The following is a 53,159-nucleotide window of genomic DNA, read 5'->3' on the forward strand; positions in this document are numbered from 1 at the left end:
TTTCCACACATTCGCTGATATCTTCACTCAGGCTTAGGGCTTGCTGGTAATGAAGAATGCTGCGAACAGGGTCATCTAGTTGAAGTGCCGTATCGGCTAGAAGTGTGTGTTTTTCCCATTCACTGATCATTATCGTAATCCCGCATATCGAAGTTGCGGATAAATCTAAACGATAACTATTATCAAGTAAAGAGTTTTGTTTATAAAAGGACAGGCAGATCGCAGACCTGCCTGTAATCGGAGTTCAACTTGCAGTACAAGTGATTATTAGAAGTGCCGCTTAGCCTTCAAGACCTGCTGAAGCTTGCTTGTTTTGAATAAGCTCAATCATGTAACCATCTGGGTCTTTTACGAATGCAATGTGCGTGCTTCCGCCTTTTACTGGACCTGGCTCACGAGTCACATTACCGCCCGCCGCTTTGATAGCGTCGCAAGTTGTGTAGATATCATCAACACCAATGGCGATATGACCAAAAGCGGTACCTAAGTCATACTCAGTTTTACCCCAGTTGTAAGTCAGTTCGATCACTGCACCTTGGGATTCGTCACCATAACCAAGAAACGCTAGCGTGTATTCGTACTCTTTATTTTCGTTAGTACGAAGCAGCTGCATGCCCATAACTTCAGTGTAAAACTTGATGGATTTGTCTAGATCACCTACGCGAAGCATAGTGTGGAGAATTCGACCGTTTGACATTTTTTGCTCCTAGCTTTGATTTACAAATAGCGTTAGCTATCTGGGTATACTTTCTCTTTATATTCGCACAAATCTTCGATAATGCAGCTACCGCAGCGAGGCTTTCTTGCTACGCACGTATAACGACCATGAAGAATGAGCCAGTGGTGCACATCGAGTTTGAACTCTTTTGGCACAACTTTTAATAGCTTCTGCTCGACATCATCAACCGTTTTTCCCATCGCAAATTTAGTGCGATTCGACACGCGATAAATGTGCGTATCGACGGCAATAGTTGGCCAACCAAAAGCGGTGTTGAGCACGACGTTTGCGGTCTTGCGACCTACGCCTGGTAGCGCTTCTAACGCTGCACGATCTTCAGGAACTTCACCATTGTGTTTTTCCAACAAGATCTTACAAGTCTTGATTGTGTTTTCTGCCTTTGAGTTAAACAAACCGATGGTCTTTATGTATTCTTTTAAGCCATCGACTCCCAAATCAAGAATGCTTTGAGGTGTATTCGCTACAGGGAAAAGCTTGTCGGTGGCTTTATTGACGCTTACATCGGTTGCTTGAGCTGATAGTAATACAGCGATTAGCAGCTCAAAAGGGGAGCTCCAGTTAAGCTCAGTTTGAGGATTCGGATTGTTTTCTCGTAATCGCTCAAGAATTTCGATTCTTTTTATTTTGTTCATTGCTGACTTCCAATACCGTCTCTGCGGTTTATGAAAAAGGCTCCTATGACAGAGCCTTATCTTGTTATGCGTTAGTGACGCGAGCACGTTCTATGGTTGGTTTTTCTTCTTTTGGTTGACGTGCCTGAATTGAATTATCTATGACATTTTTGAGCGCTATCAACAGCCCAACACCGATAAATGCACCAGGTGGGAGAAGCGCTAACAGGAAGCTATTGTCAAATTGGAAAACTTGAATCCGTAGAGCTGAAGCCCAGTCTCCTAGGAGAAGGTCTGCTCCGTCGAATAGTGTGCCATTACCAATTAATTCGCGCATGGCACCTAAAACAACCAAGACGCTCGTCATACCAAGGCCCATCCACAAACCATCTAGCGCAGCGGGTGCAACATCATTTTTTGACGCGTAAGCTTCTGCTCGGCCAATAATAATGCAGTTCGTTACAATCAGAGGAATAAAGATACCTAGAGACAGGTACAAACCGTACGCATAGGCATTCATTAACAACTGAACGCAGGTAACGAGTGAGGCAATGATCATAACGAATACAGGTATACGGATCTCTTTTGGCACATAGTTACGGATAAGAGAAACTGTTACGTTGGATCCAACTAGCACGAGTAAGGTTGCAATACCAAGACCTAATGCATTGGTTATCGTGGAAGAAACCGCTAGCAGTGGACATAAGCCCAGCAGTTGTACGAGAGCGGGGTTATTACTCCACATACCGTTTTTCATCAGTAATTTATTCTCATTCATTACTGCTCTCCTTCACAGCCTAACGGCTGGCTAAGAATGTCTTCACGAGATTGGTTTACGTAGTTAACGGTATTTCGCACCACTTTTACGACGGCTCTTGGCGTGATCGTTGCACCAGTAAATTGATCGAAATCGCCGCCATCTTTACGAACTTTCCACGAATTCCAATTGTTTTCCGTGACTTGTTTTCCTGTAAAGCTCAGGATCCAGTCGGTGACACGAAGATCAATTTTATCGCCCAGACCAGGGGTTTCTTGGTGGTTTAGGACGCGTGTCCCCAAAATATTGCCCTGATTATCAATCCCAGTAATCACTTTTATCTCACCATTGTAGCCATCTGGCGCGATAGATTCTATTGCGATTGCTGTTGGTTCACCATTCTTCGTGGCGAGGTAGGCTGGCATCGCACGTAATGTCCCCAGATCTGGAGACGTGACCATTGTACAAGCTTGCGTGAGTGCGTTGTCATGCATGTTTTCTGGAATGACTTGATTCAAAACAGAAAGTAATTGTTTTTGCTCTTGTACCTTGATTTGGTCTTTTGTTAGGTACTGAGTAAGGGCGACTAATCCGGTTGTTGCACATGCAAATATCGCGAGTGTCAGACCATTTTTTCTAATAGCGGTTAACATGTTTACCTCAGTGACCGTAAGTTCTAGGTTTGGTGTAGTAATCGATCAGTGGCACACACATATTTGCAAGCAACACTGCAAATGCAACACCATCTGGGAAACCGCCCCAACTGCGAATGATAAAAACCAAAGCACCAATAAGCGCACCGAAGATTAAACGTCCTTTGACGGTGGTAGACGCCGAAACGGGATCGGTTGCAATAAAGAATGCGCCAAGCATGGTTGCACCAGATAACAAGTGTAAAATTGGCGACGCAGTTTCCCCTGGCGTCAGCAACGTGAACACTAGGCTAAACAGAGTCAGACTCGCAAGGAAACCTGCTGGAATATACCATTGGATGATACGTTTTTTGATCATCACTAAACCACCAAGTAAGTAGGCAAGATTTACCCATTGCCAACCAATGCCAGCTAATCCATCGAATATTGGCTGCGACAGTACTTCGCTTGGGGTTGCACCTGTATGAATGCCGGTCTTAAATGCATCAAGTGGCGTCGCCATTGTCACACCGTCAACCCCTGTTCGAACTTGCTGAAGCGATAAGCCGTCGTAATCATAGCCCGTAAAAATTAAAGAGAGTGTATCTGCAAAATTTACATGATCAGGTATGAGTGATGTCGGTGCACTCCAACTCGTCATTTGTACTGGGAAAGAGATCAACAAGACCACATAAGCGACCATTGCAGGGTTGAATAAGTTTTGTCCAAGGCCACCATAGAGGTGTTTAGCGATTACTATCGCAAAAATAAGTCCGATCACCATAATCCACCACGGAGACCATGGTGGTATAGCAACGGCTAACAACCAAGCGGTAACTATTGCACTGTTATCACGTAGCGCTCTCATTGGTGAGCGTTTACGACAGATCATGACTAAGGCTTCAAGGGATACAGCGACTGCAATGGCAAAAATTAGTTGAATAAGCGTACCCCAGCCAAAGAAGTAGGTTTGAGCTACTAAACCTGGAAGTGCGCAAAGTGCCACCCATTTCATTAAGTCTGGCGTACTACGACGACTGTGGGTATGCGGTGAACTGGCAATAAAAAACGACACTACTCGTTCTCCTCAGTATTATTTTTATTAGCTTCTTGTTGCGCTTTGCGTGCCTTCGCGCGCGCAATTGCTGCGGCAACCGCGGCTTTCTTCGGATCCTCTTCTGGTTCTTCGGAAGCTGCTTCTTCAACAGGCTCTGTTTGCGTTTCTTGCTTCGCTTTGCGCGCTTTGGCTCGAGCGATGGCAGCAGCCACGGCGGCTTTTTTCGGATCTTCGGTTTGCTCGGCAGGTGCTTCAGCTTCTTCCGCTTCAGCTGAGTCTGCTTGCTTCGCTTTGCGCGCTTTGGCACGTGCAATGGCAGCGGCAACTGCGGCTTTTTTCGGATCGTCGGTTTGCTCGGCAGGTGCGTCAGCTTCTTCCGCTTCAGTTGAGTCTGCTTGCTTCGCTTTTCGCGCTTTGGCACGTGCAATCGCAGCAGCCACGGCGGCTTTTTTCGGATCGTTGGTTTGCTCAGTAGGTGCTTCAGCTTCTTCCGCTTCAGTTGAGTCTGCTTGCTTCGCTTTACGTGCTTTGGCACGTGCAATCGCAGCAGCCACGGCGGCTTTTTTCGGATCTTCGGTTTGCTCGGCAGGTGCGTCAGCTTCTTCCGCTTCGGTTGAGTCTGCTTGCTTAGCTTTGCGCGCTTTGGCTCGAGCAATTGCAGCGGCAACTGCGGCTTTTTTCGGATCGTCGGTTTGCTCAGCAGGTGCGTCAGCTTCTTCCGCTTCAGTTGAGTCTGCTTGCTTCGCTTTACGTGCTTTGGCACGTGCAATGGCAGCAGCAACCGCGGCTTTCTTCGGATCGCTGTCTTGCTGTGCAGACGTTTCCGATTCTACAGATTCAGTTGAATCTTCTTGTTGTGCTTTTTTCGCTTTAGCTCGGGCGATGGCGGCCGCAACTGCCGACTTTTTATCATCAGCGTTATTGTCTGGCGTTTCGCCTTGTTCTTTTTGCGCTTTCCGTTCGCGAGCAAGACGTTTGCGCTCTTCGCGCAGTTTTGCCATTTCTGAGTTATCAGGTTCACTAGAGCCTGCTTTAGCTGCTGCCGCTTGTTTCGCCTTCGCTTTGGCAATGGCTGCCGCTACGGCTGGTTTTACTGCTGGCTCTGTTTTTTCTGTGGTTTCTGTCTTTTGAGCTTTCACTCGTGCGATTGCTGCTGCTATCGCATCATCGCCGCCAGAAGACTTCATCTCTTTACGGCGCTGATCGGCAGCTTTCTTGAAGCGATTTTCACGTTCTGCTTTTTCGCGTTCCATACGCGCTTTTTTCTCTTCAAAACGCAGTTTTGCTCGCTCTGCAGCTTCCGCTTCTTGTGTTCTAGTTCTAATTTCTGCTTTCGCTTGGCGGTAGTACTGTACGAGCGGAATTTCACTTGGACATACAAACGCACAAGCGCCGCACTCGATACAATCCTTTAAGTTTAATTCTTCGAGTTTGTCATACTCTTCAGCTTTTGCATGCCATTGCAGTTGTTGAGGCAGCAGCGAAGCAGGGCACGCTTCTGCACATTGGCTACAGCGAATACATTCCATCTCATACTGGTGCGGAGAGATCTCACGACGAGTCGGAGCAAGGATACAGTTTGCTGTCTTGGTAATCGGCACTTGGGAGTGAGGAAGGGTAAAGCCCATCATTGGCCCACCCATAATTAAACGCTGTAACTTCTTATCTGCTTTATAGCCAAACTCATCCAACAGTGCTTGTACTGGTGTCCCTAATAATGCCCAAACGTTGCGTGGTTGTTTGAAGGTTTTACCAGTGAGAGTCACGATGCGTTTTATCATCGGCTCACCGTCGATGACTGCGCGTTTTATAGCGTAAAGAGAACCAACATTCTGAACCAAAATACCAATATCGGCTGGAATCGCGCCACTTGGCACTTCTTTATTGGTTAAAATTTTGATCAGCTGTTTTTCACCGCCAGAAGGGTATTTAGTTGGGATAACGCGAATAACGATATCTTTGTTTATAGCCGCAGCTTCTAGCGCTTTGATTGCTTCTGGTTTGTTGTCTTCAATGCCAATAATCGTGAGCTTTGGTGTCAGGATATGTTCGACAATTTCGATACCTTGAATAAGCTCTTCGGCATGTTCTTGCATGAGCTTGTCATCAGACGTGATGTATGGCTCGCACTCTGCTGCATTAACGATAAGAATCTCGGTACGAGCAAAACCTGATTGGATTTTTTTTGCAGTAGGGAAACCTGCGCCACCCATACCAGAAATACCAGCGAGACGAATAATATCAATCAGTGCGTCAGGGGTTTCTTGTTGGTAATCTGCGACGGGGTTTCTTTCACACCATGCATCTTTCCCATCAGGCGTGATGACTGCGCACAACTCACTTAACCCAGAAGGGTGCGCGACAGTTCGTGGCTCAATCGCGGTGAGCGTACCTGATGTTGGAGCATGCACTGGAACCGTAAAGCCGGTCTCCGATTGCGTTAATGGCTGACCTTTTAATACGTAGTCACCTTCGGCAACCAGTAGGTTACCCGCTTTACCAATGTGCTGTTTTAGCGGCAATACAATTTCTGACGGGATAGCCGCATGAGCGAGTTCAGTTTTGTTGGACTGCTTTTTATTTTCTGCCGGATGCACACCACCTGGGAAATCCCAAAGCGCGCCTGTACGAATTTGTTCAATCAAAGACAACATGTGAAACCTTACTTAATTGAATCTTTCACGTTCGCTGCATTGTCGGCAGCATCCGTAATGTTAAGTACCGGAATGGAGTGAAGTTGCCACTTCCAGCTTTCTGTGGTCGTTGCCACAGGAATCATTTCAATACAATCAGTCGGACATGGGGCAACACACAAGTCACAGCCCGTACATTCGTCTTTGATTACGGTATGGACCGCCTTTGTTCCGCCTACAATTGCATCCACCGGACACGCCTGAATACACTTAGTGCAGCCAATACACATGTCTTCATGAATAAACGCAACGGTTGGAATTTTGCTGTCGAGATCGTGCGCAGATTCTTCTGGCTCAACACCCATTAAGTCGGCGAGCTTTTCGATTGTTGCCTGACCACCAGGTGGACATTTGTTGATGTGGTCGCCATTTGCAATTGCTTCAGCATAAGGGCGGCAACCAGGGTAGCCACATTGACCGCATTGAGTTTGCGGTAAAATGGCGTCGATTTGATCCACAATAGGGTCCGCTTCAACTTTAAAGCGAATAGAAGCAAAACCAAGTATCGCGCCGAAAATCGCAGCCAGAACCGCTAACGCGATAATCGCAATTAAAATCGTACTCATCGCTTACTTCACCAAACCTGTAAAGCCCATAAAGGCGAGTGACATTAAACCTGCTGTAATCATTGCTATTGATGCACCTTTAAAAGGTACAGGAACGTCGGCGGCGGCTATGCGCTCTCGCATGGATGCAAAAAGTATCAACACCAATGAGAAACCAACAGCGGCGCCGAAGCCGTAGATGATCGATTCAATAAAGTTATGGTTTTCATTAATGTTAAGAAGTGCCACGCCCAATACTGCGCAGTTTGTTGTGATCAGCGGTAAGAAAATGCCAAGCAAGCGATAAAGCGTCGGGCTGGTTTTGTGCACAACCATTTCGGTGAACTGCACCACAACGGCTATCACCAAAATAAAACTCATGGTTCGAAGGTACTCAATACCCAGTGGACGAAGGATGTAGCTTTCCACTAAATACGCACACACTGACGCGAGCGTTAGCACAAAAGTTGTCGCTAAGCCCATACCTATTGCTGTTTCCAGTTTTTTGGACACGCCCATGAAAGGACATAGGCCCAAAAACTTCACCAGTACAAAGTTGTTCACCAGCACAGTGCCGACCAACAACAAAACATATTCGGTCATAGTTATTACGTTCTTAAAATCCGATCTTGATATTATCGTGTTTTGTGACACCAATAACAACCAGTGAACGATGTGGTTTTACATACACGATGGAAAAATAGTCGTCTAATTGATGTATTTTGATGAATCAATAAGAAATTGAATCGTTTGCTGAATGTATTGTTAGCGAGAGGATACTACCTATTAATTTTCATCTAATGTGTGATTTTAAAAAAAGCCCGCCTCTCCCAGGTAGAAAAGAGAGGCGGGCAACGCATATTTACAAGCTAATTATTTAAACTTTCTGAGTGCTTGATGGACTGTGTTTATATCTTACTTGTGAAGGTACGAGTGATGACGTCTTGCTGTTGCTCTGTCGTTAGAGAGTTAAAACGTACCGCATAACCAGACACTCGAATCGTCAACTGAGGGTATTTCTCTGGATGTTCAACCGCATCCAATAACATCTCTCGGTCCAGAACGTTGACGTTAAGGTGTTGACCACCTTCAATCGCAATGCCCTCGTTGCTTGCTTCGTGATGGAAGTAACCATCCATTAGCGCAGCTAGGTTCTTCTTCTGACTCAAGTCATCTTTACCCAATGCGCTCGGCACAATTGAGAAAGTGTAAGAAATACCATCTTTAGCGTAAGCAAACGGTAATTTAGAAACCGATGCCAGAGACGCAACCGCCCCTTTTTCATCACGACCGTGCATTGGGTTTGCACCCGGTCCAAAAGGCATACCTGCGCGACGGCCATCAGGTGTATTACCCGTTTTTTTACCGTAAACCACGTTAGATGTGATTGTTAAAATCGATTGAGTTGGCACTGCTTCGCGGTAGGTGTGCATCTTCTGAATTTTCTTCATGAAGCGCTCAACTAGATCACAAGCGATGTCATCAACACGGGCATCGTTGTTACCAAATTTTGGATAATCACCTTCGATTTCAAAATCAACGGCGATGCCATCTTCATCACGAACAGGCTTCACGGTCGCGTATTTAATTGCCGCCAAAGAGTCAGCGACAACAGACAGACCTGCAATACCACACGCCATGGTGCGGTGCACGTCGCGATCCATCAATGCCATCAGTGATGCTTCGTAGCTGTAACGGTCATGTGAGTAATGGATGATGTTCAACGCTGTGACGTATTGCGTTGCTAGCCACTCCAACATATTGTCGAAACGAGGCATCAAAGCGTCAAAGTCGAGAATTTCATCTTGAACTTTGTCCACTACCGGACCCACTTGCGCTTTCGATTTTTCATCGATACCACCATTGATGGTGTAAAGCAGTGCTTTTGCAAGGTTGGCACGTGCACCAAAGAATTGCATGTGCTGACCAACAACCTGCGGGCTCACACAACAGGCAATCGCGTAGTCGTCATTGTCGAAATCAGGACGCATTAGATCGTCGTTTTCGTATTGAACCGAAGAGGTATCAATCGACACTTTTGCAGCATATTGTTTGAACGCTTCAGGTAATTGCTCTGACCAAAGAATCGTCATGTTTGGCTCAGGAGCAGGGCCCATAGTATGTAGTGTATGTAAGTACCGGAATGTCGTTTTAGATACTAGCGTACGGCCATCAACGCCCATACCAGCCATGGCTTCGGTTGCCCAGATTGGGTCGCCAGAGAACAATGAATCGTATTCTGGTGTGCGTAGGAAGCGAACCATGCGTAGCTTCATGATGAAGTGGTCAATCATTTCTTGCGCTTGTGATTCATCAATCAAACCGTTTGCTATATCGCGTTCTAGATAGACGTCTAGGAAAGTCGAAGTACGGCCCAGTGACATTGCTGCGCCGTTTTGCGATTTAACCGCCGCTAGGTAGCCAAAGTAGGTAAATTGGATCGCTTCTTGTGCAGTTTTTGCAGGTAGCGACATATCAATGCCGTATTTCAGACCCATTTGACGAATGTCTTCAAGCGCTTGAACTTGATCAGCTATTTCTTCGCGAAGACGAAGTGTTTTCTCAAGATCGTTGCCTTGTTCTAAGAACGTTTGTGTTGAGTTGTATTGCTCTTTTTTGTCTGCTTTTAAGAAGTCGATACCGTATAGGGCGAGACGACGATAGTCACCAATGATACGACCACGGCCATAGGCATCAGGAAGGCCCGTGATGATGCCTGATTTACGACAGGCTAGAATTTCTTGGGTGTAAAGGTCGAAACACGCTTTGTTGTGAGTTTTACGGTATTCAGTGAAGATTTTTTCAACCGTTGGATCTAGCTCGCGGCCATAAACTTCGCACGAGTTTTTTACCATGCGAATCCCGCCATTGGCGATGATTGCACGTTTTAGCGGTTGATCAGTTTGTAAGCCAACGATCTTTTCCAGATCTTTGTTGATGTAGCCTGCATCGTGGGAAGTGATTGTTGAGGGCAAGTCTGTGTCAAAATCAATAGGGGCGTGTGTGCGGCTTTCTTGTTTTATGCCTTCAAGCACTTGGTTCCATAACGCTGAAGTGGATTCGCTAACTTCAGCTAAGAAAGTCTCGTCTCCCTCATAGGGTGTATAGTTTTTTTGGATGAAGTCACGAGTGTTGACAGAGTTTTGCCATTCACCAGCAGTAAATCCAGCCCATGCATCTAGCATGTCAGTTGTCGGAATAGTCATAAGTAAATCCCTAAGTTATTGATAATTAGAATGGAGGCGACGAGTAGGACGGAACCATTCTTAACCCTTTTAATCGTATGGATTTATTTATTATGAGTAAAATGAATGCTTTTCATTTTTTTAATGATTAAATTGCATTAATAATAGATTCAACTATTTACGATTGTGTTTTGCTAGAAAAGAGACAGAATTAAATGTGTGGTGCTGTGAGAACACTATCTATGACAATGTTATGAGTTCTGTAATTTGAACTTATTTCGGTGTGATTTTATGGCGCCTAGATTGGCTTAGATTTCATGGCGATTAAGATACAAAAAAGCCGTGTCTTGCGACACGGCTTTTCTATAATCTGGCTCCTCCTGCTGGGCTCGAACCAGCGACCTGCGGATTAACAGTCCGTCGCTCTACCAACTGAGCTAAGGAGGAATTGCTTTGCTTGAAAGCGGGAAGAATCTTACCGAGCACTCAAACTACTGTCAACAGTAAAAAAATACATTTTTAGCAAAAAATATTGATTTAAGGGCTTTACTTTTCTGTATGGCTTGCCAGTAAAGGCTCGAGGTTAGTTATCCACTAAATTTGTGGATAAGTATGTTGATGAGATCTGGGTAAAGAAAATTAATATGCAACTAAGTTTTTATTTAATGAGTTTTTAGTCGGAGTTATGCGTAAAATAAGCAAATAAAACAGAGATTTATCGATGTTAATCAAAAGGTATTCAAAGTGGATAAAAATCAATCTTTTGGGGATAAGAAAGTTTTAAGCTAATTTTTGGGGAAAAGTTGTGGAAACTATAATGTAAAGAATGTGTGTAGCTCTTCAACTAGGGCGAAGTACTATATCAGAGTCACTTTTGTATGGCTATAGCATTCTAGACAAACAAGAAAGTTTATTAACAATGATGGTTAAATTCTCGATAGACGTAGATTTCATTAGCTAAGGTGTATATATATACAGCCAAAGCGCAGTAAAATTGAGGAAGGGTATGAGTAAAGTCTATGAATTGGTCTCCGATTATCAGCCATCGGGCGATCAACCAGGAGCGATCAATCAGTTGCTTGAGGGGCTCGATGCTGGGCTAGCACATCAAACCTTGTTGGGGGTCACAGGCTCAGGTAAAACCTTCACACTAGCGAATGTGATTGCTCAAGCCCAACGACCTGCAATATTACTTGCGCCAAACAAAACGCTTGCTGCTCAGTTATATGGTGAGATGAAGTCATTCTTTCCTAATAATGCGGTTGAGTATTTTGTTTCTTACTACGATTACTACCAACCTGAAGCATACGTTCCCACAACAGATACTTTCATTGAAAAGGACGCTTCGGTTAACGCCCACATTGAGCAAATGCGACTGTCTGCCACTAAAGCTTTATTGGAACGGAAAGACGCTATTATCGTTGCTTCGGTTTCAGCTATCTATGGTTTGGGTGATCCGGAATCCTACTTACAAATGATGCTTCATTTGCGACGTGGAGATGTGATTGATCAGCGTGATATGCTTCGTCGCCTAGCGGAGCTCCAATACTCGCGCAATGATGTTGCTTTTGAGCGAGGGCAGTTCCGTGTCCGTGGCGAGGTGATTGATATATTCCCTGCTGAATCAGACCAAGACGCTGTGCGCGTTGAGATGTTTGACGATGAGGTGGATTGCATCAGTGTGTTCGACCCATTGACAGGCGTGGTCAAACAACGAGACTTGCCGCGCTATACCATCTATCCCAAGACGCACTATGTGACGCCAAGAGATCGCATTCTTGAAGCGATTGAAAATATTAAAGTCGAACTAGAAGTGCGCAAAAAGCAGCTTCTAGATAACAACAAGCTACTGGAAGAGCAGCGAATTAGCCAGCGCACTCAATTCGATATCGAAATGATGAATGAGTTGGGCTTTTGCTCCGGTATCGAAAACTATTCTCGTTATCTCAGTGGACGCTCGGAAGGTGAGCCGCCACCAACCCTGTTTGACTACTTACCTCATGATGGCTTGTTGATCATCGATGAATCTCACGTGACAGTACCGCAGATAGGTGCCATGTATAAAGGCGACCGTTCGCGTAAAGAAACGCTGGTGGAGTTTGGTTTCCGGTTACCTTCAGCTTTGGATAATCGTCCACTGAAGTTTGAGGAGTTTGAAGCACTAGCGCCACAAACGATTTTCGTCTCTGCTACTCCTGGAAATTACGAACTAGAAAAATCGGCGGGTGATGTAGCGGATCAAGTCGTTCGTCCTACAGGCTTGCTTGACCCTGAGTTGGAAGTTCGCCCAGTAGCGACCCAAGTCGACGACCTATTGTCTGAGATCCGTATTCGCGCTGCTAAAGATGAGCGAGTTCTGGTTACAACACTGACCAAACGAATGGCTGAAGATCTCACCGAATACCTTCACGAACATGATGTTAAGGTACGTTATTTACACTCAGACATTGATACTGTTGAGCGTGTGGAAATTATCCGTGACCTTCGCCTTGGAGAATTTGACGTGCTGGTGGGAATCAACTTATTGAGAGAGGGCCTGGATATGCCAGAGGTCTCGTTAGTTGCAATTTTGGATGCGGATAAAGAGGGCTTCTTGCGGTCTGAACGCTCACTCATTCAGACCATTGGTCGTGCTGCACGAAACATCGAAGGTAAGGCGATTTTATACGCTGACCGAATCACCAACTCAATGAAAAAGGCGATGGATGAAACTAACCGTCGTCGCGAGAAGCAGGAAGCGTACAACGAAGAAATGGGTATTTCGCCACAAGCGCTCAAACGAAATATCAAAGACATCATGGAACTTGGCGATATCACTAAGTCTAAACGCCAGCGTAACACTAAACAGGTACCATTATCGAAAGTGGCGGAGCCTTCGCAAACTTACGAGGCACTGTCCCCTCAGCAGCTAGAAAAAGAAATCAGTCGACTGGAGGCGGCGATGTATCAGCATGCGCAAGATTTAGAATTTGAGTTAGCGGCACAAAAGCGTGACGAGATTGAAAAACTACGAGCGCAGTTCATCGCAAATAGTTGAACAAACTTACCGATTTAGCTATCTAAGCATTTTAGGTCGCTTGTAAAAAAAAAGAAGCCAATAGGCAGTCGGGTCTATTGGCTTGTTTTGTGAACATATCGTTCACTAACAACGTCAGTTGGCTAGGTGACCCGAGGGGTCACTATCGTTACAGCATGGTTTGTGCCACTTTTTAAATAATTGATATTATTTTTGAATTTTTTCCTTTGCTCATAATTTAGCTAATGTTATTTGCAAAATGCAAAGCGTAATGCGATTATTGTTTAAAACACAACAAAATAATAGCTAGGTTATGCAACAAAAACCCGAAGGCCCAAAGTCTCGTTACCTTTTAATGGTCGAGGACACCGCATCTGTTGCGGCTCTGTACCGCTCATACCTGACACCGCTTGGCATAGATATCAATATTGTCGGCACAGGTAGGGATGCCATTGAGAGCCTAAATCATCGAATTCCAGATCTTATTTTACTCGATCTCCGTCTGCCAGATATGACGGGGATGGACGTTTTACATGCCGTTAAAAAGAGTCATCCCGACGTACCTATAATCTTTATGACCGCTCACGGTTCTATCGATACCGCTGTCGAGGCCATGCGTCATGGCTCACAAGACTTTTTAATCAAACCGTGTGAAGCAGACCGTTTACGTGTCACGGTTAACAATGCCATTCGTAAAGCGACCAAACTAAAAAATGAAGCCGATAATCCAGGTAATCAGAGCTATCAGGGGTTTATCGGCAGTAGCCAAACCATGCAGCAGGTTTACCGTACGATAGATTCAGCTGCGAGCAGTAAAGCGAGTATTTTTATCACTGGTGAAAGTGGTACTGGTAAAGAGGTATGTGCCGAGGCTATTCACGCAGCAAGTAAACGAGGTGACAAACCTTTTATTGCAATTAACTGTGCTGCAATTCCAAAAGATTTGATTGAGAGTGAACTGTTTGGTCACGTAAAAGGGGCCTTTACTGGCGCTGCGAATGATCGTCAAGGGGCAGCTGAGTTAGCGGATGGCGGCACACTTTTTCTAGATGAGCTTTGTGAGATGGACTTGGATTTACAAACCAAGTTGCTACGATTTATTCAAACGGGCACATTCCAAAAAGTGGGTTCCTCAAAAATGAAGAGCGTGGATGTGCGCTTTGTGTGTGCCACTAACCGTGACCCATGGAAAGAGGTGCAAGAAGGTCGATTCCGTGAAGATTTGTACTATCGTTTGTATGTCATTCCTTTGCATTTACCGCCTTTACGCGAACGAGGCGAAGATGTTATTGAAATTGCATACTCACTGTTAGGTTACATGTCACACGAAGAAGGAAAAAGCTTCATACGTTTTGCGCCTGATGTCATCGAGCGATTCAACAGCTATGAGTGGCCGGGTAACGTTCGTCAGTTACAAAACGTGCTACGCAATATCGTTGTTCTAAACAACGGTAAAGAGATTACGTTGGACATGTTACCGCCACCGTTGAATCAACCGCTTGACCGTCCTTCGTCTGTGGCTAAATTAATTGAGCCGAAAGCGATGACCGCATCTGAGATTATGCCATTATGGATGACGGAAAAAATGGCAATCGAGCAAGCGATTGAAGCATGTGATGGCAATATTCCTCGAGCGGCGGGATACCTTGATGTCAGTCCGTCGACGATTTACCGCAAGTTACAGGCATGGAACGGCAAGGAAGAGCGGCAAAAAGTATGAGTGTAAATGTATTAAATCAGCAAAAAATAGATGAACTGTCGATGGAAATTGGCAGTGACAACGTACCTGTACTGTTCGATATCTTCCTAGGAGAAATGGATACCTATATCGAGAACTTATCCCAACTACAGGGGGCAGAGCGATTAGCTTACTCAAAAGAAATCAGCCACGCGTTGAAAAGTAGTGCTGCGAGCTTTGGGGCAGATCGCCTTTGTGAACTGGCGATGTCCATAGACAAAAAAGCGAAAGCCGGTGAGTTAACTGCGGAGTCTGAGGAGTTAGAGGCTATGTTCGATCTTTTGCACGAAACTCGAGATGCTTATCGCTCTTGGCGACAGTAACTATTTATTCCTATTAACCATTTTTTCTTAGTAAACATCTGTTCTTACTGGATGCCTGAACTAAAACCCTTCGATGACAGAAGGGTTTTCATTATCAATAAACACCTTAAAAGAGGGCGCTAGCCAGGTAACGTGCTCTTAAATAGAAAGTTGTAGCTGACTTTCAATCGCTAGTTTGAGCTTGTTTCTATCGTGACGCCAGTCTCGGTTAGAGGAGGCGAGTGACTCCGTCACTACATTCCATTGACTTAAGACGTCTTGCTCGGTTTTCTCTGCTAGAACCACGTCTATTTTTCTTCCTTGACAGGCACGTTCACACCATTCTAATTTTTGAGCCATCGTCATTCGTCCCGCTGGGCCGTATTCTGGACTCAGGTTAGCAACAAAAATGACTTTTGCTTTTGTGTTTGCTGCAATCGCTTTGCCGAGTTCAGGCAGCAATAAAGGAGGCATGATACTAGTTAAAAAACTGCCAGGGCCAAGAATAATCGCGTCCGCTTCCGCCAAAGCTGTGATGGCTTCTTTGGTAGCAGGCACTTCTGGTGAAAGATCCAAACGTCGCAAGTCTGATTTCATTTCGTCGACATTTGTTTCTCCCGTAACCCACTTCCCATCTACGGATAACGCGGAAAGATCCGAAGGGTGTTCGGACATAGGAAGGATGTTAACATCGACTTTTAACATATTGCGAATCAGATTAATGGCATCTAAAGGTCTGACCGATAAGTTATCGAGTGCAGTAAGCATCAAATTACCAAGATTATGACCATCAAGTTCGCCAGTGCCTTTGAAGCGATATTCAAACATCATCGAACTGATTGAAGGCTCTGTAATGAGCTGATTAATACAGTTACGTGTGTCTCCCCAAGCGATTCCTCCTTGGCAGTGACGAATTCTTCCTGTTGAACCACCATTGTCAGTCGTGGCAACAATCCCAGTTGCATTGCTGCCAAAATCTCGTAATGCGGCCAGCATTCGACCTAAGCCATGACCACCGCCAACAGCGACCACTTTTTTATCTGTGTAGATATTCATTATGTTCTTCTAATAATCTAATAAAAAACGGCTACAATTTATCTTAAGGAGTGTCTTAAAGGTACTCACTTAGCGGTAAATTGTGTCTCTAGAGAGTTTTTTATCACTCAAGTCTGGATTCCATTACAAATATTAAGTATTTTACACCGCAAAGCTATCAGAGATTTCATATCTCTGGTTGCCATAACTCCGAGCTCACTATTGCTAAGTCCTTGGATAGGCGTTTTGAGCCAGTGGCATACTGTCACAAGGGCATGATTGGAAATGGCCATGCCTCCCGTGTTTGGAAAGGTGTTCCGTGGCGCAACAATTCGAAGACAAATTTCATCGTAAGTTTTATTACTTGCGTCTGTCTGTGACCGACGTATGTAATTTCAAATGTACCTATTGCCTTCCTGATGGCTATAAGCCTTCGGGCAATAAAAACTCGTCTTTTTTATCTCTCCCTGAAATCAAACGGGTCGTAAAAGCATTCGCTGATTGTGGCACGTCAAAAGTGCGCATCACTGGTGGTGAGCCTAGCTTACGCAAAGATTTTACCGACATTATCCATTCAGTAGTGGCGACGCCTGGCATTCAAAAAGTTGCAACGACAACCAATGGCTATCGCATGGCAAAACAAGTCGCAGATTGGCGTGAAGCGGGTTTAACCCACATTAATGTCAGTGTGGATAGCCTTGACCCGCGTATGTTTCGTCAAATCACAGGTGAAAATAAGTTTACTGAAGTCATGAATGGTATCGAACGTGCGTTCGAGGTCGGTTATGAGCAAGTAAAAGTTAATGTGGTGTTGATGAAAGATCTGAACCATCACGAGCTGCCAGCGTTTCTTAACTGGATAAAAGATCGTCCAATCCAACTGCGTTTCATTGAGTTGATGCAAACGGGTGAGATGGATGAGCTATTTAATAAGCACCATGTATCCGGAGTGGCAATTCGTAACCAGCTAATTGCAAATGGTTGGTTGCTGAAAGTGCGCTCGCATAATGATGGTCCTGCGCAAGTATTTGTTCATCCTGATTACAAGGGTGAAATAGGTCTTATCATGCCTTATGAAAAAGACTTTTGTGAAAGCTGCAACCGACTGCGCGTTTCTGCGGTGGGTAAGCTGCACCTATGTCTGTTTGGAGACCACGGTGTAGAATTGCGTGATCTTTTGGAACGTGATGAGCAAGAGAGTGAGCTTATTGAACGTATCCAGGCGCAGTTACAAACCAAGTCGGTAAGCCATTTCTTGCATGATGGCAATACTGGTATGACGCCACACCTCGCGTCTATCGGCGGCTAACTTCATTCAATTTTTAGAGCGAGTTCACTGATAAGCTGGCTCTAACTTTTTCCGAATAGATACCAAGCGTATCAAAGCTAATTAAGAGAATAGGTGAACAAATGGGTCACGCTGAAAGCAAATTCCAACCTGCAAATATTGCCGTTCTAACGGTATCTGACACTCGTACTGAAGAAAACGATACCTCTGGTCGTTACCTAGCTGAGCATGCTCAAGAAGCGGGTCACAACGTAGTAGACAAGCAAATTGTTATTGATGACATGTATAAGATCCGCGCGATTGTTTCTCAATGGATTGCTGATGAAAGCGTACAAGCGATCATGATTACTGGCGGTACAGGTTTCACCTCACGTGATAGCACGCCAGAAGCACTTAAGCCCCTATTTGATAAAGAAGTTGAAGGTTTTGGTGAGTTGTTCCGTATGGTGTCGTACGAAGAGATCGGTACGTCAACTATTCAGTCTCGTGCGATTGCAGGTTTTGCTAACCACACCGTGATCTTCGCAATGCCAGGTTCAACTGGTGCGTGCCGCACAGGCTGGACAAAAATTATTAAACAGCAGTTGGATGCAAGTCATCGCCCTTGTAACTTCATGCCACACCTATCTGTATAACCTTTCCTAAAAGCGAAGGAAAAACAATGACCCAATTTACACATATCAATGCTTCTGGCGAAGCAAACATGGTTGACGTGTCAGCAAAAACGGAGACGGTTCGTGAAGCTCGTGCTGAAGCATTTGTTCACATGGCCCCAGAAACACTTCAACTGATTGTCTCTGGCCAGCACCACAAAGGTGATGTATTTGCGACGGCTCGTATTGCTGGTATTCAAGCTGCGAAGAAAACCTGGGATTTGATTCCACTTTGTCATCCGCTACTACTCTCTAAAGTTGAAGTTCAACTGGAAGCTATCGAAGCAGAAAACAAAGTTCGCATCGAATCAGTATGTAAACTTGCGGGTAAAACTGGTGTGGAAATGGAAGCGCTCACGGCAGCTTCCGTTGCTGCTCTAACGATTTACGATATGTGTAAAGCAGTACAAAAAGACATGGTCATTGGTCAAGTTCGTCTACTAGAGAAAACGGGTGGTAAATCTGGTCACTTTAAGGTGGAATCATGATTAAAGTACTTTTCTTTGCTCAAACTCGCGAGCTGATTGGCATCGACAGTGTCGAGTTAGACAGGCCGTTTGAAACGGTTGAATCAATTCGTGCACATCTAGTGGAAGAAGGCACTAAGAAAGATGGCAAGTGGGATTTAGCGCTCGAGCCAGGAAAGCTACTTGCTGCAGTGAACCAATCCATCGTCCCTCTGGATACACAAGTAAAAGCAGGTGACGAAGTTGCGTTTTTCCCGCCGGTAACTGGGGGTTAAGATGGATTCTCGTGTTTCTGTACAAATTGAAGACTTTTCGGTTGAGCAAGAATATCAACGTCTATCTGAAGGGACGGCTGCCGGCGCTGTCGTTACATTCGTTGGTAAAGTTCGAGATATGAACCTTGGGGATAATGTCATTGGTTTACATCTAGAGCACTATCCGGGGATGACAGAGAAGAGCTTGAGCGACATTTGTGATCAAGCTGAGTCTCGCTGGCCACTATTAGGTGTACGCGTGATTCATCGCGTCGGAGACATGGATAGCGGTGATCAAATTGTATTTGTGGGCGTTTCTAGTGCGCACCGCGGCGCGGCATTTGATGCGTGCGAGTTCATCATGGATTATCTGAAGACCCAAGCACCATTTTGGAAAAAAGAGCGTACGACGAATGAAGATCGTTGGATTGAGTCGCGCGACACCGATCATCAAGCTGCACAGCGTTGGGAAAAATAGAACTAACCCGCATTCTAGTGAAAAAAGCTAAGTGCTAATGGCACTTAGCTTTTTTTGTATTTATCTTCATTGTATTGCTCACTTTGTTTCAATATTTCCTATCTTTTGTCTGGTGATATTCTTCACAATAAAAGTTTTTTGCCCAATATATAAACAATTATTTGTTAGACTTGATTTGTCATAAATGTTAAATGATGTGTAAATATCTAGCATAAGATGCTAGTAAATGGTTTAAACTCAGATTAATCGAAAGTTTCGCCTGTTAAATGTCGCTTCTGGTCTTTATTTGGCTGGTGAATGCTTTGGAGTTAGAGTTTACTGCTAGATATGTGTGGTTTGGTCAGCATTATTGGTTTTTTTGCTACATTTTTATGGCAAATTACTTCAATGATTGCTAATGTGTGCCGCAGTCTTTGTAAGGTTTTAGACTTTTGTGCTCAGAAAGTGCACTAAAAAAATCTAAAACTCTGACCGTTCCAGGCCCTTACAAAGAAGTCATGGATGCTAACGAAAAAATTTGGAGTTTTACGCATGTATAAGAATAAAATCACGCGCGCTTTATTTATTGGTGCTGGTCTTTCTCTCGCTCTAGCTGGTTGTGGTGAAAAGCCTGCGGAGAAACAAGCTGCTGAGCCTGCTCCGGCTCCAGCCCCTGAAGCTAAATCTGATTCTAAAGAGCCAAAACTTGCTGCTGTTCAAGAATTGGTGCGTGGTAACGGTACAGAAGTTGCGACAATAGACCCTCATAAATCTCAAGGTGTTCCAGAATCCCACGTGATTCGCGATCTTCTTGAAGGCCTTGTAAACCAAGATGCGGACGGTAACACTATCCCTGGTGTTGCAGAATCTTGGGAAACTGAAGACAACAAAACATACACTTTCCACTTACGTGAAGACGCAAAATGGTCAAACGGTGATCCTGTCACTGCAGGTGATTTCGTTTACAGCTTCCAACGCGCAGTCGATCCAGCAACCGCCTCTCCATATGCTTGGTACATGGAATACACCAAGATGAAGAACGCAAAAGACATTGTTGCGGGTAAAAAAGATAAGAGCGAGTTAGGTGTTAAAGCGGTTGACGATCACACGTTAGTGGTTGAGTTAGATACTGCAGTACCATATTTTGTAATGATGATGGGCCACACGACAGTGAAACCTGTTCATCAAGCAACTGTTGAAAAGTTCGGCGATCAATGGACGAAGCCAGAGAACTTTGTAGGTAACGGTGCTTATGTTGTTGACAACTGGGTTGTAAACGAGCGTTTGGTTCTAAAACGTAACGAACAGTACTGGGACAACGAAAACACGACGCTTGACCAAGTTACTTTCCTACCAATCGAGAACCAAGTAGCGGAAATGAACCGCTTCCTAGCGGGTGAAATCGACTTCACGAACGAGCTGCCTACAGAGCACTTCAAGCGTCTGAAGAAAGAGCACCCACAAGAAGTGTCTGTAACCGGTAACTTATGTACTTACTACTACATCTTCAATACGAAGAAAAAGCCGTTTGATGATGTTCGTGTGCGTAAAGCGATTTCTTATGCGATTGACCGTAACATTGTGACTGATGCGATTTTAGGTCAAGGTCAAAAGCCAGCTTACTTCCTAACACCTGAAATTACGGCAGGTTTCAACCCAGAAATTCCTGCATACGGCAAAATGACGCAAGAAGAGCGTAACGCAGAAGCTGCGCGTCTATTGGAAGAAGCGGGTTACGGCGCAGACAACCCTCTTGAATTTAACCTTCTATACAATACATCAGAGAACCACAAGAAACTTGCGGTTGCACTGGGTTCAATGTGGAAGAAGACGCTTGGTCTAGACGTTACGCTAGAAAACCAAGAGTGGAAAACTTACCTATCTACCAAAGATTCTGGCAACTTTGAGGTTGCTCGTGCAGGTTGGTGTGGCGACTACAACGAAGCTTCATCTTTCCTAACGCTGATGATGAGTAATAACACTACTGGTGGTATTCACTACGACAGCAAAGAGTACGATGCGATCATGAACAAAGCATTTGCTTCAACTTCTGACGAAGAGCGCCAAGCACTTTACCTAGAAGCAGAGAAGTTGATGGCCAAAGATATGCCAATCGCACCTATCTACCAGTACGTGAAATCACGTCTACTATCACCGAAAGTTGGTGGCTTCCCAGTAAATAACGCGGAAGACAAGATTTACTCTAAAGATCTCTACATCACAGAGTAATTCGTAACTCGATAGAACTATAAAAATGAGGCCCTACATGTGAGAAATTGCATGTAGCGCCTATCTTTAGTCCAAAAGAATTGGACGACTTCTTTAATTTAACTGTCACAGACTGAAAGAGTGAGTTTATGCTTAAATTCATCGCAAAAAGGATATTTGAGGCGATCCCAACAATGTTGGTTTTGATCACCGTATCTTTCTTTCTTATGCGCTTTGCACCGGGAAACCCTTTCTCGACAGAGCGTCCATTGCCACCCGAAGTAATGGCAAATATCGAAGCTAAATATGGCTTGGATAAACCTGTATTTGAACAATACACCACGTATTTGACCAATGTTATCCAAGGTGATTTCGGACCGTCATTTAAATACCTTGATTACTCAGTAAACGAGCTGATCGCGGTTGCCTTACCTGTTTCGGCTAAAGTGGGCTTCATCGCCTTTATCTTTACTTTGATAATGGGGGTTACCGTCGGTACCATTGCTGCGCTCAAGCAAAATACTTGGATTGATTACACCATTATGTCGACTGCGATGCTTGGTGTCGTAATGCCATCCTTTGTATTAGCGCCTGCGCTTATCTACATATTCTCGCTTCATTGGAATATCTTCCCTGCGGGCGGTTGGCAAGATGGTAGCTGGCAGTATTTAGTGCTTCCTGTTATTGGTATGTCGCTACTGTATGTTGCTACCTTTGCTCGTATCACGCGTGGTTCGATGATCGAAACCCTAAACAGTAACTTTATTCGTACGGCACGTGCTAAAGGTCTAAGTTACCGTTATATCATTATCAAACACGCTCTTAAGCCGGCACTTCTCCCTGTTGTTTCTTACATGGGCCCAGCTTTCGTAGGTATCATCACCGGTTCCGTTGTTATCGAAACCATTTTTGGTCTGCCTGGTATTGGTAAACTATTCGTTAACGCTGCGTTTAACCGTGACTACTCGCTAGTAATGGGGGTAACCATTCTGATTGGTTTCCTATTCATTCTATTCAACGCGATTGTAGATATTTTACTTGCAATGATTGACCCGAAAATTCGCTACTAACAGGGACGTTTGGTTATGTTAACGAAAAAAGAAAACCTAGAAGCGATTGAGAAATTCTCCGAAAACTTGGAGATTGAAGGTCGCAGTCTTTGGCAAGATGCTCGTATCCGTTTCATGCGCAACAAAGCGGCGATGGTGAGCTTATTCCTTCTTGTTCTAATGACGTTGGCGGTTATTATCCTGCCAATGATCGCACCGTACACATTTGATGATACTGACTGGTACGCGATGCACGTTGCACCGAATGCTGACCATTGGTTTGGTACTGACAGCTTAGGCCGTGATTTATACGTGCGTACGCTAATTGGAGGTCGTATTTCGTTGATGGTAGGTGTTATGGGTGCATTTGTAGCGGTACTGATTGGTACGCTCTACGGCGCAGCATCTGGTTTCATCGGCGGTAAAGTTGACCGCGTAATGATGCGTATTCTAGAAATTTTATACGCGGTACCGTTTATGTTCCTGGTGATTGTACTGGTAACATTCTTCGGTCGTAACATCATGCTGATCTTCGTTGCGATTGGTGCTATCGCATGGCTAGATATGGCGCGTATCGTACGTGGCCAGACTCTTAGTCTACGTAGCAAGGAGTTTATCGAAGCGGCACATGTGTGTGGTGTAAGCAACTGGAAAATCATTACTCGTCATATCGTACCGAACGTACTGGGTATTGTAGCGGTATACTCTACGCTGCTTATCCCAAGTATGATTCTAACGGAATCATTCCTATCATTCCTTGGTCTTGGTGTTCAGGAACCAATGACAAGTTGGGGCGCTCTTCTACAAGAAGGTGCACAGACAATGGAAGTAGCAATCTGGCAGCTGGCATTCCCAGCAGTGTTCATGGTTGTGACGCTATTCTGCTTCAACTACGTTGGTGACGGCCTGCGCGATGCGCTGGATCCAAAAGACAGATAATTAAAAGATAAGATTAAGGAAGCAATGATGAGCTTATTAGATGTCAAAGATCTGCGCGTCGAATTCACCACGCAAGATGGTATCGTAACCGCAGTAAACGATTTGAACTTCTCTCTCAACCAAGGCGAAACCTTAGGTATCGTTGGAGAGTCGGGATCAGGTAAATCTCAAACCGTATTCGCAATCATGGGCCTTTTGGCTAAGAATGGTATTATTTCTGGTAGCGCAAAGTTTGAAGGCAAAGAAATCCTAAACTTACCAGAAAAAGAACTGAACAAAGTGCGTGCGGAACAGATCGCAATGATCTTCCAAGACCCAATGACATCACTGAACCCTTACATGAAAGTCAGTGATCAGTTGATGGAAGTGCTTATGCTGCACAAAGGCATGGGCAAAGCGGAAGCATTTGAAGAATCAGTACGCATGCTGGAAGCGGTAAAAATCCCTGAAGCGCGTAAGCGTATCACGATGTACCCGCATGAGTTTTCAGGCGGTATGCGTCAGCGTGTAATGATCGCGATGGCGTTGTTATGTCGTCCTAAACTGCTTATAGCCGATGAGCCAACAACAGCACTTGATGTGACGGTACAAGCACAGATCATGGACTTGTTGAATGAGCTGAAATCTGAGTTCAACACAGCGATCATCATGATCACTCACGACCTTGGTGTGGTTGCAGGTTCGTGTGACAAGGTGCTGGTGATGTATGCAGGCCGTACCATGGAGTACGGCAACGTAAACGAAATTTTCTACAATCCAAGCCATCCTTATGCGGAGGGGCTGCTGAAGGCGATTCCTCGCCTCGATACTGAGGGTGAAATTCTGCCGACCATTCCTGGTAATCCACCAAACTTGCTTCGTCTACCGCCGGGCTGCCCTTATCAAGAGCGCTGTCACCGTGTGATGGATCGTTGTAAGCGCGAGGCGCCAATTCTGACACCATTTGGTGATGGTCGTCAGCGTGCATGTTTTTCTGAATGGGAGGCTTGGAACAAATGAACGCAGTAGACAAAAAACTAATTCTGGACATTTCTGAGCTGAAAGTTCACTTCAGCATTGCCTCAAAGTCGGCATGGCCGTGGTCAAAGCCTTCGAGCCTGAAAGCGGTAGATGGCGTGAACGTTCGACTATACGAAGGGGAAACGCTTGGTGTAGTAGGTGAATCAGGTTGTGGCAAATCGACGTTTGCTCGTGCCATCATTGGTCTGGTTGAAGCTACTGACGGCCAAGTAGTTTGGTTGGGTCAAGACCTTACTAAAATGAAAAGCGTTCAGCGCCGTGAGACGCGTAAAGAAATTCAGATGATTTTCCAAGACCCATTGGCATCGCTGAATCCGCGTATGACTGTTGGTGATATCATTGCTGAACCTCTTGAGACATTCTATCCAGAACTGTCTAAGCAGGAAGTGAAAGATCGCGTTAAAGAGATGATGGCGAAAGTTGGCCTATTACCTAACGTGATTAACCGTTACCCACACGAGTTCTCGGGTGGTCAGTGTCAGCGTATCGGGATAGCGCGTGCGCTTATCCTTAAGCCTAAGATGATCATTTGTGACGAGCCAGTATCGGCGCTTGATGTATCTATTCAAGCTCAGGTGGTTAACCTACTTAAAGAGATTCAAAAAGAGTTAGGGCTTTCTCTGGTATTCATTGCGCATGACTTGTCTGTCGTTAAACACATTTCAGATCGCGTTTTAGTTATGTATTTAGGTAATGCCGTGGAACTTGGCGAGGCCGAGGCTCTGTTTGCTGATCCTAAGCACCCATATACGCGTGCGCTAATGTCTGCGGTTCCGATCCCGGACCCGGATATTGAGCGCAATAAGAAAATCCAAATGCTAGAGGGTGATCTTCCTTCACCTATCAACCCACCGTCGGGTTGTGTATTCCGCACTCGTTGCCCACAAGCAACCGAAGAGTGTGCGAAGACAAAGCCAACCATTTTAGGTAATGACGTTCACGCGGTATCTTGTTTACACGTTAGTGTATAAATTCAGCCTGTGACGGGCTTAAGCGCGACACCTTCATCGGGTCGCGCTTTTTTTATGTGTCTGATTTATACATTCGAATTTCTTGAACATGATGTCCTAAGTTCGATGATTCTCTGTTTGATAGGAAACGCTAATATAGACACAAACAGAACGAGAGGAGAGCAATCATGGGTAAGTTGGTTGAAGGTGTTTGGCAAGATGTCTGGTATGACACAAAATCAAATGGTGGCAAATTTGTGCGCGAAGATGCCGGATTCCGTAACTGGGTTAAAAACGACCCTGATGCGGAGTTTACACCAGAGTCCGGTCGATACCATTTGTATGTCTCTCTTGCTTGTCCGTGGGCACATCGAACCCTCATTTTCCGCAAGCTGAAAGGTTTAGAACCACATATTGATGTCACGGTCGTTTGCCCTGATATGCTCAGCCAAGGTTGGCAAATGGGGCTTCCTGAGCCATTGTTTGGTCACACGCGCATGTATCAAATTTACACGCAGGCCAAACCCGATTACACGGGCCGCGTAACCGTGCCTGTACTTTGGGATAAAAAGACCAATACTATTGTGTCAAACGAGTCGTCAGAGATCATTCGCATGTTCAATTCGGAATTCAATGCGTTAACAGGGAATCACGACGACTACTATCCAGAACATCTAAAACACGTTATTGATGAGTGGAACGATTTTGTTTATCCGAATGTCAACAACGGAGTGTATCGTTGTGGCTTCGCGACTACACAAGAGGCGTATGAAGAAGCGTTTGATTCTTTGTTTAATGCGTTAGATAAAATCGATGCTCACCTAGCGACGCATCGTTACTTAGCAGGGAACACAATTACTGAGGCGGATTGGCGTTTGTTTACGACTCTTATTCGTTTTGATGCGGTGTATGTGGGGCATTTCAAGTGTAACAAGCAGCGCATCGCAGACTACGAAAATATACAAGGCTACTTAAAAGAGTTGTATCAAGTTGAAGGCGTCGAAGACACGACGGATTTCTATCACATTAAACGCCACTACTACTTCAGCCACACTGGGATTAATCCGACGCAAGTTGTACCAAAAGGGCCTGATTTAGACCTAAATACTCCTCATGGAAGAGAAAGGATTGGCTAGTTTGCTGCTTCCATCGCAAATGAAAAAGTACTTAACGGTTAGCAATGCCGTTAAGTACTTTTGTGTCATCTAAATACCGGGAGTAGGAGTTTACTTTTTCATTCATCGTCACCTTACTTAGCGCGTACGATGTCCATCACTAGCTTTCCGTCCACTTTTACAGGACCGTCCTCTTTAGCGCCGAGCGTATACTCAAACACACCAGTCTTCATGCCACCTTTCTCTCCGTGGACCATTAACATCAGCATATCGCCTGATTCTACTGGTTCCATCAAAATTGCATTTACGTTTTCATTCTTTCCCATTTTTAACGGAGCGTAGCCGATAACAGGACCAGGCTTCATTGATTCGTCTGTTCGGTGGACAACCATCCACCCATTGTCATCAGCATAAGCCATTTCAGCGGTCACCGTTCCTCCGGACATATCTTGATCGACGCCTTTAATACTCGGGGCGGAAAAGCTGAATGAAGAAAAACTAATCAGAAACGCAGCTAAACCAAACTTTATCAGTGATGTATTGATGAAATCCTTCATATATATTCCTTAGCAGTCAATGAGTTTGTGCATTGCAGTAGCTTTTACGTATTTCCTAGCAAAAAAGTTTAGCTAAAACGTAAATAATGCCGATAAATTGAACAGGGACCGTGCTGCTTTGGAGCCAATGCATTTTGGGGAGTGGGTCAATCGGTGTAAGAACAAGCACGAGCAATGTCGATTAGGTATGGGGGCGATAGGGAGAAAAGCTTTGTGCACCAGTAATTATAGGTTGTGCAGTGATTGGTATAAAAAACAAATAAGTGTTCTGGCCAGCAATAGAAAAAGCCCTCGACGAATCGAGGGCTTTGTATCTATATCCAACTAGATGTCAGAAGCGATTATTTAGCTTCTTGGTCTGCTTGGATAGCTGTTAGAGCGATGGTGTACACGATGTCGTCTACTAGCGCGCCACGAGACAAGTCGTTTACAGGTTTACGCATACCTTGCAGCATTGGACCGATAGATACTAGGTCAGCTGAACGTTGTACCGCTTTGTAAGTCGTGTTACCCGTGTTTAGGTCTGGGAATACAAATACTGTCGCTTTACCTGCAACTGGAGAGTTTGGTGCTTTAGAAGCAGCAACGTTTTCCATAATAGCAGCGTCGTACTGTAGAGGACCGTCAATGATAAGATCAGGACGTTTCTCTTGAGCCAGTTTTGTTGCTTCACGTACTTTATCAACGTCTGCACCCTTACCAGATTCACCAGTAGAGTAAGAGATCATTGCAACGCGTGGTTCGATACCGAATGCTGCTGCAGAGTCAGCAGATTGGATAGCGATTTCAGCAAGCTGTTCAGCAGTTGGATCTGGGTTGATTGCACAGTCACCGTAAACCAGTACTTGATCAGGCAGAAGCATGAAGAATACTGAAGATACGATAGACGCATTTGGTGCCGTCTTGATGATTTGGAACGGAGGAACGATAGTGTTCGCCGTAGTGTGAACAGCACCAGAAACTAGGCCGTCAACTTCGTCGTTCTCAAGCATCATTGTGCCTAGGAATACTGAATCTTGTAGCTTCTCACGAGCCACAACTTCAGTCATGCCTTTCGCACCGCGCAACTCAACTAGGCGAGCAACGTAGTTTTCACGAACAGCATCTGCATCAATGATGGTTACACCAGTACCTAGCTCAACGCCTTGTTGAGCCGCTACGCGACGGATTTCATCTGGGTTACCTAGAAGTACACAGTCTGCAATGCCGCGTTCAGCACAGATCGCTGCTGCTTTAACTGTGCGTGGTTCGTCACCTTCTGGAAGAACGATACGCTTACCTGCTTTACGAGCAAGTTCAGTTAGCTGGTAACGGAACGCTGGTGGGCTTAGACGACGAGACTTCTGAGTGCCTTCAGTCATAGACTCGATCCAGTTACCGTCGATGTGGCCAGCAACGTGTTCGTTGATGAACTCGATACGCTCTTTATCGTCTGCAGGTACTTCGATGCTGAAGCTCTGCAGGTTTAGAGACGTTTGCCAAGTGTTACCTTGTGCTTTGAAGATAGGTAGACCAGTGTCGAATGCTGGTTTACATAGGCCTTCGATTTCGCTAGGGATATCGTAACCGCCAGTTAGCAGTACTGCACCAATATCCACACCGTTCATTGCAGCAAGAGAAGCAGCAACGATAACATCAGGACGGTCTGCAGAAGTAACAAGTAGAGAACCCGGTTTGAAGTGCTCAATCATGTTTGGCAGAGAACGTGCACAGAAAGTGATGCTCTTGATGCGACGAGTGTTGATGTCACCTTCGTTGATGATATCTGCTTTCAGGTGCTTAGCCATGTCGATTGCGCGAGTCGCAATCAGATCAATACTCCATGGCACACAACCTAGTACACGAATTGGAGAAGTGTTGAAAATTTCCATCACTTTCAATTCGTTTTGTTTTGCGCTGTCTGCATCGTCAAAGATTTCAGATAGGTCAGGGCGAGTACGGCCAGCTTCGTCAACAGGAGCGTTTAGCTTGTTGATGATAACACCAGAGATGTTTTTGTTTTTAGTGCCGCCGAAGTTAGAACATGCTACTTCGATACGCTCTTTCAGTTGCGCAGGGTTATCAGTACCTGGAGTCGCAACTAGCACGATTTCTGCACCAAGTGTTGCCGCGATTTCCGCGTTTACTTGGTTTGCAAATGGGTGCTTACGAGTAGGTACAAGACCTTCGATTAGCGTAACGTCTGCGTCTTTGTTGATTTGGTTGTAACGTTCAACAACGGTTTCTAGCAGCTCGTCCATGTTGTCGTTACCGATTAGGCTTTCAGCAACAGACATCGCCATTGGTTCACCGATCTTCATATCGCTGTTACGACCAACGATAGTTGAAGTCAGATCTGGCTGATCACCACCTGAACGTGGCTGACAGATTGGCTTGTAGAAAGAAACTTTAACGCCTTTACGCTCCATAGCGCGAAGAACACCCATGCTAACGCTTGTTAGGCCAACGCCTGCGCTAGTAGGGATAAGCATAATAGTACGAGACATTCGTAGAGTACCTTTAGCTATTTGGGGGATAAAAGCTCAACTCTTATTCCATGAAGCTCGAAGAATAGGAGTTGAGCCCCTAAGAAATTCGTTTGAATGAAAATCTGGCTAGCCGAGTGGCTAGCCAGGAATTCAATTAAAGACCTGTCAGGCGAGCAGTGTCTTCAGCGATGACTAGCTCTTCGTTAGTAGAGATAACCATTGCAGGGATACGGCTGTTTTCAGTCGTGATAACGCCTTCGCCGCCGAAGCGAGCTTTAAGGTTAGCTTCGCTATCTACTTCGATACCGAAGATGCCAAGACGGTTTAGAACCATTTCACGGATAGGGCCAGAGTTCTCGCCGATACCGCCAGTGAAAGTGATTGCGTCTAGACGGCCTTCCATTGAAGCAGTGTAGCCAGCAACGTATTTAGCTAGACGGTGGCAGAACACGTCCATTGCGCGTGTTGCTTCTTCTTTTTGACCGTAGTTGTCTTCAACGAAACGACAGTCAGAAGTCACTTCAGTTAGACCTTGAAGACCAGACTCTTTAGTTAGCATCGTGTTGATTTGATCAACAGAGTAACCTAGAGCGTCGTGTAGGTGGAAGACGATAGCAGGGTCGATGTCGCCACAGCGAGTACCCATTACCAGACCTTCAAGTGGAGTAAGACCCATAGAAGTGTCTACAGATTGACCGTTCTTGATCGCACATACAGATGCGCCGTTACCTAGGTGACAGTTGATGATGTTTACTTCTTCAACTGGTTTGTTTAGTAGGCCTGCAACTTCACGAGTGATGAACAAGTGAGAAGTACCGTGCATGCCGTAACGACGGATACCGTGTTCTTTGTATAGGTTGTATGGAAGAGCGTATAGGTAAGACTCTTCAGGCATAGTTTGGTGGAACGCAGTGTCAAATACAGCAACGTTTTTCAGCTCTGGGAAGTTTTTCTTAGCCGCTTCGATACCGATGATGTGAGCAGGGTTATGAAGAGGTGCAAATGTTGCAGCGTCTTGAATACCTTTTAGAACTTCATCAGTAATTAGTGCAGATTGAGTGAACTGCTCGCCGCCGTGAACGATACGGTGACCGATTGCGCCTAGGTTAGCTTTAAGCTCTGGCTTAGAAGCAAGAATAGTTTCTACCATAAACGCTAGTGCTTCTTCGTGAGCTGCACCATTGCCTAGTTGAGCTTCGTGCTTGCCATCAAGTTTCCACTTGATGCGAGCTTCAGGAAGGTGAAGACACTCAGCAAGACCTGACAAGTGCTCGTCGCCGTTCTCGGCATCAACAACGGCAAATTTAAGAGAAGAACTACCGCAGTTTAAAACTAAAACTAGCTTAGACATGTATGACTACCTGTTATTCGTCTGATAAAAAAATCAGTTAAAGAATGAAAAATTAATCACAAGAATAGCCGATACCCAGAAGGCTGCGCACTAATCCTGGTCAAAAATTGTTCTAATTCCATATAAAGAAATAGTGATGAACCCTTCCATCACTATGATGCGATCCGTGCAGATAGATATCTCGGAGTTGCTTAAATTGTAAATAACAGCAACAATGAGATTGAGGGTCTGCAAAGGATAGCGATAATAAGCAATGATAACAAAAAAAATTTGAAAGAATATTAACTTTCATCAATTTTTTGTACCTTCAGTTGAAATGTTCAACTATTTTTTAGTGAGAGAGCGGTATGAGTAATAAAGTCGGATTGATCCATAGCCTGAAAGATGGCCAGAATTACATGGAGATCTGGCCAGTTCGTAAAGAGCTAAGCGCCATATTTCCGGAACAGCGTATCATTAAGGCGACTCGCTTTGGCATTAAAGTCATGCCGGCCGTTGCTGCGATCAGCGTACTCACTCAAATGGCATTCAACAATTACCACGCGTTACCTCAATCCATTGTTGTTGCCTTGTTTGCGATTAGCTTGCCACTTCAAGGCATTTGGTGGCTTGGTGCTCGATCCAACACGAAATTGCCGCCTTCTTTGGCCTCTTGGTATCGGGAGTTGCATCAAAAAATTGTGGAAACAGGTTTTGCATTAGAGCCTGTCAAAGCTCGCCCTCGTTACAAAGAGCTTGCGATAATACTGAACCGAGCGTTTCGCCAGCTCGATAAATCGTCATTAGAGCGTTGGTTCTAATTTAAATTGTTTGAAATGGAGTGTGCACTGGCCGCTCCATTTTTGATCCTGCCTCTATTACCTACTTTGACGGTCGTTGATGAAGCGAGCGAAGCTTTGTTTACCAAAGATTCTTTCCGGATGAAGAAGTCCCCCCGATCACAAATGTTGCTTTAGTGTTAAATCTTTCTTTTCTTTACTAAGACTTAGTAGTAATAATAAAAACAAGATGCGCAAGAAGTGCACAGTTATATGAACACAACAATACCGCCTTCAAACATTTGAATTCACGAGTCGATACACATATTGAAAGCTCGTGAAACAAGGACGAAGTCACATCAAGGAGTTATGATGAAAACGAAACGTTTATTAGCCACTGCCGTTCTATCAGCTACTGCTATTTTCTCTTCTACCAATGTACTGGCCGCCACTGCAACTGTCGCAGTTTCACAGATTGTCGAACACCCGGCGTTAGACGCGACGCGCCAAGGATTGCTTGATGGTTTGAAAGCGAAAGGCTACGAAGAAGGCAAAAATCTAGAATTTGATTATAAGACCGCACAGGGTAATCCAGCGATTGCGGTGCAAATTGCCCGTCAGTACGTCGGTGAAAATCCTGATGTGTTAGTTGGCATCGCGACACCTTCGGCACAAGCTTTGGTGTCGGCTACTCGCTCTATTCCTGTTGTCTTTACTGCGGTAACAGATCCGGTTGGTGCGAAATTGGTTAAGTCGATGGAACAACCAGGCAAAAACGTAACTGGCCTGTCTGATCTTTCACCCGTTGCTCAGCATGTCGATCTCATCCAAGAAATTCTTCCTCAGGTGAAAAGCATCGGGGTTGTATTTAATCCCGGTGAAGCTAATGCCGTGACTTTAGTTGAATTATTAAAAGAAAGCGCAAAAGCAAAAGGCATACAAGTGGTTGAAGCGACCGCACTAAAAAGTGCTGATGTTCAGTCTGCGACTCAAGCGATTGCAGCGAAATCAGACATTCTTTACGCCCCAACAGACAATACAGTTGCAAGTGCGATTGAAGGGATGATTGTGGCAGCGAATCAAGCGAAGAAACCTGTATTTGGTGGCGCGACGTCGTATGTCGAAAAGGGTGCTATTGCAGGCTTAGGTTTTGACTACTACCAGGTTGGTGTACAAACCGCGGATTACGTGGCGGCGATTCTTGATGGTCAAGAACCAGGCAAGCTGGATGTAAAAGTCGCGACGGGCTCTGACCTTGTAATTAATGAAAGCGCAGCATCTAAGCTCGGTATCAAGCTGCCAAGTTCTGTGGTTGAACGTGCGACAAGCATGCAATAAGTAACGCTTTTTGGGGTTAAGCCTGTCACGTTGGTTGGTAGACGCTTGCCCCAAAATTGATACTCGCCGGATTTCTCGTGTAGAGCATTCTGCTAGAGAAGAAGGGGAGTATACGTTAGAAGTCTTAAGTTCAGGTTGGTATTAGCCAGCCTGAGCATGCAGAAAGGAGCAGTTATGTCTGCATTTGCTTTTTTTGGTGCACTCGAAATTGGCTTGATTTATGGCCTAGTCGCTCTGGGTGTGTATCTTACGTTCCGTGTTCTCGATTTCCCCGATTTGAGTGTGGATGGCAGCTTTCCAATGGGAGCGGCGGTGGCTGCAACGGCGATTGTCGCAGGTATTAATCCTTGGCTTGCGACAATAATGGCGATGATAGCTGGTAGTATGACGGGGTGGGTAACCGCTTTTCTGGCTGTTCGGTGTGGTATTTTACACCTGTTAGCTTCCATTCTTACCATGATCGCTGCATTTTCAATTAATATTCGTATTATGGGCAAACCTAATATGGCGTTGCTTGGAGAGGATACGATTCTCACTCCGTTTGAAGCATTGGGCGATGCGATGTTTATTCGCCCTCTGGTTGTTGGGGTCTTAGTTCTTCTGTCCGCTTTCTTTGTCATTCGCCTGCTGAACAGCGACTTTGGTCTTGGTTTACGAGCCACGGGTGTGAATGCGCGTATGGTTTCTGCGCAAGGGGCGAGCACTGGCTTTTATACCTACTTTGGCTTGGCTTTATCCAACGGGTTTGTGGGATTCGCAGGCGCGTTGTTTGCACAAACGAACAGCTTTGCGGATGTGACCTCTGGCGTGGGCACCATTGTCGTTGGTTTGGCAGCTGTGATTTTGGGGCAGACCCTTATTCCCGGGCGCAAGATTTGGGTTGCGGTATTTGCGGTCATCATCGGTTCGGTACTTTATCGCCTTGCAGTGGCTTTCGCTTTGAGCTCTGGCATGTTTGGTTTACAAGCTTCAGACCTCAACCTGGTTACCGCAGTATTGGTGGCTGTGGCGCTTATTGCTCCAAAGCTAAAACAGAGCATGAGAGCGAAACAACGCGTTACTGATGCTAAACAAGCGGCATCAAAAAATGGTTCTGGGGAGGCATTATGATCGAACTAAATAATATTCAGGTCACGTTCAACCCTGGGACGATTTTGGAAAATCGTGCATTGAAAGGCGTCTCTTTAGAGGTTCCAGAGCATCAATTTCTTACCGTGATTGGTTCTAATGGCGCAGGAAAATCGACGTTGCTTGGTGCGGTGACAGGTGAGACGCCGATGATAGGTGGTCAGGTGATCATTGATGGCAAAGACGTCACCAAGCAGACGGTTGCCCAACGTGCGACGCAATGCGCCCGAGTGTTTCAAGATCCATTGGCCGGGACTTGTGGTGAACTGACGATAGAAGAGAACATGGCTCTAGCGCACATGCGTGGTAAAAAACGCAGCTGGGGGTTGGCGCTCTCTACCAAACGTCGCAAGCTGTTCCAAGAGCGAATTAGCATCCTCGGTCTTGGTTTAGAAGACCGCTTGGGCGATAGCATTGGGTTGCTGTCTGGTGGACAACGACAAGCCGTTAGCCTTGTGATGGCGACGTTATCGGAGAGTAAGTTGTTGTTGCTTGATGAACACACGGCTGCGCTTGATCCTCGTATGGCGGCGTTTGTTATCGACTTAACTAAACGTATTGTCGATGAGTTCGATTTAACCGTGATGATGGTGACGCATTCGATGAAAGACGCATTAGCATGTGGCGATAGGACCGTAATGCTTCACCAAGGTGAAATTGTGCTTGATGTGGCTGGAGAGCAGCGCGCTAACATGCAAGTACCAGACTTGTTGGATATGTTCTCCAAAGTGCGTGGTGAAGAGCTGGCAGATGACAGTCTTTTGTTGAACTAAGCGGTATCCGACAAGTCACTACGCCTACTAAGTGTGATCCTCCTTGCGAAAATTGGCTGATATGTCAACTCGCAGGGAGGATTTCTTGTCTCTAATTCTTCAATAAAATAGTGGCATATCCGATGACGAGGAGTGCCCATAATGAACCTGCCATTTATTTTTCATAGTCAAACTATTGATGGTTTAGCTTTTAATGACGAGCAAGTTACAGTCAGGCTGAAAACCGAGACATTGGATTTTGATTCCGTCTATGTGCGTATTGAGCCGGACAATGAAGAATATCTGGTCGACATGGCTCAAATTGGAACAGCTGGGGAATTGTTACTATGGGAGGCATCGTTTCGACCAAATCGAGATCGAGATGTCACACATTATGTGTTTAAGATCCTCAAAGACGGACAACAATACTGGCTCGATGCACGGGGTGTGCAAAAGCGTATTCCACCCAAAGAGTTCCACTTTAAGTTGAATGTAAACCATCAACCACCAAGCTGGGTCCAAGAGCAAGTTTTCTATCAAATCTTTCCTGACCGTTTTTCTGCTAGTAAAAGTGAGTCTGATATTCGCCACGCTTATGCGCAGTATGATTCTGCATCGATTGTCAAGGCGTGGGGAGACGCGGTAGGCTCTCACCAAAATACCGGGGCGCGTGAATTCTTTGGCGGCGACCTCAAAGGTGTAGAACAAAAGTTGGACTATCTTGAACAGCTCGGCGTTACTGCGCTTTATTTCAACCCGATCTTTTCTTCACCAAGTAATCATAAATATGACACCACCGATTACTTCACTGTTGACCCTATGCTCGGCACCAACGATCAGTTTGCTGAACTGTGTGAGAAAATCCGTGGTAAGAATATGAAGATTGTCTTAGACGCGGTGTTTAACCACACGTCAGTGCATCATCCTTGGTTTGATATCCAACAAAAAGGAGAAGGAGCGTATGGCAATCCGCAGTCAAAGTTCCGTGATTACTACTTTTTCGAAGGTGAAACCAATCACTACATTGGTTGGAAAGGCATTGGTAACTTACCGGTTCTGAACTTTGAAAATGAACAGGTGCGCGACTACATCTACCAAAGTGAAGATTCTGTCATCAAGTATTGGCTGAAGCCACCGTACTTGGTTGATGGCTGGCGGTTTGATGTAATCCATATGCTTGGCGAAGGAGACGGCGCGAAAAACAATGCTCATTATGTGGCAGCGTTTCGTAATGCGACTAAGTCAGTAAACCCGAATGCTTATGTGTTAGGTGAGCACTTTTTTGAAGCAACGCAGTGGTTGCAAGGTGATCAAGAGGATGGGGCGATGAACTACTACGGTTTTGCTCATCCAGTTCGAGCTTTTATCGCGCAGCAAGATATTATGTATGAACCAATCAACATTGATGGTTTGGAGTTTAAAGCATGGTTGGACGAAGCCAGAGCAAAAATTCCATTTTCGAATCAGCTATCGCAGCTAAATCAACTCGATAGTCATGATACTGCTCGTTTTATCACACTGGTTGATGGTGATAAGCGTAAAATGAACATCGCGCTAGCAATGCTTATGACTTACGTTGGCACGCCTTGTATTTACTACGGGAGTGAAGTCGGTCTAGAAGGAGGTCTAGACCCAGATAATCGTCGCTGTTTTCCTTGGAATGAAATTGAAAGTTCACAATGGCTATCGCTTTACCAACAATGGATCAAGATACGTAAACAATGTAAGCCTTTACAGTCGGGCTGTATTCAATGGCTTCATTGCACTAACAACCTGTTGGCGTACGCACGTGTACTGGGTCGTGAAGCAGTCGTTGTAATGATTAATCTCAGTGGTAATGAATGTTCAATCGATTTACCTATGTGGCAACTGGGCTTGGAGGTTAGCCAAGTTGTATCGTTGTTAGATGACACAGAACAGGTTGATTATAAAGGTCATATCTCTGTCAATATGTCTGCACAGAGCTGCAAATTATGGCGACTAAAGTGACACCACACTCTATATTGATTAAACTCCTTTAATATATAAACGGTCTCAAACAGCGCGCACACATTTGTTTGGTCTCTTGTTATCTGGTGCTGCATTGCATGCGTCACCAGATAACGAGTATCAATTTAATAGCAGTCATAAGAGACTATTGACCTTTCATATGTATGGTACTCAATGGTAAACCAAAGGCGATTTAGCCTCTCATTTGTCATCTTTTTTCCTCTGGCGTTATTTGTAGTGGTTTTACTCGTGACAACGAAAAATTACTATGATGCGGTTAACCGCTATATCGATTCTGAGTATTCGCGTATCGAGCGTGCAATGTCTCGCGGTATTAAAGTACTCACGGCTTTAGATTACAGCTTCACCAACTATACCAATTACGCTAACCCACTGTTTGAAGAACATAATTCTTTAGTCAAAGAAGGGCTTTGTTATCTTTGGCCTATAGATGTGTTATTACTCGATAGTGTTTATAGTGAAGGGTTACCTGCGGTTGACCTTGATTATATGATCGTAGGGGACGAAAGCTTATGCCAGCAAGGTTCAACGATTAACCAGTTAGCTGAACAAAAGGCGGGTTTTGCGCCGTCCTTGTCATTTCTGCACGATATTGAATCGCACATTGTTGGAATCCATTACATTGACAAGCGCGGTTACGTTATCTCCTCACCCGATACCTACGCAAAAAATTTCACAAGAGAGCTTTTGTCAACGCTAAAAGCCCGACCTTTTTGGCAAAAAACCGCGCAAGATAAAGTGAACATTACCTTGGCTGGACCAGGGCCTGTGTTGGACTCGATGGAAGGTCAAGTCATTAGTATGACGGTACCCGTCTATGAGAAAGGAGAACATCAAGGTGTTTTGTCTATTGATTTTGACATCAATACGCTCATGGCTTCGTCGCTAGGTCTTGTTGGTCAGTTTCATTTGGTTTCCAATTTACAATCCATTCCTTCAAACAGTACACGAATCAAACCAGTCGAATTAGAGCGATTGAGTGCGAATCACAGCATGTACTACGAGTACAACCTTTGGGATGAAGCTAAGAACCTAGCGGTTTTTGAAAAATACAGCCTTATTGTCGCACTATTTATTTACGTGCTGAGTACCGTCGTCTTGTTCTATGTGAATATGCATAGCGAGCGACGTTACTTTAAAGAACTGGCAGCAAGAGACCCAATGACCAGCTTATTGAATCGTCGAGGTATGCAAACCGTGTGGCGTAATAAGATGACAAAAAAACAGGTTGCTTTGGCAGTGTTCGATATTGATAACTTCAAGAAGATCAACGACACCTATGGTCATGATGTCGGTGATTCTGCAATTCAGCTTGTTGCAAAATGTATACGTGAAAATATTCGCCATACCGATGTTGCCTCAAGGTTTGGTGGCGAAGAATTCGTTTTAGCGATTTATGACGAAGATTCAGAAGGCATTAAACTCATTTTAGACAGAGTAAAAAAAGCCATAGATGAGCGCTCGACACGCGTAACGAAAGAAGGCTTTACGATCTCTGGCGGTGTGGTGTTTAGTAAAGAGAGCCGAGTAGAAAACTTTGATGAATTGTTTAAAGCGGCGGATGAAAAGTTATATCAAGCCAAAAGTACCGGCAAAAATAAGATCTGTTACTAGGATTTAGGTACAAAAAAGGACGAGATATTCGTCCTTTTTTGTGTTCGGGAGTTATGCAACCTGAGAGTTTAAGTCATCGCGGTAGCGTTGAATATGCTCAACAATTGGTGCGGCTTTGTTGAACGTTCTGATTTCTCTAAATAGGTCTTTTGCTTCAGGATAAGCCTGACGTAAGTAAGAGAACCATTGTTTTACGCGGTTTGGGTAATACAAGCCTTTATCGCCTTTCATCTCAAACTTGGAATAATAGATGAGCAACTCAACCACCTCGGGCCATAACATTGGCTGGTGGTTATGTTTTACCATATTGCCTAAGTTAGGGATATTGAAAGCGCCTCGGCACACCATCAAAGAGTTAACGCCAGTCGTTTCAATGCAACGTTGACCGTCTTCATAATTCCAAATTTCACCATTCGCTATCAGTGGGATATCGAAACGTTCGCGAATTTGGTTGATGTAATCCCATTTTATCTCAGAAGCTTTATAACCACCTTGTTTAGTACGTGCGTGTACGGTCAATTCATTTGCGCCAGCAGACTGAATGGCATCGACAATTTCAAAGCAATCTTCAGGGTTCTCCCAGCCAAGACGAATTTTTGCAGTTACGGGAATGGCTTCTGGAACGGCTTCTCGACAAGCTTTAACCACACGGTGAATGAGCTCAGGATGCTGAAGTAGAGCAGCACCACCTTTACTTTTGTTGACCATTTTGGCTGGGCAACCAAAGTTTATATCAATACCTCTGGCGCCAAGATTTGCCGCTTTAATTGCGTTCTCAGCCATCCAGTTTGGTTCTTGTCCCAACAATTGCACATGTACTGGCACACCAGATGCAGTCTGAGAACCTTGCAACAGCTCCGGGCATAAACGGTGAAATACATGATCGGGTAATAGCTGGTCGATTACGCGAACAAACTCCGTAACACACAGGTCATAGTCGTTTATCTCGGTCAGGATTTGGCGCATCAAATGATCTAAAACGCCTTCCATTGGGCCTAGTACTACTCGCATAGCTTGCCTAATACAGTTTGGTGGTAAAAAGGAGGGCGATTGTAGCGATGTAAGTTAAGTTTGTCATTAAAAGAGTCGAAGCGCCCAATGCAGTCAAACACACAACGTTAGGTTACGTGCTTTTGAGCTCTGAGGTATAATGCCGCCAAATTTATGGGAAACCAGATGTCATGCAATACACATTGATTGAAAAAGGTGAAGTTCACGTCGATGAATCTTGCCAATTTATCGAAGGCGCAGTGTTAGCTGCGAATCTGACGACAAAACCACTCGCTCCTGAAAAGTGGTTAGAGCCGCTATTAGGTGAGGGATTCAAAGCGATTCAACCAGCTGTGGAAGAGCAAATTCACAAGCAGCATAACCGAATTCAACGAAACGAATATTCCGTGCTAGAGCTAACAGGCAAAGAACCTGAACAACTTGCTGATTTTGCCGAAGGCTTTATGTCTGTTTGGCCAATGATTGAAGAACAGTGGCAAGACGTTGAGCTCAATGATGGATTACAGCGTATGCTGCAAGCATTACTGACCACTTTGATGCTGGCGATCGATGAGCCAGCAACGCAGCAACAGATGCGTGACGCAGGTATTGAAACGCCACCGGCCCTGACAGATTTAGTCGACCAGCTTGATTTAATGGTCGGTGAAGTCGCGCTGGGCGCGGATGAGTTGATGGTAGGCAATAAAGCTCAAAGCCTAAACCCATTCAAAGGTATCGGGCGCAATGATCCCTGTCCTTGTGAGAGCGGAAAAAAATTCAAGCAGTGCTGTGGTCAATCACGCGGCTAAATCGAATCGCCGCGCTATCCACTTAACAAAAAGCCGACCAGATGGTCGGCTTTTTGTTAATTTTTACGCGTCAGTAGGATTAACGAATTGGATTAACGCGTTTTGCAGGGAAGAATTGTGCAATTACAATTAATGCCAAAGCGATTAAATTGCCTGCAAAAATTACTACTAACCATTGTGGCATTGATAAATCAAGGAGCTGCCACACAACCTTAGAGCAATCACCATATGCTTCAAACATCCAAGGAACCCACTGATTGAGCGGAGCCCAGCTAGGGAATGTGACGAATAAATCGCAAGTCGCGAATGGTGATGGATTAAACTGGTAGTCAACGTGCTGCATTGCAAGTAACAAACCCTTGTAAGCACTTAATCCCCAGCCTATCAAACCTAGCCAGCGGAAAATTGGGTTCTTGGGTGCCAATATACCAACCATTGCAGCGACGCCCACTCCCATCATCGCGACTCTTTCATAAATACACATGACACATGGTGCAAGCATCATGACGTGCTGAAAATAGAGGGCACATGCTTCAAAGAAAACGACGAATAGCAGAAGCAGTAGCCACGATAAACGTCCCTTTGAAAACTGGTTAAGTGAATTTAAAATAGTCACGTTTTTGTTCCTGTCTGAAATAGAAAAAGCTCTGAATACTCAGAGCTTTTTATCGTGGATAAGTTTCCTAATCAACTCAAATTTTAGTGACCACCGGATACTACGGGAGTCAGATCACCACTATGAGGTAAAATCCAACCAGCTTCGTAGAAAGAAGCTGTTGCAGGCTCTAGGAAGAACATGATTCCCATCAGACCGACAATCGCAAGAACGACGGTGTAAGGCAGCGCCATGATAACCATTCGACCGTAAGACAGACGAATTAATGGAGCGAGAGCCGATGTGAGTAAGAATAGGAATGCCGCTTGACCGTTTGGCGTTGCAACAGAAGGCAGGTTAGTACCAGTATTGATTGCCACCGCCAGTAAGTCGAACTGATCACGAGTAATGAGGCCCTCAATGAGTGCAGTTTTTACTTCATTGATGTAAACCGTACCAACGAACACGTTATCCGACACCATAGATAATAAGCCATTCGCCACATAGAACAGAGCTAGCTGAGTACCTTTATCTTCAACGGCAAGCACCGCATCGATGACTGGTTTAAACAGCTCTTGATCAATGATTACAGCAACGATCGAGAAAAATACAGCAAGCAGTGCAGTGAAGGGCAGGGCCTCTTCAAACGCTTTCCCCATGGAGTGCTCTTCAATGACACCAGTAAATGCGGTCGCTAAAATGATCACAGAAAGGCCAATTAAGCCGACAGCCGCTAAGTGCAAAGCGAGTGCAACGATCAACCAAACCGCAATAAGACCTTGAACCCAGAGTTTTGCGACATCTTGATTTGTTCGCGTTTTACGCTCTTCACGGTCAAAATCGACGAGGATCTGACGAACGTTATTAGGAAGCTTCGCGCCGTAGCCAAACACTTTAAGCTTTTCAACTAAAGCACAAGTGATGAGACCACAGAAAAATACAGGTAGTGTCACTGGAGACATACGGATTAGGAATTCACCAAATAACCAACCCGCTTGGTCTGCAATAATTAAGTTTTGAGGTTCACCAACCATCGTGGTTACGCCACCTAAGGCAGTACCTACACCAGCATGCATCAACAAAGAGCGCAAAAAGGCACGATAGTTTTCTAAGTCATCACGCGTTAGTTCAGTGATCGTGTCATCTTGTGTATGGTCATGGTCACCGATAGGGTTACCAGACGCTACTTTGTGATAGATAGAGTAAAAGCCGATCGCCACGCTGATAACAACGGCGATAACCGTCAAGGCATCCAAAAATGCAGACAAAAATGCCGCAGCAAAGCAGAACGCGAGTGATAGTAGGGTTTTAGAGCGAATGCCAAGTAAAATTTTGGTAAAAATGAACAGCAATAGCTGCTTCATGAAGTAGATGCCCGCAACCATAAACACCAGAAGTAGCAGTACTTCGATATTTGCTACTAATTCGTGCTTAACTTGCGCAGGGCTAGTCATGCCGATAGCAATGGCTTCAATAGCAAGTAAACCGCCAGGTTGTAATGGGTAGCATTTTAATGCCATTGCTAGCGTGAAAATAAATTCAGCGACCAACAACCATCCAGCTACAAATGGGTTTATTAGGAAGAATACAATCGGGTTAATTATTAAGAAGGCTATAATGGCAACTTTGTACCAATCAGGCGCTTTACCAAGGAAGTTCTTGATAAAAGCGTTTCCGAGCGATATCGGCATGATAATTCTCTTTATAACAAAATTATGAATAGACACTACAATAGTGCTTAAGTATCTGTTTGTTAGACTTATTAACTAGTCTTTAAAAACAATAACTTAGCAAAACAACAATCCTTTGTTTATTGTAGTCTTGCCAAGTTACTTCCCCTGAACTCAAGCACCGCTCACTTTCGACCGCAAACTCTACACTCAGGCATTTATTAGTCAATAACAAAACGTGATGCTACCGACTAAAATGACTTTTTAAATGTAATAACGCGATCAAAACGGCGTTACTATACCATGAAAGTCTTAAAAAAATCCTCTTGGATTTTAAATGACGGTCAGTGACGAGAAAAGGCAAATTAAGAAAGAATATTAACTGTGATATACAAAGTAATTTTTCATATTTTGAATATAAAAATGTGACACGGTTGTCTTTATTTCTCCGAGATTTGTGAGCTGTTTAATTAAATGAAAATTCATATTTTACTGCTTTCGCTCGCATGTTAGAGCCTCTTAAATTGACACAACATATAGAGTATTAACTCTATGTTATGGAGTCATTTCCACTATTGATCGTAAATTTTCTCAAACCGCTAAGTAGTGGTATGATGAGTAGTATCGACCCTCAGAAATCAATATTGGATAAAAAGTAGAATGGTCATAAAGGCGAAAAGCCCTGCGGGATTCGCAGAAAAATATATTATCGAGAGCATTTGGAACGGCCGTTTTCCTCCAGGCTCAATTTTACCTGCTGAGCGCGAGCTGTCCGAACTGATTGGTGTTACTCGAACGACTTTAAGAGAGGTTCTTCAACGACTAGCCCGTGACGGATGGTTAACTATCCAGCACGGCAAACCTACGAAAGTTAACCAATTTATGGAGACCTCTGGCCTGCATATTTTGGATACTTTAATGACGCTAGACGTTGATAATGCGACAAACATTGTAGAAGATCTGCTTGCGGCACGTACCAACATCAGTCCTATCTTTATGCGCTATGCATTTAAAGCGAACAAAGAGAGCTCTGAGCGTACAATTAAGAACGTAATCGAATCTTGTGAAGCTTTAATGAATGCGGCTTCCTGGGACGAATTCATCGCTTCTTCGCCGTATGCTGAAAAAGTTCTGCAGAATGTGAAAGAAGATAACGAGAAAGATGAAGCGAAGCGTCAAGAAATCTTGATTGCTAAAACGTTCAACTTTTACGATTATATGCTTTTCCAGCGCCTAGCATTCCATTCAGGAAATCAAATTTACGGTTTGATCTTTAATGGTTTGAAGAAGCTCTACGATCGTGTCGGTAGCTACTACTTCTCAAATCCAGCTTCTCGTGAGCTAGCTCTGAAGTTTTACCATCAATTGCTCGAAACTTGTGAAAGTGGCCAGCGTGAGCAACTACCAGTAGTGATTCGTCATTATGGTATGGAAAGTGCGTTGATCTGGAACGAAATGAAAAAGCAATTACCAACGAACTTCACGGAAGACGACAGCTAAGCGCTGACAAGTTGAATAAACGAAAACCGCAGTGCCTTAGGCCTGCGGTTTTTTTGTTTTTATTTATAAGTCGGCGATGAACCAAGCACCAATAATAAGGTATGGAACGTTTATCCTGCTAGTGAGAGTCTGGGTAACGGTAGATATAATGACTCTACGACATCTGAAAGGACATGGTCGTAAGTATTGAAGATGGTCAATGACAAGTCCGATGTGACGCCATAAAGCTCTGCTTCTGTTAAGTCGACATGACTCCCTGTCACGTATTCATTTAGCGTCTGTATTGAGCGCGTGGAAGCAGGAGAGGTAATGCTAAGTGGAGCGATAACCGCTAGTTGGTTTAGCTTACGCATCATGACCGATGCATAATTTTTGAAACGCTCATTTCCGCCTTGCTCTCCTAAATCTTGAATGCTGATTCGTAACTGAGTCAGGGTCTCCAAGCTATCCATAATGTTTTGCCAGTTCATGTGATACTCATTATGCAAGTCATCTCTTTGTTCAACCGCTAGCCATGCGATGGTTACTTCATCCATCAAAAACAAGCAATGACGAATTAACTTACCATGCTCCATCTGGTTTCTTGCAACACTATGGTCATTCCATTGTTCAAGTAGTTTCCCTACTTTAATCTGTAATACGCGATACATGGGTTTGTTTTCAAACCGTGATGTTTCGACTAAAAGATGCAGCTTGTTAGTCAGAGCATCATGAAGAGCGTCCAATTTTTGTTGATCGTTTTGTTGGAATTGAAGCGAGTAGTGAGTAGCAGCTCGGTGGTGTCTCAGAAGGTGAACAACATCTCGCAACAATGTTAACAGCTGATATTTGCGCGCATGTTGCTGCTCTCGTTTAGAAGATAAGTGATATATTCCGGCTAAAATAGCGATGGACAATAGTGTGGAAATCAAAACAAACATAACCAACTCCTTGTTAGTGTTTGGACCTAACAAGGAAGATTGCAGTTTTGATGCCACTAATTAACTTCTACTAAAACAGTGAGTTAGGCTTGTGACGGGAAAGATGCTGTACAAGTTTGGTGCACAAATTTCCCAAAAGTGTGAATTCAGTCAAAAAAAGTCCCCGCTGAACTGGCGAGGACTTTTTAAATTTGATCGTAAAGCTACAACTTACATTACGCGCATGCCAGGTTGAGCGCCTTCGTGTGGCTCAAGGATCCACAGGTCGCTACCACCAGGGCCTGCCGCTAGGATCATACCTTCAGACATACCAAACTTCATCTTACGAGGTTTTAGGTTTGCTACCATTACCGTTAGCTTGCCTTCTAGCTCTTCAGGTTTGTAAGCTGACTTGATGCCAGAGAATACCTGACGAGTTTCACCACCGATGTCCAATTGGAACTTAAGCAGTTTGTTGGCTTTTGGTACTTCTTCACAAGAGATGATGCGAGCGATACGCATATCTACTGCGGCAAAAGCATCGAACTCAATCTCTTCAGCGATTGGTTCTTTGTCTAGCTCGGTTTGGCTAGCCTTGTTCTTTTCCGCTTCAGCTTTCTCTTTCGCCGCCATTTCTGCCGCCGCATCTTCTTTAGACGCTTCGATCATCGCTTCAACATTCTTCGGATCGATACGGTTGAACAGTGCTTTGAACTTAGTGATCTCGTGGCCTGTTAGTGGAGCAGCGATGTTTTCCCAAGTTAGCTCTTGGTTTAGAAACGCTTCAGTACGCGCAGCTAGCGATGGCATTACTGGTTTCAGGTAAGTCATCAGTACGCGGAACAGGTTGATACCGACAGAACAGATGTCTTGTAGTTCCTGATCTTTGCCTTCTTCTTTTGCTACAACCCACGGTGCTTTTTCATCAACGTATTGGTTAGCTTTGTCTGCCAATGCCGTGATTTCACGGATTGCACGACCAAACTCACGCGTTTCGTAAAGCTCAGCGATACGGTCAGCAGCAGCAACAAATTCGTTGTAAAGTTCAGGCTCTGCAAAGTTGTCAGACAGTTTGCCTTCAAAACGTTTCGCGATGAAACCTGCGTTACGAGATGCCAGGTTAACGATCTTGTTAACAACGTCAGCGTTTACGCGCTGAGTGAAGTCTTCAAGGTTAAGATCTAGATCATCGATACGGCTGTTTAGCTTCGCAGCGTAGTAGTAACGTAGACACTCAGGGTCTAGGTGCTCTAGGTAAGTGCTTGCTTTTACGAACGTACCTTTAGACTTCGACATTTTCGCGCCGTTTACGGTTACGTAACCGTGTACGAATACGTTGTTAGGCTTGCGGAAGCCAGAACCTTCTAGCATTGCTGGCCAAAATAGGCTGTGGAAGTAAACGATGTCTTTACCGATGAAGTGGTACAGCTCTGCTGAGCTGTCTTTTTTCCAATACTCGTCGAAATCTAGGTCGTCGCGCTTGTCACATAGATTTTTGAAAGAGCCCATGTAGCCGATAGGCGCGTCTAGCCATACGTAGAAGAATTTGTTCTTCTCACCAGGGATCTCGAAGCCAAAGTATGGTGCATCACGTGAGATATCCCATTGCTGCAAACCAGATTCGAACCATTCTTGCATTTTGTTCGCTGTTTCAGCTTGTAGCGAGCCAGAGCGAGTCCACTCTTTTAGCATGCTTTCAAACTGAGGCAGGTCGAAGAAGAAGTGCTCTGAATCTTTCATTACTGGCGTCGCACCAGAAACCGCAGATTTAGGATTGATCAGTTCTGTTGGGCTGTAAGTCTCACCACAGTTGTCACAGTTGTCACCGTACTGGTCTTCAGACTTACATTTTGGACAGGTACCTTTTACGAAACGGTCCGGTAAGAACATCTCTTTTTCTGGATCGAACAGCTGAGAGATAGTGCGGCTAGAGATAAAGCCATTTTTCTTCAACTCAAGATAAATGTGTGACGCTAGCTCACGGTTCTCATCTGAGTGTGTGCTGTGGTAGTTATCAAAGCTGATATCAAATCCAGCGAAGTCTTTTTGGTGCTCTTCGCTAACTGCGGCAATCATTTCTTCAGGAGTAATACCCATCTGTTGCGCTTTAAGCATGATTGGCGTGCCGTGAGCATCGTCAGCACAGATGAAGTTTACAGTGTTGCCGCGTAGGCGTTGGTAACGAACCCAAATGTCCGCTTGGATATGCTCAAGCATATGACCAAGGTGGATCGAACCGTTAGCGTACGGAAGGGCACAAGTTACCAGCATTTTCCTTGACGGAAAGTTTTTTGGATCGTTTGCCATACTTAATATTCGCTTTTCTTGATAGGTATAAATAAATTTTGATGGATAATACTACCCCATGAACTGACTAACTCCAAGGTGTCAAACTGCGGAATGCCTTAGTTTTTTTGGGGTTCTGGTTGAGCCTGGACGGTGGTAGCATGACATCTAAAAGGAGGGCTTATGCATCAGTTCACTTCAAAACAAGATTTTTGTCACTGGTTTAACCAATTCCAACATCCACAGTTGGTGGAAAACTGGGCAGATATTCATGGCGCAATTTCGATTACGACACAGGGTTCTATTGATATAACGTTGCCATTCGCAAGTAATGAGCTTCAAACCGTACTGCATGACTGGATCAAACAGCAGCAAGCCTCGGGTAAAGTGGCTGAATTCCCATTTAATATTCGCCTTGGAGTTAAAGCTTTAGAAACTCAAGTGGCTAACTCGGTTAAGGGTGTTAAGAACATCATTGCCGTCAGTTCTGCGAAAGGTGGCGTTGGTAAATCTACTACCGCAGTTAACTTAGCGTTGGCAATTGCTCAATCTGGGGCGAAAGTGGGATTGTTGGATGCAGATATCTATGGTCCGTCTGTACCTATGATGTTGGGGCAAGAAGATGCTAAACCAGAAGTTCGTGATGGCAAGTGGATGGAACCCATTTTTGCTCACGGCATCTATACTCATTCTATCGGTTATTTGGTGGATAAATCAGAAGCGGCGATATGGCGCGGTCCAATGGCTTCAAAAGCGTTGTCGCAGTTATTAACTGAAACAGATTGGCCAGATTTGGATTATTTGGTGATTGATATGCCGCCAGGTACGGGGGATATTCAATTGACGCTGTCACAACAAATTCCGGTAACAGGTAGCGTGTTAGTCACAACACCGCAAGATTTAGCCCTTGCCGATGCAAGGAAGGGAGCGGCAATGTTTAACAAAGTCCATGTCCCGGTTATTGGTGTTGTGGAAAACATGAGTTATCACATTTGTAGTCAATGTGGCGCGAAAGAGCATATTTTTGGTATGGGCGGAGCTGAAAAAATGTCGCAAGAATTTGGCTTAGCATTGTTAGGACAAATTCCGCTTCATATCTCTATGAGAGAAGATATTGACGCTGGCGTGCCAACGGTAGCAAGACGCCCAGAAAGTGAGCATGCAGGGTATTATAAGCAACTTGCCGATCGCGTATGTAGCACGATGTTTTGGCAAGGCAAAGCAAAACCAGATGCGATTAGCTTTACAATGGTGAACTAAGTTTACTATGCCTGTTGGTTGATAATTGCACATTTTAACGTTTGCTCGGAGGTTAATCCTCTGAGCAGGCAGAAACTTATGACTAAACCCTAATTCCAACTAGTAACTATGGGGTGAACTCCCTATAATCAGGCAGTTTATCTTTTTATGTGACTAGAAATCATCATCGGGTGCAAACTAATGTCTGATAATAATCAATGCGTCATCGTAGGTATTGCTGGCGCTTCTGCTTCTGGAAAAAGTCTGATCGCGAGCACTATTTATAATGAGCTTCGCGCGAAAGTAGGCGATCATCAAATCGGTGTCATCACGGAAGATTGCTACTACAACGACCAAAGCCACCTAAGCATGGAAGAGCGAGTAAAGACGAACTACGATCACCCGAGTGCGTTGGACCACGACCTACTGTGTGAGCACCTAGAAAAATTGGTACGTGGTGAAGCAGTAGAAGTGCCTGAGTACAGCTACACTGAGCACACAAGAACAATTAACACCACCACAATGACACCTAAAAAGGTGATCATTCTAGAAGGTATCCTTCTTCTTACAGACCCTCGTCTTCGTGATTTGATGCATGCGACAGTATTTATGGACACACCGTTAGATATTTGCTTGCTTCGCCGTGTTAAGCGTGATGTGGAAGAACGAGGCCGAACTATGGAGTCTGTTCTTAAGCAATACCAACAAACAGTACGTCCGATGTTCATGCAGTTTATCGAACCTTCTAAGCAATATGCGGACATTATTGTTCCTCGCGGTGGTAAAAACCGTATCGCAATTGATGTATTAAAAGCTCACATTGCAAGACTTTTGAAAGCTTAAGCCTATAGACGGCTATATCGCTTTATTTTTAAGAGAAGAAGTGGCACCTTAAGTGCCACTTCTTTTTTTGTTTTTAAATTAGTCAGTTGCAGGTTAAAACCAGACACTTTTCACGCTTTTGTGGAACTGTCAGCGGTAAATGGAGTCTGCGCTTATAATTGTAAAAACACTCGAGCAAGGAAAAACAAATGAAGAAACTGCTCTTAATTCTAGCAATACCGATTGTGGTCATTTTGGTCGCAATTTTAGCGTTAACCATCTTCGTCAATCCGAATCAGTTTAAACCCCTTATTGTTGAGCAAGCGCAAAAGCAAACGGGATTAGAGTTGGTGATTGAAGGGGATATCAGTTGGCAATTTTTCCCATCGATTGGCTTTGAGTTGGGACATACAGAATTGCGAAACCCACAAGGCTTTAGTAAACCCAATTTATTCAAAGTTGATACCGTTGGTGTAGACATCTCTGTTATGCCACTTTTTAGTCAACAGCTTGAAATTGGAAACGTCACGCTTGATGGTGCTGAGTTCTACATTGAAACCAAGAAAGATGGCAGCAAGAATATTGATGCATTGACGAAAGCCCAAACACAACAAGCAGAACAAGAGAGCAATGCTGCGCCTACGCAAAATGGTGAAACGAAAACTTCTGGTTCTGATTGGAGTATTAATCTTGCTGGCGTTACGGTTTCTAACGGTTCATTAGAAATGCAGGATAAGCAAGCCGGTAGTTACACCAAACTTTATGATATTTCATTAAACCTTTCCGAATTCGCTTTTGACAACTGGACAACGGCTGATTTTGGCGTGAAGGGCGAAATGAACGACCAAAAGTTCACCGCGAAAGGTCAGGCAGACTTTAAGCTAGAAAAAGGTTTGGCAAACTACGCGCTAAAGAACATCAACTTTGATGCGACATACTCTGACCCTGCCAATAAAATTGAATCGGCAACGATCGGTTTAGACACGTTTGAATTCGATAAAGTAAATAACCTGACTTATGCCATTAAGGGTGACGCTGGTGGTATGAAGTTAGATATGCAGGGTGCTGGTCAACTTAGCGTGGACAAGGCTATCAGCAAAGTACAGTTGGATAAGTTAACTCTTAAATCGACTTTTGAGGGTGATGCTTTACCTCAGTCCCCGATGAAAGTCGACATGGTGTCTGATCTGTCTTTCGACCTAACGAAAAACCATCTGAGTTTTGTTCTAGAGAAGTTAACAGCGAATGCTATCGCCCTAGATGGTAAGGCAGATGTGACACTCGGTGATATTCCTAAAGTACGCTTTGCTCTCCATAGCCCCAATATCGATCTTGATGAGTTCTTAGGGTTAGATAAGCAAGCTGCCGAAGGTAATAAGCCTGCTTCTGGTGGCGAGAGTGCTCCTGCCGGACCTGAGGTTGAGCCTGATTTGTCTGCGTTGAAAGCGTTAGATGTAAAGGGTGACATTACCATCGACAAATTCAAAGCGGCAAATGCGAAGATGGAAGCGGTAAAAACGAGCTTCACTGTAAATCGTGGCGTGTTTGAGCTTACATCATTTAGTTCGAAGTTGTACCAAGGCTCAATCTCAGCGACAGCGAAGTTAGATGCACGCCAATCACCAGCGACTTACAGCGTTAAAAAGTCAATCAAAGGCGTGAAAGTTCAACCGCTACTTATAGACGTTGCTGAGAACGACAAACTTGAAGGGACAGGTAACATTGATGTGAATGTTACAGGTAAGAGTCTAACGCCTACCGGTATCAAGAAGAATCTATCTGGTACGGTTGTTATCAATTTTGCTGACGGTGCGGTGAATGGCATCAACGTTGCTCAGTTGATTCGTGAAAACTATGCGAAATTTAAAGGGCAAAAAGTTGAAGGCACCAATGAAGCTAAGAAAACAGACTTCAGTGCGATGACGGCGACATTGAAACTCAACAAAGGTGTAGTATCAACGGATAATATGCAAGCTCAGTCTCCATTGTTACGTGTTCGTGGTAAAGGTACCGCAAACTACATCAATGAAACAGTCGACTTTACTATCAGCACGTCAGTTGTAGGCAGCCTAGAAGGCCAGGGCGGTAAAGATATAGATGAGCTGAAAGACATCACGATTCCAATCAATGTGTCTGGTAAGTGGGCAGAACCTAAATTCAAGCTCGTATTCGATGATGTTCTGAAGCAGAAAGCTCAAAAAGAAATCGATCGTGGCGTGGAGAAGCTAACGGACAAAATCAAAGACGAGAAAACCAAAGATGCGGTCGATGGTTTATTGAAGAATCTTTTCAACTAACCGTGCGTGAAAACCAAAAGGGTTGGCATTTTGCCAACCCTTTTTAAATTACTCTGCGAGTGTTACCAATCGACGCCTTTGAGGGCTTTTACGCCAGATTCAAATGCGTGCTTTACATTTTTCACTTCAGAAACGGTATCGGCCATTTCAATCAGGGTTCGATGTGCGCCACGCCCAGTAATAATAACCGACTGCATTTTAGGTCGGTTGCTCAGCGCTTCGACCACTTCGTCTAAGTCGATGTAGCCGTAGCTCACCATATAAGTTAGCTCGTCAAACAAGATGACATCGATAGAGTCGTCTTGCAGCATGCGTTTACATTCTTGCCATACGCCTTGCGCTGCTTCGGTATCAGCGGCTTTGTTTTGAGTTTCCCATGTAAAGCCGGTCGCCATTACTTGGAATTCAACGCCGAGTTTCTCAAGTAGGTTGCGCTCACCGTTGTCCCAAGTACCTTTAATAAACTGCGCGACAGCACAATTCAAACCATGACCCACTGCGCGTGCGATCGTACCGAATCCTGATGTCGATTTACCTTTACCATTTCCGGTAATGATCAGTAGCAGACCTTTTTCCTCTTGAGCAGCAGCGATTTTTGCGTCTACCTGTTCTTTGACTTTTTGTTGGCGAGCTTTATGGCGTGCTTCTTTATTTTCTTCGATAGACATAATACTTCCTCAATTCCTTTTCGTGCTGTGCCCAAGCTAATTTGGGTTCATTGATTTATCTCGCTATGATAGACCAACATATCGTGAAGAAAAACCACCGATAATTCAGGGAATAAAATGAAGAAAATACTTGTTGTTTGTATGGGAAACATTTGTCGGTCACCAACTGGAGAGGCAGTGTTAAGAGCGAAAGCTCAAAAGCTAGGCGTTGAAGTAGAGGTTGATTCGGCAGGTACAATTGGCTACCACGCAGGAAACCGACCGGATTCAAGAGCGATGGCAGCAGGAAAGCAGCGAGGTTATTCTTTTAAAGGAATGCAAGCGCGCCAAGTCACCATTGATGACTTTGAAAAGTTTGACCTTATATTAGCCGCAGATAAAGCAAATTTGGCCGATTTATTGGATATTTGTCCGTTGAAGTATCGACACAAAGTATCGTTATTTTTAAGTCATTCTGAGTCAGGTTACGACGAAGTCCCGGACCCATATTATGGTGGGGAAGATGGCTTTGAACTGGTGCTTGATTTAATCGAAGAGGCATCAGACGCAATTTTGAAGAAGCTATAATCGCCGTGCTTGAAGACAATAGAAAAAGGGATGAGCTCAGCTCATCCCTTTTTATTTTCAGCCCTAAACCACCTACTTCAGTAGGTGGTTATCATCCGCTTCGGCTTTGCCTGTAAAACTACTCATGCTAA

Annotated in this window: 46 protein-coding genes, 1 tRNA gene and 1 riboswitch (1 of these 48 running past the window's edge); of the genes, 26 read left to right on the forward strand and 21 right to left on the reverse strand. The window is 44.6% G+C overall.

The window, feature by feature from the left end; translation table 11 throughout:
* The 11 genes from R7190_RS14280 to R7190_RS14330 all read right to left on the reverse strand — a co-directional run.
* A protein-coding gene (locus tag R7190_RS14280; RefSeq protein ID WP_005384886.1) for a DUF2753 domain-containing protein crosses the window boundary here: on the reverse strand, nucleotides 1-130 show its 5' end (the start). 305 nt of this gene lie to the left of the window's left edge; only the first 130 of its 435 coding nucleotides appear in the window; the start codon lies at nucleotides 128-130; the stop codon falls past the left edge of the window.
* A 150-nt stretch (nucleotides 131-280) separates the two neighbouring features.
* Nucleotides 281-697, reverse strand: coding sequence for a lactoylglutathione lyase (gene gloA, locus R7190_RS14285; protein ID WP_005380739.1), 417 nt, complete (start codon nucleotides 695-697; stop codon nucleotides 281-283).
* A gap of 32 nt (nucleotides 698-729) precedes the next feature.
* Nucleotides 730-1,371, reverse strand: a complete 642-nt coding sequence (nth, locus tag R7190_RS14290; RefSeq protein WP_005380743.1) for an endonuclease III — start codon at nucleotides 1,369-1,371, stop codon at nucleotides 730-732.
* A 64-nt stretch (nucleotides 1,372-1,435) separates the two neighbouring features.
* Entirely contained in the window at nucleotides 1,436-2,128 is a 693-nt protein-coding gene (locus tag R7190_RS14295) for an electron transport complex subunit E (RefSeq protein WP_005380745.1), read from the reverse strand.
* Complete coding sequence (gene rsxG / locus R7190_RS14300) at nucleotides 2,128-2,760, reverse strand: electron transport complex subunit RsxG (protein WP_005380747.1); 633 nt, start codon at nucleotides 2,758-2,760, stop codon at nucleotides 2,128-2,130. The genes R7190_RS14295 and rsxG overlap by 1 nt, the downstream gene beginning before the upstream one ends.
* Nucleotides 2,761-2,767: 7 nt before the next feature.
* On the reverse strand, nucleotides 2,768-3,814 hold the full coding sequence (gene rsxD, locus R7190_RS14305) for an electron transport complex subunit RsxD (protein WP_186584791.1): 1,047 nt from the start codon (nucleotides 3,812-3,814) through the stop codon (nucleotides 2,768-2,770).
* Nucleotides 3,814-6,450 carry an electron transport complex subunit RsxC gene (rsxC, locus tag R7190_RS14310; protein ID WP_186584792.1) on the reverse strand — a complete coding sequence of 879 codons (2,637 nt, stop codon included), beginning with the start codon at nucleotides 6,448-6,450 and terminating at the stop codon, nucleotides 3,814-3,816. The genes rsxD and rsxC overlap by 1 nt, the downstream gene beginning before the upstream one ends.
* Before the next feature lie 8 nt (nucleotides 6,451-6,458).
* Nucleotides 6,459-7,055, reverse strand: a complete 597-nt coding sequence (rsxB, locus tag R7190_RS14315; protein ID WP_005380760.1) for an electron transport complex subunit RsxB — start codon at nucleotides 7,053-7,055, stop codon at nucleotides 6,459-6,461.
* A 3-nt stretch (nucleotides 7,056-7,058) separates the two neighbouring features.
* Nucleotides 7,059-7,637, reverse strand: a complete 579-nt coding sequence (gene rsxA / locus R7190_RS14320) for an electron transport complex subunit RsxA (protein ID WP_005380762.1) — start codon at nucleotides 7,635-7,637, stop codon at nucleotides 7,059-7,061.
* Nucleotides 7,638-7,942: 305 nt separating this feature from the next.
* The gene (pflB, locus tag R7190_RS14325; RefSeq protein ID WP_053349610.1) at nucleotides 7,943-10,240 is read right to left on the reverse strand and encodes a formate C-acetyltransferase; all 2,298 of its coding nucleotides are present in this window, start codon (nucleotides 10,238-10,240) and stop codon (nucleotides 7,943-7,945) included.
* Between the two features lie 350 nt (nucleotides 10,241-10,590).
* A tRNA-Asn gene (locus tag R7190_RS14330) sits at nucleotides 10,591-10,666 on the reverse strand.
* 559 nt (nucleotides 10,667-11,225) lie between these two features.
* Between R7190_RS14330 and uvrB the strand changes: the two genes are divergently transcribed.
* The 3 genes from uvrB to luxU all read left to right on the forward strand — a co-directional run bounded on the left by uvrB (nucleotide 11,226) and on the right by luxU (nucleotide 15,296).
* A complete protein-coding gene (uvrB, locus tag R7190_RS14335) occupies nucleotides 11,226-13,256 on the forward strand; it encodes an excinuclease ABC subunit UvrB (protein ID WP_017636056.1) in 2,031 nt (676 codons plus the stop codon).
* 292 nt (nucleotides 13,257-13,548) lie between these two features.
* Complete coding sequence (gene luxO, locus R7190_RS14340) at nucleotides 13,549-14,955, forward strand: quorum-sensing sigma-54 dependent transcriptional regulator LuxO (protein WP_005380768.1); 1,407 nt, start codon at nucleotides 13,549-13,551, stop codon at nucleotides 14,953-14,955.
* Nucleotides 14,952-15,296 (forward strand): quorum-sensing phosphorelay protein LuxU, encoded by a 345-nt coding sequence (luxU, locus tag R7190_RS14345; protein ID WP_017636054.1) that lies wholly within the window; start codon nucleotides 14,952-14,954, stop codon nucleotides 15,294-15,296. Before luxO ends, luxU begins: the two co-directional genes overlap by 4 nt.
* A gap of 138 nt (nucleotides 15,297-15,434) precedes the next feature.
* Here the strand turns inward: luxU and R7190_RS14350 are convergent, their stop codons facing one another.
* Complete coding sequence (locus R7190_RS14350) at nucleotides 15,435-16,331, reverse strand: YvcK family protein (protein WP_186584793.1); 897 nt, start codon at nucleotides 16,329-16,331, stop codon at nucleotides 15,435-15,437.
* A gap of 175 nt (nucleotides 16,332-16,506) precedes the next feature.
* Nucleotides 16,507-16,641: riboswitch (molybdenum cofactor riboswitch) on the forward strand.
* Here R7190_RS14350 and moaA point away from each other — a divergent pair.
* From moaA to R7190_RS14405, 11 genes are all read left to right on the forward strand, one after another.
* A complete protein-coding gene (gene moaA / locus R7190_RS14355) occupies nucleotides 16,630-17,619 on the forward strand; it encodes a GTP 3',8-cyclase MoaA (protein ID WP_186584794.1) in 990 nt (329 codons plus the stop codon). (Overlaps the previous riboswitch by 12 nt.)
* A 101-nt stretch (nucleotides 17,620-17,720) precedes the next feature.
* Nucleotides 17,721-18,233, forward strand: coding sequence for a molybdenum cofactor biosynthesis protein B (gene moaB / locus R7190_RS14360; RefSeq protein WP_005388935.1), 513 nt, complete (start codon nucleotides 17,721-17,723; stop codon nucleotides 18,231-18,233).
* A gap of 26 nt (nucleotides 18,234-18,259) precedes the next feature.
* Nucleotides 18,260-18,739 (forward strand): cyclic pyranopterin monophosphate synthase MoaC, encoded by a 480-nt coding sequence (gene moaC, locus R7190_RS14365; RefSeq protein WP_005380779.1) that lies wholly within the window; start codon nucleotides 18,260-18,262, stop codon nucleotides 18,737-18,739.
* The gene (gene moaD / locus R7190_RS14370; protein WP_186584795.1) at nucleotides 18,736-18,993 is read left to right on the forward strand and encodes a molybdopterin synthase sulfur carrier subunit; all 258 of its coding nucleotides are present in this window, start codon (nucleotides 18,736-18,738) and stop codon (nucleotides 18,991-18,993) included. The genes moaC and moaD overlap by 4 nt, the downstream gene beginning before the upstream one ends.
* Before the next feature lies 1 nt (nucleotide 18,994).
* Nucleotides 18,995-19,450, forward strand: coding sequence for a molybdopterin synthase catalytic subunit MoaE (gene moaE / locus R7190_RS14375; protein WP_005380781.1), 456 nt, complete (start codon nucleotides 18,995-18,997; stop codon nucleotides 19,448-19,450).
* Between the two features lie 531 nt (nucleotides 19,451-19,981).
* Nucleotides 19,982-21,658 carry an ABC transporter substrate-binding protein gene (locus R7190_RS14380; protein WP_017633862.1) on the forward strand — a complete coding sequence of 559 codons (1,677 nt, stop codon included), beginning with the start codon at nucleotides 19,982-19,984 and terminating at the stop codon, nucleotides 21,656-21,658.
* A gap of 128 nt (nucleotides 21,659-21,786) precedes the next feature.
* The gene (gene oppB / locus R7190_RS14385; RefSeq protein ID WP_005380786.1) at nucleotides 21,787-22,707 is read left to right on the forward strand and encodes an oligopeptide ABC transporter permease OppB; all 921 of its coding nucleotides are present in this window, start codon (nucleotides 21,787-21,789) and stop codon (nucleotides 22,705-22,707) included.
* A gap of 15 nt (nucleotides 22,708-22,722) precedes the next feature.
* On the forward strand, nucleotides 22,723-23,625 hold the full coding sequence (oppC, locus tag R7190_RS14390) for an oligopeptide ABC transporter permease OppC (protein ID WP_017633861.1): 903 nt from the start codon (nucleotides 22,723-22,725) through the stop codon (nucleotides 23,623-23,625).
* A gap of 27 nt (nucleotides 23,626-23,652) precedes the next feature.
* On the forward strand, nucleotides 23,653-24,624 hold the full coding sequence (locus R7190_RS14395) for an ABC transporter ATP-binding protein (protein WP_005380792.1): 972 nt from the start codon (nucleotides 23,653-23,655) through the stop codon (nucleotides 24,622-24,624).
* The gene (gene oppF, locus R7190_RS14400; protein WP_005387265.1) at nucleotides 24,603-25,616 is read left to right on the forward strand and encodes a murein tripeptide/oligopeptide ABC transporter ATP binding protein OppF; all 1,014 of its coding nucleotides are present in this window, start codon (nucleotides 24,603-24,605) and stop codon (nucleotides 25,614-25,616) included. Before R7190_RS14395 ends, oppF begins: the two co-directional genes overlap by 22 nt.
* A 167-nt stretch (nucleotides 25,617-25,783) precedes the next feature.
* Complete coding sequence (locus R7190_RS14405) at nucleotides 25,784-26,731, forward strand: glutathione S-transferase family protein (RefSeq protein WP_042523110.1); 948 nt, start codon at nucleotides 25,784-25,786, stop codon at nucleotides 26,729-26,731.
* A gap of 113 nt (nucleotides 26,732-26,844) precedes the next feature.
* Here R7190_RS14405 and R7190_RS14410 read toward each other — a convergent pair whose 3' ends face one another.
* From R7190_RS14410 to R7190_RS14420, 3 genes are all read right to left on the reverse strand, one after another.
* Entirely contained in the window at nucleotides 26,845-27,267 is a 423-nt protein-coding gene (locus R7190_RS14410) for a hypothetical protein (protein ID WP_318137570.1), read from the reverse strand.
* Nucleotides 27,268-27,608: 341 nt separating this feature from the next.
* Complete coding sequence (gene pta, locus R7190_RS14415) at nucleotides 27,609-29,753, reverse strand: phosphate acetyltransferase (protein ID WP_005380805.1); 2,145 nt, start codon at nucleotides 29,751-29,753, stop codon at nucleotides 27,609-27,611.
* A 136-nt stretch (nucleotides 29,754-29,889) separates the two neighbouring features.
* Complete coding sequence (locus R7190_RS14420) at nucleotides 29,890-31,086, reverse strand: acetate kinase (protein WP_005380807.1); 1,197 nt, start codon at nucleotides 31,084-31,086, stop codon at nucleotides 29,890-29,892.
* 347 nt (nucleotides 31,087-31,433) lie between these two features.
* On the opposite strand from R7190_RS14420, the gene yfbV reads away from it, so the two are divergent.
* The 6 genes from yfbV (at nucleotide 31,434) to R7190_RS14450 (ending at nucleotide 38,686) form a co-directional block, all read left to right on the forward strand.
* Nucleotides 31,434-31,886 carry a terminus macrodomain insulation protein YfbV gene (yfbV, locus tag R7190_RS14425; RefSeq protein ID WP_005380809.1) on the forward strand — a complete coding sequence of 151 codons (453 nt, stop codon included), beginning with the start codon at nucleotides 31,434-31,436 and terminating at the stop codon, nucleotides 31,884-31,886.
* Nucleotides 31,887-32,216: 330 nt separating this feature from the next.
* Nucleotides 32,217-33,182, forward strand: coding sequence for an ABC transporter substrate-binding protein (locus R7190_RS14430; protein WP_017633858.1), 966 nt, complete (start codon nucleotides 32,217-32,219; stop codon nucleotides 33,180-33,182).
* Between the two features lie 174 nt (nucleotides 33,183-33,356).
* Nucleotides 33,357-34,292, forward strand: a complete 936-nt coding sequence (locus tag R7190_RS14435; RefSeq protein WP_012841584.1) for an ABC transporter permease — start codon at nucleotides 33,357-33,359, stop codon at nucleotides 34,290-34,292.
* Nucleotides 34,289-35,083 carry an ABC transporter ATP-binding protein gene (locus tag R7190_RS14440; protein WP_005387275.1) on the forward strand — a complete coding sequence of 265 codons (795 nt, stop codon included), beginning with the start codon at nucleotides 34,289-34,291 and terminating at the stop codon, nucleotides 35,081-35,083. Before R7190_RS14435 ends, R7190_RS14440 begins: the two co-directional genes overlap by 4 nt.
* Nucleotides 35,084-35,224: 141 nt before the next feature.
* The gene (gene malZ / locus R7190_RS14445; protein ID WP_054576224.1) at nucleotides 35,225-37,051 is read left to right on the forward strand and encodes a maltodextrin glucosidase; all 1,827 of its coding nucleotides are present in this window, start codon (nucleotides 35,225-35,227) and stop codon (nucleotides 37,049-37,051) included.
* A 174-nt stretch (nucleotides 37,052-37,225) separates the two neighbouring features.
* The gene (locus tag R7190_RS14450; protein ID WP_054576223.1) at nucleotides 37,226-38,686 is read left to right on the forward strand and encodes a sensor domain-containing diguanylate cyclase; all 1,461 of its coding nucleotides are present in this window, start codon (nucleotides 37,226-37,228) and stop codon (nucleotides 38,684-38,686) included.
* 51 nt (nucleotides 38,687-38,737) lie between these two features.
* Here R7190_RS14450 and dusC read toward each other — a convergent pair whose 3' ends face one another.
* The gene (gene dusC / locus R7190_RS14455; protein ID WP_186584797.1) at nucleotides 38,738-39,697 is read right to left on the reverse strand and encodes a tRNA dihydrouridine(16) synthase DusC; all 960 of its coding nucleotides are present in this window, start codon (nucleotides 39,695-39,697) and stop codon (nucleotides 38,738-38,740) included.
* A gap of 170 nt (nucleotides 39,698-39,867) precedes the next feature.
* Here dusC and R7190_RS14460 point away from each other — a divergent pair, with 170 nt between their 5' ends.
* Complete coding sequence (locus R7190_RS14460; protein ID WP_033905759.1) at nucleotides 39,868-40,485, forward strand: YecA family protein; 618 nt, start codon at nucleotides 39,868-39,870, stop codon at nucleotides 40,483-40,485.
* A 79-nt stretch (nucleotides 40,486-40,564) separates the two neighbouring features.
* On the opposite strand, the gene dsbB is transcribed toward R7190_RS14460, so the two are convergent.
* Nucleotides 40,565-41,101 carry a disulfide bond formation protein DsbB gene (gene dsbB, locus R7190_RS14465; RefSeq protein ID WP_031779052.1) on the reverse strand — a complete coding sequence of 179 codons (537 nt, stop codon included), beginning with the start codon at nucleotides 41,099-41,101 and terminating at the stop codon, nucleotides 40,565-40,567.
* An 83-nt stretch (nucleotides 41,102-41,184) separates the two neighbouring features.
* Nucleotides 41,185-42,771 (reverse strand): Na(+)/H(+) antiporter NhaB, encoded by a 1,587-nt coding sequence (nhaB, locus tag R7190_RS14470; protein WP_005380822.1) that lies wholly within the window; start codon nucleotides 42,769-42,771, stop codon nucleotides 41,185-41,187.
* Nucleotides 42,772-43,410: 639 nt separating this feature from the next.
* On the opposite strand from nhaB, the gene fadR reads away from it, so the two are divergent.
* On the forward strand, nucleotides 43,411-44,250 hold the full coding sequence (fadR, locus tag R7190_RS14475; protein ID WP_005380824.1) for a fatty acid metabolism transcriptional regulator FadR: 840 nt from the start codon (nucleotides 43,411-43,413) through the stop codon (nucleotides 44,248-44,250).
* Between the two features lie 110 nt (nucleotides 44,251-44,360).
* Here the strand turns inward: fadR and R7190_RS14480 are convergent, their stop codons facing one another.
* Nucleotides 44,361-45,170, reverse strand: coding sequence for a hypothetical protein (locus R7190_RS14480; protein ID WP_017821380.1), 810 nt, complete (start codon nucleotides 45,168-45,170; stop codon nucleotides 44,361-44,363).
* 210 nt (nucleotides 45,171-45,380) lie between these two features.
* The gene (gene metG, locus R7190_RS14485) at nucleotides 45,381-47,456 is read right to left on the reverse strand and encodes a methionine--tRNA ligase (protein ID WP_005387290.1); all 2,076 of its coding nucleotides are present in this window, start codon (nucleotides 47,454-47,456) and stop codon (nucleotides 45,381-45,383) included.
* Nucleotides 47,457-47,618: 162 nt separating this feature from the next.
* Between metG and apbC the strand changes: the two genes are divergently transcribed.
* The 3 genes from apbC to R7190_RS14500 all read left to right on the forward strand — a co-directional run bounded on the left by apbC (nucleotide 47,619) and on the right by R7190_RS14500 (nucleotide 51,793).
* Entirely contained in the window at nucleotides 47,619-48,695 is a 1,077-nt protein-coding gene (gene apbC, locus R7190_RS14490; RefSeq protein ID WP_005380830.1) for an iron-sulfur cluster carrier protein ApbC, read from the forward strand.
* A 180-nt stretch (nucleotides 48,696-48,875) separates the two neighbouring features.
* Nucleotides 48,876-49,517 (forward strand): uridine kinase, encoded by a 642-nt coding sequence (gene udk / locus R7190_RS14495; RefSeq protein WP_005380833.1) that lies wholly within the window; start codon nucleotides 48,876-48,878, stop codon nucleotides 49,515-49,517.
* A gap of 188 nt (nucleotides 49,518-49,705) precedes the next feature.
* The gene (locus tag R7190_RS14500) at nucleotides 49,706-51,793 is read left to right on the forward strand and encodes an AsmA family protein (protein ID WP_085569760.1); all 2,088 of its coding nucleotides are present in this window, start codon (nucleotides 49,706-49,708) and stop codon (nucleotides 51,791-51,793) included.
* 62 nt (nucleotides 51,794-51,855) lie between these two features.
* Here the strand turns inward: R7190_RS14500 and cobO are convergent, their stop codons facing one another.
* Complete coding sequence (cobO, locus tag R7190_RS14505; protein ID WP_005380837.1) at nucleotides 51,856-52,461, reverse strand: cob(I)yrinic acid a,c-diamide adenosyltransferase; 606 nt, start codon at nucleotides 52,459-52,461, stop codon at nucleotides 51,856-51,858.
* A gap of 117 nt (nucleotides 52,462-52,578) precedes the next feature.
* Here cobO and R7190_RS14510 point away from each other — a divergent pair, with 117 nt between their 5' ends.
* Nucleotides 52,579-53,028 carry a low molecular weight protein-tyrosine-phosphatase gene (locus R7190_RS14510; protein WP_025767219.1) on the forward strand — a complete coding sequence of 150 codons (450 nt, stop codon included), beginning with the start codon at nucleotides 52,579-52,581 and terminating at the stop codon, nucleotides 53,026-53,028.
* The last annotated feature ends 131 nt before the right edge of the window (nucleotides 53,029-53,159 follow it).

The organism is Vibrio sp. 1078-1 (assembly GCF_033340475.1).

Bases quoted from the DNA above. Each gene is read 5' to 3' on its own strand.
- gloA (WP_005380739.1), bottom strand. From the start codon at position 697: ATGTCAAACGGTCGAATTCTCCACACTATGCTTCGCGTAGGTGATCTA.
- nth (WP_005380743.1), bottom strand. From the start codon at position 1,371: ATGAACAAAATAAAAAGAATCGAAATTCTTGAGCGATTACGAGAAAAC.
- R7190_RS14295 (WP_005380745.1), bottom strand. From the start codon at position 2,128: ATGAATGAGAATAAATTACTGATGAAAAACGGTATGTGGAGTAATAAC.
- rsxG (WP_005380747.1), bottom strand. From the start codon at position 2,760: ATGTTAACCGCTATTAGAAAAAATGGTCTGACACTCGCGATATTTGCA.
- rsxC (WP_186584792.1), bottom strand. From the start codon at position 6,450: ATGTTGTCTTTGATTGAACAAATTCGTACAGGCGCGCTTTGGGATTTC.
- rsxB (WP_005380760.1), bottom strand. From the start codon at position 7,055: ATGAGTACGATTTTAATTGCGATTATCGCGTTAGCGGTTCTGGCTGCG.
- rsxA (WP_005380762.1), bottom strand. From the start codon at position 7,637: ATGACCGAATATGTTTTGTTGTTGGTCGGCACTGTGCTGGTGAACAAC.
- pflB (WP_053349610.1), bottom strand. From the start codon at position 10,240: ATGACTATTCCGACAACTGACATGCTAGATGCATGGGCTGGATTTACT.
- uvrB (WP_017636056.1), top strand. From the start codon at position 11,226: ATGAGTAAAGTCTATGAATTGGTCTCCGATTATCAGCCATCGGGCGAT.
- luxO (WP_005380768.1), top strand. From the start codon at position 13,549: ATGCAACAAAAACCCGAAGGCCCAAAGTCTCGTTACCTTTTAATGGTC.
- luxU (WP_017636054.1), top strand. From the start codon at position 14,952: ATGAGTGTAAATGTATTAAATCAGCAAAAAATAGATGAACTGTCGATG.
- R7190_RS14350 (WP_186584793.1), bottom strand. From the start codon at position 16,331: ATGAATATCTACACAGATAAAAAAGTGGTCGCTGTTGGCGGTGGTCAT.
- moaB (WP_005388935.1), top strand. From the start codon at position 17,721: ATGGGTCACGCTGAAAGCAAATTCCAACCTGCAAATATTGCCGTTCTA.
- moaC (WP_005380779.1), top strand. From the start codon at position 18,260: ATGACCCAATTTACACATATCAATGCTTCTGGCGAAGCAAACATGGTT.
- moaD (WP_186584795.1), top strand. From the start codon at position 18,736: ATGATTAAAGTACTTTTCTTTGCTCAAACTCGCGAGCTGATTGGCATC.
- moaE (WP_005380781.1), top strand. From the start codon at position 18,995: ATGGATTCTCGTGTTTCTGTACAAATTGAAGACTTTTCGGTTGAGCAA.
- R7190_RS14380 (WP_017633862.1), top strand. From the start codon at position 19,982: ATGTATAAGAATAAAATCACGCGCGCTTTATTTATTGGTGCTGGTCTT.
- oppB (WP_005380786.1), top strand. From the start codon at position 21,787: ATGCTTAAATTCATCGCAAAAAGGATATTTGAGGCGATCCCAACAATG.
- oppC (WP_017633861.1), top strand. From the start codon at position 22,723: ATGTTAACGAAAAAAGAAAACCTAGAAGCGATTGAGAAATTCTCCGAA.
- R7190_RS14395 (WP_005380792.1), top strand. From the start codon at position 23,653: ATGAGCTTATTAGATGTCAAAGATCTGCGCGTCGAATTCACCACGCAA.
- oppF (WP_005387265.1), top strand. From the start codon at position 24,603: ATGGGAGGCTTGGAACAAATGAACGCAGTAGACAAAAAACTAATTCTG.
- R7190_RS14405 (WP_042523110.1), top strand. From the start codon at position 25,784: ATGGGTAAGTTGGTTGAAGGTGTTTGGCAAGATGTCTGGTATGACACA.
- R7190_RS14410 (WP_318137570.1), bottom strand. From the start codon at position 27,267: ATGAAGGATTTCATCAATACATCACTGATAAAGTTTGGTTTAGCTGCG.
- pta (WP_005380805.1), bottom strand. From the start codon at position 29,753: ATGTCTCGTACTATTATGCTTATCCCTACTAGCGCAGGCGTTGGCCTA.
- R7190_RS14420 (WP_005380807.1), bottom strand. From the start codon at position 31,086: ATGTCTAAGCTAGTTTTAGTTTTAAACTGCGGTAGTTCTTCTCTTAAA.
- yfbV (WP_005380809.1), top strand. From the start codon at position 31,434: ATGAGTAATAAAGTCGGATTGATCCATAGCCTGAAAGATGGCCAGAAT.
- R7190_RS14430 (WP_017633858.1), top strand. From the start codon at position 32,217: ATGAAAACGAAACGTTTATTAGCCACTGCCGTTCTATCAGCTACTGCT.
- R7190_RS14435 (WP_012841584.1), top strand. From the start codon at position 33,357: ATGTCTGCATTTGCTTTTTTTGGTGCACTCGAAATTGGCTTGATTTAT.
- R7190_RS14440 (WP_005387275.1), top strand. From the start codon at position 34,289: ATGATCGAACTAAATAATATTCAGGTCACGTTCAACCCTGGGACGATT.
- malZ (WP_054576224.1), top strand. From the start codon at position 35,225: ATGAACCTGCCATTTATTTTTCATAGTCAAACTATTGATGGTTTAGCT.
- R7190_RS14450 (WP_054576223.1), top strand. From the start codon at position 37,226: ATGGTAAACCAAAGGCGATTTAGCCTCTCATTTGTCATCTTTTTTCCT.
- dusC (WP_186584797.1), bottom strand. From the start codon at position 39,697: ATGCGAGTAGTACTAGGCCCAATGGAAGGCGTTTTAGATCATTTGATG.
- R7190_RS14460 (WP_033905759.1), top strand. From the start codon at position 39,868: ATGCAATACACATTGATTGAAAAAGGTGAAGTTCACGTCGATGAATCT.
- nhaB (WP_005380822.1), bottom strand. From the start codon at position 42,771: ATGCCGATATCGCTCGGAAACGCTTTTATCAAGAACTTCCTTGGTAAA.
- fadR (WP_005380824.1), top strand. From the start codon at position 43,411: ATGGTCATAAAGGCGAAAAGCCCTGCGGGATTCGCAGAAAAATATATT.
- R7190_RS14480 (WP_017821380.1), bottom strand. From the start codon at position 45,170: ATGTTTGTTTTGATTTCCACACTATTGTCCATCGCTATTTTAGCCGGA.
- metG (WP_005387290.1), bottom strand. From the start codon at position 47,456: ATGGCAAACGATCCAAAAAACTTTCCGTCAAGGAAAATGCTGGTAACT.
- apbC (WP_005380830.1), top strand. From the start codon at position 47,619: ATGCATCAGTTCACTTCAAAACAAGATTTTTGTCACTGGTTTAACCAA.
- udk (WP_005380833.1), top strand. From the start codon at position 48,876: ATGTCTGATAATAATCAATGCGTCATCGTAGGTATTGCTGGCGCTTCT.
- R7190_RS14500 (WP_085569760.1), top strand. From the start codon at position 49,706: ATGAAGAAACTGCTCTTAATTCTAGCAATACCGATTGTGGTCATTTTG.
- cobO (WP_005380837.1), bottom strand. From the start codon at position 52,461: ATGTCTATCGAAGAAAATAAAGAAGCACGCCATAAAGCTCGCCAACAA.
- R7190_RS14510 (WP_025767219.1), top strand. From the start codon at position 52,579: ATGAAGAAAATACTTGTTGTTTGTATGGGAAACATTTGTCGGTCACCA.